General features: G+C 65.5%; 52 protein-coding genes and 1 pseudogene (1 of these 53 running past the window's edge). 30 read left to right on the forward strand and 23 right to left on the reverse strand.

The annotated features are described in order from the left end of the window. The 8 genes in view from AC1DE3_RS14360 to pcaG are tightly spaced (at most 28 nt apart) and all read left to right on the forward strand, a layout consistent with a single transcriptional unit that may run on beyond the window. Positions 1–256: the 3' end of an amino acid ABC transporter ATP-binding protein gene (locus AC1DE3_RS14360; protein WP_476778764.1), read on the forward strand. The gene continues 476 nt to the left of window position 1, outside the view; only the last 256 of its 732 coding nucleotides appear in the window; its start codon lies off the left edge, out of view; the stop codon is at positions 254–256. Positions 257–284: 28 nt separating this feature from the next. Beyond that, positions 285–734, forward strand: coding sequence for a type II 3-dehydroquinate dehydratase (gene aroQ / locus AC1DE3_RS14365; protein WP_476778328.1), 450 nt, complete (start codon positions 285–287; stop codon positions 732–734). An 11-nt stretch (positions 735–745) separates the two neighbouring features. Continuing rightward, positions 746–1,810, forward strand: coding sequence for a Gfo/Idh/MocA family protein (locus tag AC1DE3_RS14370; RefSeq protein WP_476778329.1), 1,065 nt, complete (start codon positions 746–748; stop codon positions 1,808–1,810). Then, on the forward strand, positions 1,807–2,637 hold the full coding sequence (locus tag AC1DE3_RS14375) for a shikimate dehydrogenase family protein (RefSeq protein ID WP_476778330.1): 831 nt from the start codon (positions 1,807–1,809) through the stop codon (positions 2,635–2,637). Before AC1DE3_RS14370 ends, AC1DE3_RS14375 begins: the two co-directional genes overlap by 4 nt. A 14-nt stretch (positions 2,638–2,651) precedes the next feature. Then, on the forward strand, positions 2,652–4,559 hold the full coding sequence (locus AC1DE3_RS14380) for a bifunctional sugar phosphate isomerase/epimerase/4-hydroxyphenylpyruvate dioxygenase family protein (RefSeq protein WP_476852470.1): 1,908 nt from the start codon (positions 2,652–2,654) through the stop codon (positions 4,557–4,559). Positions 4,560–4,569: 10 nt separating this feature from the next. After that, positions 4,570–5,403 carry a 3-oxoadipate:acetyl-CoA acetyltransferase gene (locus tag AC1DE3_RS14385; protein ID WP_476778332.1) on the forward strand — a complete coding sequence of 278 codons (834 nt, stop codon included), beginning with the start codon at positions 4,570–4,572 and terminating at the stop codon, positions 5,401–5,403. A gap of 15 nt (positions 5,404–5,418) precedes the next feature. Beyond that, the gene (gene pcaH / locus AC1DE3_RS14390) at positions 5,419–6,138 is read left to right on the forward strand and encodes a protocatechuate 3,4-dioxygenase subunit beta (RefSeq protein ID WP_476778333.1); all 720 of its coding nucleotides are present in this window, start codon (positions 5,419–5,421) and stop codon (positions 6,136–6,138) included. After that, positions 6,122–6,838: a protocatechuate 3,4-dioxygenase subunit alpha gene (gene pcaG, locus AC1DE3_RS14395; RefSeq protein WP_476778334.1), complete on the forward strand. Its 717-nt coding sequence runs from the start codon at positions 6,122–6,124 to the stop codon at positions 6,836–6,838. Before pcaH ends, pcaG begins: the two co-directional genes overlap by 17 nt. A gap of 144 nt (positions 6,839–6,982) precedes the next feature. Here pcaG and mfd read toward each other — a convergent pair whose 3' ends face one another. Continuing rightward, complete coding sequence (gene mfd / locus AC1DE3_RS14400) at positions 6,983–10,531, reverse strand: transcription-repair coupling factor (RefSeq protein ID WP_476778335.1); 3,549 nt, start codon at positions 10,529–10,531, stop codon at positions 6,983–6,985. Between the two features lie 121 nt (positions 10,532–10,652). Then, positions 10,653–10,949 carry an FAD assembly factor SdhE gene (locus AC1DE3_RS14405; protein WP_476778336.1) on the reverse strand — a complete coding sequence of 99 codons (297 nt, stop codon included), beginning with the start codon at positions 10,947–10,949 and terminating at the stop codon, positions 10,653–10,655. A gap of 171 nt (positions 10,950–11,120) precedes the next feature. Between AC1DE3_RS14405 and recG the strand changes: the two genes are divergently transcribed. Both recG and AC1DE3_RS14415 read left to right on the forward strand, forming a co-directional pair. Further along, the gene (gene recG, locus AC1DE3_RS14410) at positions 11,121–13,220 is read left to right on the forward strand and encodes an ATP-dependent DNA helicase RecG (RefSeq protein ID WP_476852471.1); all 2,100 of its coding nucleotides are present in this window, start codon (positions 11,121–11,123) and stop codon (positions 13,218–13,220) included. A gap of 187 nt (positions 13,221–13,407) precedes the next feature. Then, entirely contained in the window at positions 13,408–14,241 is an 834-nt protein-coding gene (locus tag AC1DE3_RS14415) for an AraC family transcriptional regulator (protein ID WP_476852472.1), read from the forward strand. Here the strand turns inward: AC1DE3_RS14415 and AC1DE3_RS14420 are convergent. Next, positions 14,231–14,947: a DUF502 domain-containing protein gene (locus tag AC1DE3_RS14420; protein ID WP_441513302.1), complete on the reverse strand. Its 717-nt coding sequence runs from the start codon at positions 14,945–14,947 to the stop codon at positions 14,231–14,233. The genes AC1DE3_RS14415 and AC1DE3_RS14420 overlap by 11 nt on opposite strands. A gap of 218 nt (positions 14,948–15,165) precedes the next feature. Here AC1DE3_RS14420 and AC1DE3_RS14425 point away from each other — a divergent pair, with 218 nt between their 5' ends. After that, positions 15,166–15,552, forward strand: coding sequence for a YbaN family protein (locus AC1DE3_RS14425; RefSeq protein WP_476778340.1), 387 nt, complete (start codon positions 15,166–15,168; stop codon positions 15,550–15,552). Between the two features lie 43 nt (positions 15,553–15,595). Here AC1DE3_RS14425 and glmS read toward each other — a convergent pair whose 3' ends face one another. Further along, positions 15,596–17,422: a glutamine--fructose-6-phosphate transaminase (isomerizing) gene (glmS, locus tag AC1DE3_RS14430; protein WP_441513300.1), complete on the reverse strand. Its 1,827-nt coding sequence runs from the start codon at positions 17,420–17,422 to the stop codon at positions 15,596–15,598. Between the two features lie 121 nt (positions 17,423–17,543). Beyond that, a complete protein-coding gene (gene glmU / locus AC1DE3_RS14435; RefSeq protein ID WP_476778341.1) occupies positions 17,544–18,920 on the reverse strand; it encodes a bifunctional UDP-N-acetylglucosamine diphosphorylase/glucosamine-1-phosphate N-acetyltransferase GlmU in 1,377 nt (458 codons plus the stop codon). A gap of 315 nt (positions 18,921–19,235) precedes the next feature. On the opposite strand from glmU, the gene AC1DE3_RS14440 reads away from it, so the two are divergent. Together AC1DE3_RS14440 and mdoH are read left to right on the forward strand one after the other, a co-directional pair. Then, positions 19,236–20,783 carry an OpgD/OpgG family glucan biosynthesis protein gene (locus AC1DE3_RS14440; RefSeq protein WP_476852473.1) on the forward strand — a complete coding sequence of 516 codons (1,548 nt, stop codon included), beginning with the start codon at positions 19,236–19,238 and terminating at the stop codon, positions 20,781–20,783. Then, positions 20,771–22,954, forward strand: coding sequence for a glucans biosynthesis glucosyltransferase MdoH (mdoH, locus tag AC1DE3_RS14445; protein ID WP_441513297.1), 2,184 nt, complete (start codon positions 20,771–20,773; stop codon positions 22,952–22,954). The genes AC1DE3_RS14440 and mdoH overlap by 13 nt, the downstream gene beginning before the upstream one ends. Before the next feature lie 51 nt (positions 22,955–23,005). Here mdoH and AC1DE3_RS14450 read toward each other — a convergent pair whose 3' ends face one another. The 4 genes from AC1DE3_RS14450 to AC1DE3_RS14465 form a co-directional block, all read right to left on the reverse strand. After that, positions 23,006–23,887: a VOC family protein gene (locus tag AC1DE3_RS14450; protein ID WP_476778342.1), complete on the reverse strand. Its 882-nt coding sequence runs from the start codon at positions 23,885–23,887 to the stop codon at positions 23,006–23,008. A 74-nt stretch (positions 23,888–23,961) separates the two neighbouring features. Next, on the reverse strand, positions 23,962–25,131 hold the full coding sequence (locus AC1DE3_RS14455) for a glutathionylspermidine synthase family protein (protein ID WP_476778343.1): 1,170 nt from the start codon (positions 25,129–25,131) through the stop codon (positions 23,962–23,964). Position 25,132: 1 nt separating this feature from the next. Further along, positions 25,133–25,744: a DUF1190 domain-containing protein gene (locus AC1DE3_RS14460; protein WP_476778344.1), complete on the reverse strand. Its 612-nt coding sequence runs from the start codon at positions 25,742–25,744 to the stop codon at positions 25,133–25,135. A 7-nt stretch (positions 25,745–25,751) separates the two neighbouring features. Further along, positions 25,752–26,153: a DUF350 domain-containing protein gene (locus AC1DE3_RS14465; RefSeq protein WP_476778345.1), complete on the reverse strand. Its 402-nt coding sequence runs from the start codon at positions 26,151–26,153 to the stop codon at positions 25,752–25,754. Between the two features lie 112 nt (positions 26,154–26,265). Between AC1DE3_RS14465 and AC1DE3_RS14470 the strand changes: the two genes are divergently transcribed. Both AC1DE3_RS14470 and AC1DE3_RS14475 read left to right on the forward strand, forming a co-directional pair. After that, positions 26,266–26,469, forward strand: coding sequence for a GFA family protein (locus tag AC1DE3_RS14470; RefSeq protein WP_476778346.1), 204 nt, complete (start codon positions 26,266–26,268; stop codon positions 26,467–26,469). Further along, a pseudogene (locus AC1DE3_RS14475) lies at positions 26,466–26,528 on the forward strand (GFA family protein); the annotation flags it as partial. The gene AC1DE3_RS14470 and the pseudogene AC1DE3_RS14475, both read left to right, overlap by 4 nt. 215 nt (positions 26,529–26,743) lie before the next feature. Here AC1DE3_RS14475 and AC1DE3_RS14480 read toward each other — a convergent pair. The 3 genes from AC1DE3_RS14480 to tpiA all read right to left on the reverse strand — a co-directional run bounded on the left by AC1DE3_RS14480 (position 26,744) and on the right by tpiA (position 29,849). Next, positions 26,744–28,372, reverse strand: coding sequence for a CTP synthase (locus AC1DE3_RS14480; protein ID WP_441513291.1), 1,629 nt, complete (start codon positions 28,370–28,372; stop codon positions 26,744–26,746). Positions 28,373–28,524: 152 nt separating this feature from the next. Continuing rightward, positions 28,525–28,932 carry a preprotein translocase subunit SecG gene (gene secG, locus AC1DE3_RS14485; RefSeq protein ID WP_441471045.1) on the reverse strand — a complete coding sequence of 136 codons (408 nt, stop codon included), beginning with the start codon at positions 28,930–28,932 and terminating at the stop codon, positions 28,525–28,527. A 152-nt stretch (positions 28,933–29,084) separates the two neighbouring features. Then, the gene (tpiA, locus tag AC1DE3_RS14490) at positions 29,085–29,849 is read right to left on the reverse strand and encodes a triose-phosphate isomerase (protein ID WP_476778347.1); all 765 of its coding nucleotides are present in this window, start codon (positions 29,847–29,849) and stop codon (positions 29,085–29,087) included. A gap of 191 nt (positions 29,850–30,040) precedes the next feature. On the opposite strand from tpiA, the gene AC1DE3_RS14495 reads away from it, so the two are divergent. Further along, complete coding sequence (locus tag AC1DE3_RS14495; RefSeq protein WP_476778348.1) at positions 30,041–31,954, forward strand: peptidylprolyl isomerase; 1,914 nt, start codon at positions 30,041–30,043, stop codon at positions 31,952–31,954. Between the two features lie 2 nt (positions 31,955–31,956). Then, entirely contained in the window at positions 31,957–33,471 is a 1,515-nt protein-coding gene (gene trpE, locus AC1DE3_RS14500) for an anthranilate synthase component I (protein WP_476778765.1), read from the forward strand. A 67-nt stretch (positions 33,472–33,538) separates the two neighbouring features. On the opposite strand, the gene AC1DE3_RS14505 is transcribed toward trpE, so the two are convergent. Next, positions 33,539–34,108: a TIGR00645 family protein gene (locus AC1DE3_RS14505; RefSeq protein WP_476778349.1), complete on the reverse strand. Its 570-nt coding sequence runs from the start codon at positions 34,106–34,108 to the stop codon at positions 33,539–33,541. Positions 34,109–34,356: 248 nt separating this feature from the next. On the opposite strand from AC1DE3_RS14505, the gene AC1DE3_RS14510 reads away from it, so the two are divergent. Beyond that, positions 34,357–34,806 (forward strand): BA14K family protein, encoded by a 450-nt coding sequence (locus AC1DE3_RS14510; protein ID WP_476852474.1) that lies wholly within the window; start codon positions 34,357–34,359, stop codon positions 34,804–34,806. Positions 34,807–34,941: 135 nt separating this feature from the next. Next, positions 34,942–35,721 (forward strand): exodeoxyribonuclease III, encoded by a 780-nt coding sequence (gene xth, locus AC1DE3_RS14515; protein ID WP_476778351.1) that lies wholly within the window; start codon positions 34,942–34,944, stop codon positions 35,719–35,721. A gap of 103 nt (positions 35,722–35,824) precedes the next feature. Here xth and AC1DE3_RS14520 read toward each other — a convergent pair whose 3' ends face one another. The 5 genes from AC1DE3_RS14520 to dps all read right to left on the reverse strand — a co-directional run bounded on the left by AC1DE3_RS14520 (position 35,825) and on the right by dps (position 43,186). Further along, complete coding sequence (locus AC1DE3_RS14520) at positions 35,825–36,787, reverse strand: tetratricopeptide repeat protein (protein ID WP_441513284.1); 963 nt, start codon at positions 36,785–36,787, stop codon at positions 35,825–35,827. Next, positions 36,774–38,504 (reverse strand): dihydroxy-acid dehydratase, encoded by a 1,731-nt coding sequence (ilvD, locus tag AC1DE3_RS14525; protein WP_476778352.1) that lies wholly within the window; start codon positions 38,502–38,504, stop codon positions 36,774–36,776. The genes AC1DE3_RS14520 and ilvD overlap by 14 nt, the downstream gene beginning before the upstream one ends. A 453-nt stretch (positions 38,505–38,957) precedes the next feature. After that, the gene (locus AC1DE3_RS14530) at positions 38,958–39,539 is read right to left on the reverse strand and encodes a YqaA family protein (protein ID WP_441513282.1); all 582 of its coding nucleotides are present in this window, start codon (positions 39,537–39,539) and stop codon (positions 38,958–38,960) included. A gap of 152 nt (positions 39,540–39,691) precedes the next feature. After that, positions 39,692–42,511, reverse strand: coding sequence for a valine--tRNA ligase (locus AC1DE3_RS14535; protein WP_476778353.1), 2,820 nt, complete (start codon positions 42,509–42,511; stop codon positions 39,692–39,694). 147 nt (positions 42,512–42,658) lie between these two features. Next, on the reverse strand, positions 42,659–43,186 hold the full coding sequence (dps, locus tag AC1DE3_RS14540) for a DNA starvation/stationary phase protection protein Dps (RefSeq protein ID WP_476778354.1): 528 nt from the start codon (positions 43,184–43,186) through the stop codon (positions 42,659–42,661). 177 nt (positions 43,187–43,363) lie between these two features. Between dps and AC1DE3_RS14545 the strand changes: the two genes are divergently transcribed. Next, on the forward strand, positions 43,364–43,846 hold the full coding sequence (locus AC1DE3_RS14545) for a pyridoxamine 5'-phosphate oxidase family protein (protein ID WP_476778355.1): 483 nt from the start codon (positions 43,364–43,366) through the stop codon (positions 43,844–43,846). A gap of 376 nt (positions 43,847–44,222) precedes the next feature. Here the strand turns inward: AC1DE3_RS14545 and AC1DE3_RS14550 are convergent, their stop codons facing one another. From AC1DE3_RS14550 to AC1DE3_RS14560, 3 genes are all read right to left on the reverse strand, one after another. Next, on the reverse strand, positions 44,223–44,828 hold the full coding sequence (locus tag AC1DE3_RS14550; RefSeq protein ID WP_476778357.1) for a PopZ family protein: 606 nt from the start codon (positions 44,826–44,828) through the stop codon (positions 44,223–44,225). A 286-nt stretch (positions 44,829–45,114) separates the two neighbouring features. Then, positions 45,115–46,530, reverse strand: a complete 1,416-nt coding sequence (locus AC1DE3_RS14555) for a TolC family outer membrane protein (RefSeq protein ID WP_441513276.1) — start codon at positions 46,528–46,530, stop codon at positions 45,115–45,117. A 173-nt stretch (positions 46,531–46,703) separates the two neighbouring features. Beyond that, complete coding sequence (locus AC1DE3_RS14560; RefSeq protein WP_476852475.1) at positions 46,704–47,345, reverse strand: protein-L-isoaspartate O-methyltransferase family protein; 642 nt, start codon at positions 47,343–47,345, stop codon at positions 46,704–46,706. Positions 47,346–47,661: 316 nt separating this feature from the next. On the opposite strand from AC1DE3_RS14560, the gene AC1DE3_RS14565 reads away from it, so the two are divergent. The 4 genes from AC1DE3_RS14565 to AC1DE3_RS14580 all read left to right on the forward strand — a co-directional run bounded on the left by AC1DE3_RS14565 (position 47,662) and on the right by AC1DE3_RS14580 (position 50,660). Then, a complete protein-coding gene (locus AC1DE3_RS14565) occupies positions 47,662–48,843 on the forward strand; it encodes a tyrosine-type recombinase/integrase (RefSeq protein ID WP_476852476.1) in 1,182 nt (393 codons plus the stop codon). Positions 48,844–48,974: 131 nt separating this feature from the next. Next, the gene (locus tag AC1DE3_RS14570) at positions 48,975–49,193 is read left to right on the forward strand and encodes a helix-turn-helix transcriptional regulator (RefSeq protein ID WP_476852477.1); all 219 of its coding nucleotides are present in this window, start codon (positions 48,975–48,977) and stop codon (positions 49,191–49,193) included. Then, positions 49,190–49,459 carry a hypothetical protein gene (locus AC1DE3_RS14575; protein WP_476852478.1) on the forward strand — a complete coding sequence of 90 codons (270 nt, stop codon included), beginning with the start codon at positions 49,190–49,192 and terminating at the stop codon, positions 49,457–49,459. The genes AC1DE3_RS14570 and AC1DE3_RS14575 overlap by 4 nt, the downstream gene beginning before the upstream one ends. Further along, on the forward strand, positions 49,440–50,660 hold the full coding sequence (locus AC1DE3_RS14580; protein WP_476852479.1) for a hypothetical protein: 1,221 nt from the start codon (positions 49,440–49,442) through the stop codon (positions 50,658–50,660). The genes AC1DE3_RS14575 and AC1DE3_RS14580 overlap by 20 nt, the downstream gene beginning before the upstream one ends. Positions 50,661–50,774: 114 nt before the next feature. Here the strand turns inward: AC1DE3_RS14580 and AC1DE3_RS14585 are convergent, their stop codons facing one another. Both AC1DE3_RS14585 and AC1DE3_RS14590 read right to left on the reverse strand, forming a co-directional pair. Beyond that, positions 50,775–51,050, reverse strand: coding sequence for a hypothetical protein (locus tag AC1DE3_RS14585; protein ID WP_476852480.1), 276 nt, complete (start codon positions 51,048–51,050; stop codon positions 50,775–50,777). A gap of 579 nt (positions 51,051–51,629) precedes the next feature. After that, a complete protein-coding gene (locus AC1DE3_RS14590; protein ID WP_476852481.1) occupies positions 51,630–51,893 on the reverse strand; it encodes a B-box zinc finger protein in 264 nt (87 codons plus the stop codon). Positions 51,894–52,620: 727 nt separating this feature from the next. Between AC1DE3_RS14590 and AC1DE3_RS14595 the strand changes: the two genes are divergently transcribed. From AC1DE3_RS14595 to AC1DE3_RS14620, 6 genes are all read left to right on the forward strand, one after another. Then, positions 52,621–53,418 carry a hypothetical protein gene (locus tag AC1DE3_RS14595; RefSeq protein WP_476852482.1) on the forward strand — a complete coding sequence of 266 codons (798 nt, stop codon included), beginning with the start codon at positions 52,621–52,623 and terminating at the stop codon, positions 53,416–53,418. A gap of 173 nt (positions 53,419–53,591) precedes the next feature. Then, positions 53,592–54,155: a hypothetical protein gene (locus AC1DE3_RS14600; RefSeq protein WP_476852483.1), complete on the forward strand. Its 564-nt coding sequence runs from the start codon at positions 53,592–53,594 to the stop codon at positions 54,153–54,155. A gap of 9 nt (positions 54,156–54,164) precedes the next feature. After that, complete coding sequence (locus AC1DE3_RS14605) at positions 54,165–54,752, forward strand: hypothetical protein (protein ID WP_476852484.1); 588 nt, start codon at positions 54,165–54,167, stop codon at positions 54,750–54,752. Continuing rightward, positions 54,739–54,939 (forward strand): hypothetical protein, encoded by a 201-nt coding sequence (locus AC1DE3_RS14610; RefSeq protein WP_476852485.1) that lies wholly within the window; start codon positions 54,739–54,741, stop codon positions 54,937–54,939. The genes AC1DE3_RS14605 and AC1DE3_RS14610 overlap by 14 nt, the downstream gene beginning before the upstream one ends. Next, positions 54,926–55,489 (forward strand): HK97 family phage prohead protease, encoded by a 564-nt coding sequence (locus tag AC1DE3_RS14615; protein ID WP_476852486.1) that lies wholly within the window; start codon positions 54,926–54,928, stop codon positions 55,487–55,489. The genes AC1DE3_RS14610 and AC1DE3_RS14615 overlap by 14 nt, the downstream gene beginning before the upstream one ends. Positions 55,490–55,700: 211 nt before the next feature. Beyond that, the gene (locus tag AC1DE3_RS14620; RefSeq protein WP_476852487.1) at positions 55,701–55,985 is read left to right on the forward strand and encodes an HNH endonuclease; all 285 of its coding nucleotides are present in this window, start codon (positions 55,701–55,703) and stop codon (positions 55,983–55,985) included. Positions 55,986–56,022: the final 37 nt, after the last annotated feature.

Here is a 56,022-nt window from a genome sequence, read left to right on the forward strand (position 1 = left end):
GTTCGACGAGCCGACTTCGGCCCTCGACCCGGAGATGGTCAAGGAGGTGCTCGACACCATGATCGCGCTCGCCGACGAAGGCATGACCATGATCTGCGTCACCCATGAGATGGGCTTCGCCCGGCAGGTGGCGAACCGCGTCATCTTCATGGCAAACGGTGCCATCGTCGAGGAGGCGCCGCCCGAGGAGTTCTTCCATAACCCGCGCCAGGAGCGGACGCGGAAGTTTCTCGGCGAAATCCTCCACAAGCACTGAACCCAAACGCCTGAAACGGAACGCAACCATGTCCCGCCTCGTCTACGTCCTGAACGGCCCGAACCTGAACCTGCTCGGCAAACGCCAGCCGCATATCTACGGGCACGAGACCCTGGCCGATGTCGAGCGCGATTGCCGAAAGCTGGCCGAGGAGCTGAAGCTGGAACTGCGCTTCCATCAGTCCAACCGCGAATACGAGCTGATCGACTGGATCCATGAGGCGCGCGAGGACGGCGCGGGCATCGTCATCAACCCCGCGGCCTTCACCCATACCTCGGTCGCGCTGCTCGATGCGCTCAACACCTTCGAGGGGCCGGTGATCGAATGCCATATCTCGCAGGTGCATAAGCGCGAGGCCTTCCGACACCATTCCTATGTCTCGCTGCGCTCCGACGGCGTCATCGCCGGCTTCGGCACGCAGGGCTATCAGCTCGGGCTGCGGCGCATCGCCAAGCTGATCGACGACAAGGCCGCTTGAGGATCGATCCGATGGCTCCGGTCAAAATCGCGGTGATGGGTGCGGGCCTGATCGGCAAGCGCCACGCCGCCCATGCCAGGGCCCAAGAGGGCGCGCTCCTGTCGGCGATCATCGACCCGGCGCCAGCCGGCAAGGCCTTCGCCGCGGAGATGGGCGTCACGTGGTACCCGGCATTCGACGCCGTCCCCGCCAGCGCGAGGCCTGACGGCGTCATCGTCGCCACGCCGAACCAGCTCCATGTCGCCAACGGGCTGGAGCTGGCGGCGGCCGGCATCCCGATGCTGGTCGAGAAGCCGATTGCGGATAGCGTAGACGGCGCGCGCAAACTGGTTCAGGCGGCGGAGGCTGCGGGTGTGCCCCTGCTCGTCGGCCACCACCGGCGCCATAATCCGATGATCCGCAAGGCGCGCGAGACCATCGACGCCGGCCGGCTCGGCCGCGTCCTGACACTGACCGGGCAGTTCTGGCTGGTGAAGCCGGACGCATATTTCGACGTCGACTGGCGCCGGCAGGAAGGCGCCGGGCCGATCCTGATCAACCTGATCCACGATATCGACCTGTTCCGCTATCTCTGCGGCGAGATCGTCGGGGTGCAGGCGCAAAGCTCGAATGCGGTGCGCGGCAACCCGGCCGAGGAGACGGCCGTCGCCATCCTGCGCTTCGCCAATGGCGCGCTTGGCACGGTCAGCGCCTCCGACACCGTGGTCTCGCCCTGGAGCTGGGAGCTGACGACCGGCGAGAACCCGGCCTATCCGCGCCAGGACCAGTCCTGCTACCAGATCGGCGGCACGCATGGGTCGCTGACGATCCCGGCGCTCGAACTCTGGAACCACACCGACAAGCGCGGCTGGTGGGAGCCGCTGAAGCGCGAGCGCATCCCGTTCGTTCCGGAGGATCCGCTCCAGGCCCAGATCCGGCATTTCTGCGCAGTGATCCGCGGTGAGGAGGAACCCCTCGTCTCCGGCCGCGAGGGATTGGCGACGCTCGCGGTCATCGAGGCGGTGAAACAGGCGGCGCGCTCCGGCGGGCCTGTCGAGGTGGCGACCGAACCTGTGTCGGCGAGGGCTTCGGCATGATCAAGGGCACGACACGGCTGATCGGCCATCTCGGCTTTCCGACCGAGAGCTTCAAGGCGCCGATGATCTACAACCCCTATTTCGAGCGGGATGGGATCGACGCCGTCGTCGTGCCGATGGGCTGCCGCAGCGAGGATTACCCTGACTTTCTCAAGCTGTTCTTCCGGCTATCCAACGCGCATGGCGCGCTGGTGACCATGCCGCACAAGGTGACCACAACCGGCCTCGTCGACACGCTCTCCCCGACCGCCGCGATCGCCGGCGCCTGCAATGCGGTGCGCCTTGAGCCGGACGGCCGGCTTGCAGGCGACATGTTCGACGGCGAAGGCTTCGTGCGCGGCGTCCTGCGCAAGGGGCGCAAGCTCGCTGGCGCCCGCGCGCTGGTCGTCGGCGCCGGAGGCGTCGGCTCGGCGATCGCCGCATCGCTGGCGAAGGCCGGTGTCGGTGAACTCGGCCTGTTCGATACCCACGGGGCGATGGCCGAGGAGCTGGGCCGGCGGCTTGTCGCGCACTACCCCGCCCTGCGCGTCACGACCGGTTCGAACGATCCAGTGGGCTTCGACATCATCGTCAATGCGACGCCGCTCGGCATGAAGCCGGGCGATCCCTTGCCGCTCGATGTCGCCCGCCTGCCCTCCTCCGCCCTGGTCGGCGAGGTCGTGATGGCGCAGGAAATCACGCCGTTTCTGGCCGCGGCACGCGCACGCGGCTGTGCGGTGCAGGTCGGCACCGATATGCTGTTCGAGCAGATCCCCGCCTATCTGGAGTTCTTCGGCCTGCCCACGACCACGGCCGAGGATCTGCGCGCCGTGGCGCGGCTGGGCTGAGAGGAGGCAATCCCGTGATTCCATCGATCGCCACCGTCTGCGTCTCCGGCACGCTCCAGGAAAAGCTCGAAGCCATCGCGGCCGCCGGCTTCACGGCGGTCGAGATCTTCGAGAACGACCTGATCGCCTTCCCCGGCTCGCCGGCGGAGGTCCGGCGCATCTGCGGCGATCTCGGCCTGACGATCGTAACCTGCCAGCCCTTCCGCGATTTCGAGGGCATGCCGGAGGCGCGCCGCCAGCGCGTCTTCGACCGGGCGGAGCGCAAGTTCGATCTGCTGCAGGAGCTGGGGACAGATCTGCTTTTCGTCTGCTCCAGCGTCTCGCCTGAAGCACTTTCCGGCATCGACCGGCTCGCGGCCGATTTCATCGAGCTCGGCGAACGGGCCGGCCGGCGAGGTCTGCGCGTCGGCTACGAGGCGCTGGCCTGGGGGCGGCATGTCTTCGACTATCGCGACGCCTGGGAGATCGTGCGCCGCGCCAACCGGCCGGAAGTCGGGATCGTGCTCGATTCCTTCCATATCCTGGCGCGCGGGCTCGACCTTTCGGCCATCGGCACCATCCCGCGCGACAAGATCGCGATGGTGCAGATGGCCGATGCGCCGCTGCTGCAGATGGACCCGCTGTCATGGAGCCGGCACTGGCGCTGCCTGCCCGGACAGGGCGATCTCAACCTTTCCGGCTTCATGCGCGCTCTGGTCTCGACCGGCTATGACGGGGTGCTGTCACTGGAGATCTTCAACGACCGCTTCCGGGCAGGCTCCGCCCGTTCGGTAGCGCTCGACGGCCATCGCTCGCTGATCTGGCTGCTCGACGAAACGGCGCGCCAGATCGGCAAGCCTGTGCCCGGCGCGGTGCCGATGCCGCCGCCGGCACCCGTCGAGGCGGTGGAGTTCATCGAATTCGCCGTGTCGGAAGCCGAGCGGCCGGGCTTCGAGCGGCTGCTGCGCGCGCTCGGGTTTGCGCGTTCCGGCGCGCATCGCTCCAAGGATGTCGATCTCTGGAGCCAGGGCGATATCCGCATCGTGCTGAACAGTGAGGCGGACGGCTTCGCCCATAGCTACCAGATCACGCACGGCACCTCGGTCTGCGCTCTGGCGCTGCGCGTGCCGGATGCGCAGGCCGCGATCGCCCGTGCCACGGCCCTGCTCGACGTGCCGCATGCCGGCGCGGTCGGGCCGGGCGAGCTCGATATCCCGGCCGTGCGCGGGCTCGGCGGCAGCCTGGTCTATTTCCTCGACCACGCCTCGGCGCTCGGCCGCTGGGCCGAGGTCGATTTCGAGGCGACGGAGGAAACCGGACGCGATGCCGGTTTGACCGGCGTCGACCATGTCTCGCAGAGCATGCAGTACGAGGAGATGCTGACCTGGCTGCTGTTCTATTCTTCGCTGTTCGAAACGAAGAAGGCGCCGAGCCAGGCCGTGCTCGATCCCGGCGGCGTGGTCCAGAGCCAGGTCATCGAGAGCGGACTCGATGGCGAGCGAGGACACGGGCTCCGCCTCATCCTGAACGGCTCTCAGAGCCACCGCACGCTCTCGGCCCGTTTCATCACCGATTTCTTCGGCTCCGGGGTGCAACACATCGCCTTGGCGACCGACGACATCGCCGCGACGGTGGAGCGGCTGGTTGCGAACGGCGTGGCCATGCTGCCCATCCCCGAGAACTACTATGATGACCTCGAGGCCCGCTCCGACCTGTCGGCGCAGGAAATCGATGCGATGAAGGCGTTGAACATCCTCTACGACAGCGATGCCTCGGGCATCTTCCGGCAGGCCTATACGCAGACTCTGGACGGCGGGCTGTTTTTCGAGATCGTCCAGCGCGACGGCTATGCCGGCTATGGCGCCGCCAATGCCGGCATCCGCCTGACCGCGCAATCCAGGCTCGCCCGCCCGATCAGCGTTCCCGCCCCGAGCCACGGCTGAGGATCTGACGATGACCTCTCCTTGCATCATCACCGTCGCGATCACGGGGTCGCTGCCGACGAAGAATGATAACCCCGCGGTCCCGATCACGGTCGCGGAACAGGTCGAGTCGACACAGGAAGCCTTCGAGGCGGGCGCGACGCTGGTTCATGCCCATGTCCGCAACGATGACGGCACGCCAAGCTCAGATCCCGAACGCTTCGGGCGGCTGCTCGAAGGGCTGCGCCGACATTGCCCCGGCATGATCGTGCAGTTTTCGACGGGGGGCCGCTCCGGCGCAGGCCGCGAGCGCGGTGGCATGCTGCCGCTCCGGCCCGACATGGCCTCGCTGTCGACGGGCTCCTGCAACTTCCCGACGCGGGTCTATGAAAACAGTCCGGAGCTGGTCGACTGGCTGGCCGCCGAGATGAAGAGCCACGGTATCAAGCCGGAGATCGAGGCCTTCGACCTGTCGATGATCTTCAAGGCCGCCGAGATGGAGCAGGCGGGCGCGATCGCCGGGCCACTGCATGTTCAATTCGTGATGGGCGTCAAAAACGCCATGCCGGTCGATCGAGCCGTCTTCGAATTCTACATCGCGACCCTGAAGCGGCTCGCCCCGGCCGCGACCTGGACCGGCGCCGGGATCGGGCGCGACCAGATCACGCTCAATCGCTGGTCGCTGGAGCTCGGCGGCCATTGCCGGACGGGGCTGGAGGACAATGTCCGCCTCGATCGCGACACGCTCGCGCCGTCCAATGCGGCGCTGGTCCGGCGTATCGTCGCGCTGTGCCCCGAATATGCGCGCCATCCCGCCTCGGTGGCGGAGGCGCGCGCGCTCTTGTCCCTTCCCGCTGTCCCCTGACGGAGGCACGATGTCATGACCCGTCTCATCCTTCCCTATGCGGCACCGGACCAGGGCCAGCCGGCCTCGCTGTTCCCGGATTACCGCTCGACCGTGGCCCGCAGCCCGCGGCAGGCGCCGATCATGGTCCCGCAGACGCTGACCGAGGTGACTGGCCCGAGCGACTGGTCCCGGCTGATGGGGCCGGCGATGTCCGACCTCACCGCCCAGCACAAGGGCGAGCCGCAGGGTCAGCGCATCGTCGTGACCGGCCGCGTGCTCGACGAGGACGGCCGGCCCGTTCCGAACACTGTCGTCGAGATCTGGCAGGCCAATGCCGCTGGCCGCTATATCCACGCCAAGGACGACTGGCCGGCGCCGCTCGATCCGAACTTCACCGGCGTCGGCCGCGTCGTCACCGACGGTGAGGGCCGCTACCGCTATGTCACGATCCGGCCCGGCGCCTATCCCTGGGGCAACCACAAGAACGCGTGGCGCCCGGCCCATATCCATCTCTCACTGCTGGGGCCGGCCTTCGCGACGCGGCTGGTCACGCAGATGTATTTCCCCGACGATCCGCTGATCGAGATCGATCCGATCGCCAACGCCGTGCCGATGCCCTATCGCCAGCGCATGGTCTCGCGCTTCGACATCGGCACCACCGTGCCGAACTGGGCGCTGGGCTATGTCTTCGACATCGTGCTCAAGGGCCGCGATCAGACACCGTTCGAGGACGATCATGACGACGACCACTGACTCGACGAGTGGGGACCTGGAAACCCGCAACGCCGCCCCGCGGCACGACAATCAGGACGCGACGCTCTTCGGCCAGACGCCCTGGCAGACGGTCGGCCCCTATTTCCACTACGGCCTGCCGTGGAAGGGCGGCGCCGACCTCGTCGAGCGCTCCGATATGGGCGCGCGGCCGGACCTGATGCCGCCGGAGCATTTCCTGCTGTCGGGCTCGAATGTCTCGGGGACGCCCGAAGGCGAGGTCATCGCGCTGGCCGGCTGCGTCTACGATGCCGACGGCAAGCCGATCGAGGACGCGATGATCGAGATCTGGCAGGCCAACGCGGCGGGCCGCTATGCCAGCCCGGACGATCTTCGTGAGGAGGTGCCGCTCGACCGGCATTTCGTCGGTTTCGGCCGGGCGTCGACCGACAAGGACGGCGTCTTCCGCTTCCGCACCATCCGCCCCGGCCGCGTGCCCGGCCCCGGCAACAGCTTGCAGGCGCCGCATATCGCGCTCTCGGTCTTCGGCCGCGGCCTGCTGAAGCGGCTGCCGACCCGGCTCTATTTCGCCGACGGCGAGGGCAACGACTCCGACCCGATCCTCAACCTCGTGCCCGAAGCGCGCCGCCACACCCTGATCGCCGAGCGCAAGCCGGACGGCACCTGGTGGCTCGACATCAACCTCGCCGGCGAGAACGAGACGGTCTTCTTCGATCTGTAGAAGCGCGGCGCGCTCTCCCGGCCGAGATGCTCGGGCTTGACCCGAGCATCTCACGACGAGAACGCGCCCGCGCCCCTTCCTGCGAGAGCTTCTCGGGTCTGCGCTTTGCTCCGCCCGAGAATGACGGCCTTAAAAGGCGGCTGCTCAGGCCGCCTTTTTCCTTTCGGCGATGTGCGCGAGATCGGTCAGCAGCCGGCGCGTCGCCTTCAGGCGCTGCTCGACTGTCTCGAAATCGTCGATGAAGACGACGCGCATGTCGGGGCGCACCTTCGCCAGCGTGCCCTGCTTGGCAACGAAGCCCACCAGCCCTTCCGGATTGGCGAATTCGTTGTTGCGGAAGGCGACGATGATGCCCTTCGGCCCGGCCTCGACCTTCTCGACATTGGCGCGCTTGCACAGCGCCTTGATCGCGACGATCTCCAGGAGCTGGTTGACCTCCTCCGGCAACGGGCCGAAGCGGTCGACCAGCTCGGCACCGAAGGATTGCAGCTCGGCATCGTCGTCCATGGTCGAGAGGCGCTTGTAGAGCGTCAGCCTGAGCGTGAGGTCAGCGACATAGTGCTCGGGGATCATGACGGGCGCGCCGACCTGGATGGCCGGCGACCACTGCGTCTCGGCCTCGAACTCGATGCCGGCCTTGAGTGCCGCCACCGCCTCTTCCAGCATCTGCTGGTAAAGTTCGTAGCCGACTTCCTTGATATGGCCGGACTGCTCATCGCCGAGCAGGTTGCCGGCGCCGCGGATGTCGAGATCGTGGCTGGCGAGTTGGAAGCCGGCGCCGAGCGTATCCAGCGATTGCAGCACCTTGAGGCGCTTCTCGGCCTGCTCGGTCAGCTTGCGGTTGGCCGGCACGGTGAAGAGCGCATAGGCACGCGTCTTCGAGCGGCCGACGCGCCCCCGGAGCTGATAGAGCTGGGCGAGGCCGAACATGTCGGCGCGATGGACGATCAGCGTGTTCGCCGTCGGGATATCGAGGCCCGACTCGACGATCGTGGTCGAGAGCAGGATGTCGTACTGGCCGTCATAGAAGGCGGTCATCACGTCTTCCAGCGTTCTTGCCGCCATCTGGCCATGGGCGATCCCGACCTTGCACTCCGGCACCTGCTTGTCGAGGAAGTCCTTGACCTCGGCAATGTCCTCGATACGCGGCACGACATAGAAGGAGCGCCCTCCCCGGTAACGCTCACGCAGAAGCGCCTCGCGCACGATCAGCGGATCGAAGGGCGTGACGAAGGTACGCACGGCAAGGCGGTCGACCGGCGGCGTCGCGATGATCGAGAGCTCGCGCACGCCGGTCATGGCGAGCTGGAGCGTGCGCGGAATGGGGGTCGCCGACAACGTCAGCATATGCACCTCGGCGCGTAGCTCCTTCAGCTTCTCCTTGTGGGCGACGCCGAAATGCTGCTCCTCGTCGACGATGACGAGGCCGAGATCCTTGAAGTCGACGCCCTTGCCGAGCAGCGCATGGGTGCCGACGACGATGTCCATCGTGCCGTCCTTGGCGCCCTGCTTCACCGCCTTGAGATCGGCCGAGCCGACGAAGCGCGACGCTTGTCCGACATTGACAGGTAAGCCGGCAAATCGATCCGCGAAATTGCGGTAGTGCTGGCGAGCGAGCAGCGTCGTCGGCACGACGACCGCGACCTGCTTGCCGTTCAGCGCCGTAGCGAAGGCTGCGCGCAGCGCGACCTCGGTCTTGCCGAAGCCGACATCGCCGCAGACGAGCCGGTCCATCGGCCTGCCGGCCGCGAGGTCGTCCAGCACCGCGTCGATGGTGTTCTGCTGGTCCTCCGTTTCCTCGTATGGGAAGCGGGCGATGAATTCGTCATAGACCCCATCCGGCGGAACGAGGCGGGGCGCATCCTTGAGCGCGCGCGCTGCCGCGATCTGGATGAGCTTGCCAGCCATCTCGCGGATGCGCTGCTTGAGCTTGGCCTTGCGCGCCTGCCAGCCGCCACCGCCCAGCCGGTCTAGCTGGACTTCGGTGTCCTCCGAGCCATAGCGGGAAAGCAGTTCTATGTTCTCTACAGGCAAGAACAGCTTGGAATCGCCGGCATAGTGGATTTCGAGGCAGTCATGCGGCGCGCCGACGGCCGTAATCGATTGCAAACCGATAAAGCGGCCGATGCCGTGATCGACATGGACGACGAGATCACCTGGTGCGAGCGAGGAGAGCTCCGCAATGAAATCCTGCGGCCGGCGCGTCTTGCGGCGCGGACGGACGAGGCGGTCGCCGAGGATATCCTGCTCGCCGACGACGGCGAGGCGCCCGGCCTCGAAGCCAGTCTCGAAGCCCCAGACAGCGAGCGCGACCGTGCCGGGCTTGAGATCGAAGGCGGCCCGCAGCGAGCCCGTCATCTGGACGCTCTTCAGACCGTGGTCTTCGAGAACATGGGCGAGGCGCTCGCGCGAGCCTTCCGACCAGCCGGCGAGGATGACGCGCTTGCCGTCGGCTTCGAGCGCGCGGACATGGGCGACGGCCGCCTCGAAGACGCTGCCGGAATCGCCGGCACGCTCGGCCGCAAAGCTGCGCCCCTGCTTGCCGCCGAGATCGAGGATGAGCTTGCCTTCGCTGTCGGGCAGTTGGAAGGGGGTGAGCGTGGCGACGCCGGAGGCATCGACGATGCCTCGCCAATCCGCCGGCGAGAGATAGAGCGCGTCCGGTGGCAGCGGCTTGTAGGGAATGCCTCCTGCTCCGCCCTGGTCGAGCGCTGCCTTGCGGGCGTCGTAATAGTCCTTGATCAGGCTGATGCGCTCGCCGACCGCGTCCTCGGCCTGATGGTCGAGCACCAAGGGCACGTCCGGCAGATAGGTGAAGAGCGTGTCGAGCTTCTCGGTGAGCAGAGGCAGCCAGTGCTCCAGCCCGGCCGGGCGGCGGCCTTCGCTGACGGCCTCATAGAGCGTGTCGTCGCGGCCGGGCGTGCCGAAGGTCGAGATGTAGGATTGGCGGAAGCGGCGGATGCTCTCGCTCGTCATCTGCGCTTCGGACATCGGCACGAGATCGAGTCCACGGAGCTGCCCGGTGGTGCGCTGCGTCTCCGGATCGAAGGTGCGGATCGATTCCAGCGTGTCCCCGAAGAAGTCGAGCCGGATCGGCGCCGGCATGCCCGGCGGGAACAGGTCGACGATGCCGCCACGCACGGCGAATTCGCCGGTTTCGCGCACTGTCGAGGTGCGCAGATAGCCGTTGATGTCGAGCCAGCGCGCCAGCTCCTCGATATCGACCATGTTGCCGGGGGCCGCCGAGAAACTCTCCGACGCCACCTTGCCGAAGGCCGGCACGCGCTGGAGCGCGGCGTTGACGGTGGTGAGCAGCAGGCGCGGCCGCTCGCCCGACTTCGTCTTGGCGAGGCGCGAGAGCGTCGTCATCCGGTGCGCGACGATGGCGGGCGCCGGCGAGACGCGGTCATAGGGCTGGCAGTCCCAGGCCGGGAAGCTCATCACTTCGAGATCGGGCGCGACGAATTGCAGTGCGTTCTCAAGCACCTGCAGGCGCTGGCCGTCACGGGCGATGAAGACGAGCAGTGCCGGCCCCTCCGCCTTCTTGGCGCGGGCGCGGGTCAGGTCGGCGAGGACGACGGCGTCGAAACCATCAGGCACGCCGGCGAGTGTCGGCTTGTCGCCGCGGTTCAGCGCATCGAGGATGCGGTCGAGCTGCGGCTTGGCGATCTGGCTGGGAGGAGGAATGCTCATCGGAAAGGCGTCATTCTGCGAAAGGGCGTCATTCTCGGGCTTGCCCCGAGAATCTCGGGACGAGCGGGCTCCGATTCAGAGATGGCCGGGTCAAGCCCGACCATGACGGCCATGGGGCCGCTCACACATGGATCGGCTTGTCGTGATGGTGGAAAGCCTTGAGCTTGCGGAACAGTTCCGTGTCGTAGTTCTCGGGCACTGTGGCTTCTCCGGTCACCCAGCTCAGCAGATCCCGGTCCAGCACCTCGATCAGGCGCTCGAACTCGTCGAGCTCGGCATCGTCGAAGCCGGCGATGGTGTCATCGGCGAAGCGGCCCATGATCAGGTCCATCTCCCGCATGCCGCGATGCCAGGCGCGGAAGAGGATCTTGCGGCGGCGCGGGTCGAGATCGGCGCTGGAGCGGGTCGAGCCGGACATGGGAACCTCGGCAAGGAAATGTCAGGTCCGAAAACCTGGGGGATGGCGCAATGACAAACGGGCCGGCCCGTCGCGGAGCCTGCCTGCGCGGGTTATATAGCGACCTAACCCGGTGAAGTCAGCGGCCAAGCCACCGCGATCTTCGCGCTCCTGACAGTTTCGCGAGACATCTTGCGCCCTTCGATCCTCGATCCGCTCTTTGCTCCCGTCACGGCGCTCTCCGGCGTCGGGCCGAAACTCGGCAAGGTTCTCGATCGTTTCCTCGGCGATGAGACGCAGGCTGCGCGCGTGGTCGATCTGATGTTCCACCTGCCGACCGGTGCGGTAGACCGCAGGCCGAGCCCGACGATCGCGGACGCGCCGATCGGCGATATCGCGACCTTCGCCGCCCGTGTCAGCGAGCATCGCGCCGCGCCGGCCGGCAAAAAGGCGCCCTATCGCGTCCTTGTCGAGGATGAGACCGGCGACGTCACCCTCGTCTTCTTCCACGCCGATTCCCGGCATCTGGCCCAGACCCTGCCGATCGGTGCCTACCGGATCATCTCGGGCAAGCTCGAGCTCTGGGAAGGCATGCGCCAGATGGTCCATCCCGAGCGCATCCTCGATCCCAAGCTCGCGACCACCCTGCCCGCCTTCGAGCCGGTCTATCCGCTGACCGAGGGCATCGGCGCGCGCGTGATGATGCGGACCGTGCAGGCCGCTGCGGAGCGCTGCCCGGAGATGCCGGAATGGCAGGATCCCGCTTTCCTTGCCAAGGGCGATTTCCCCTCGTTCCATCAGGCGATCGAAGCGCTGCACCATCCCGCCGATCGCAAGGCGGCCGAGGGCGACATCGTCGCGCGGCGCCGGATCGGCTATGACGAATTGCTGGCGAGCCAGATCGCGCTCGCCCTCGTGCGCCGCCAGCAGAAGAAGATCGCCGGACGCGCCACCACCGGCGATGGTGGCCTACGCTTCCGCATCCAGTCCGCCCTGCCCTTCGAGCTGACCGAGGGCCAGCGCAAGGCGATCGCCGATATCCATTCCGACATGGCCCGGCCCGAGAAGATGCTGCGCCTGCTCCAGGGCGATGTCGGCTCGGGCAAGACCGTGGTCGCGCTGATGGCGATGGCGGCGGCCGCCGAAGCCGGGCGGCAATCGGTGCTGATGGCGCCGACCGAAATCCTCGCCCGCCAGCATGCCGAAAGGCTGGCGCCATTGGCCGAGCAGGCAGGGCTCAAGCTCGCCCTGTTGACCGGGCGCGAGAAAGGCGCCGGCCGCAAGCAGGTGCTCGCCGGGCTGGCGGATGGCTCGATCGACATCGCCGTCGGCACGCATGCGCTGTTCCAGGAGGGCGTCGCCTTCCATGATCTCGCTCTCGCCGTCGTCGACGAGCAGCACCGTTTCGGCGTGCACCAGCGCCTGCTGTTGGGATCGAAGGGCGAAGCGGTGGACGTTCTCGTGATGACCGCGACGCCGATCCCACGCACGCTGTCGCTGACCTGGTTCGGCGACATGGACGTCTCGATCCTCTCCGAGAAGCCGGCTGGCCGGAAGCCGATCGTCACCCGCGCCATCTCCTCCGAACGCTATGACGAGGTCGTCGGCGCCATCGGCCGGGCGGTCGAGAGCGGGGCGCAGGCCTATTGGGTCTGCCCACTCGTGCAGGAATCCGACACGCTCGACGTCGCCGCCGCGCAGGAGCGTTACGAAGCGCTGCAGGAGATCTTCGGCGCCAAGGTCGGCCTGCTGCACGGACAGATGCCCGGCCGCGAGAAGGACGCCGCCATGGCCGCCTTCGTCGCCGGGGAGACGCGCATTCTCGTCTCGACCACCGTCATCGAGGTCGGCGTCGACGTGCCCAATGCCAGCGTCATGGTGATCGAGCATGCCGAGCGCTTCGGCCTCGCGCAGTTGCACCAGTTGCGCGGACGCATCGGGCGCGGCTCAGCCGCTTCGACCTGCCTCCTGCTCTACAAGGGGCCGCTCGGGCCGGTCGCCGAGGCGCGGCTCACGATCATGCGCGAGACGGAGGACGGCTTCCGCATTGCCGAGGAGGATTTGCGGCTGCGCGGCGAAGGCGAGGTGCTCGGCACCAAACAGTCGGGTTCGCCGGACTGGCGCATCGCCCGCCCCGAGACCGATGGCGACCTTCTGGCGGCCGCCCGCGACGATGCTCGGCTCCTGATCGAGCGCGACCCGCATCTGGAGACACCGCGCGGCCAGGCGATCCGGGTGTTGCTCTACCTGTTCGAGCGCGATGTCGCGATCCGGCTGCTCAGGGCGGGATAGGCTTGGTCGTCATGCTCGGGCCTGCCCCGAGCATCTCCTGACGCGGAGGCCCGGGAGCCTCCTTCTGAAAGAGGTGCTCGGGTCTGCGCTTCGCTGCGCCCGAGAATGACGGGGTGGTCCCACCGCAATCCTGATCAAGCGCGGCCGTCTTGCCTGCGCCATGGTGTCGGCGCTTCGTGGAGAGAGCATGGACCCGGTCAAGGCAGCCATCTGGTGCATCGAGAGCCGCTTTACCGCCGAGCTCACGCTCGACGAGATCGCTGAGGTCAGCGGCGTCTCGCGCTTCCATCTCAGCCGCGCCTTCGGCGTGGCGACCGGCCGCTCGGTGATGCGCTATGTGCGCGAGCGCCGACTGTCGGAGGCAGCACGCCAGCTCGCCGGTGGCGCGCCCGATATCCTCACGGTCGCGCTCGACTGGGGCTATGGCTCCCACGAAGCCTTCACCCGCGCCTTTCGTGAGCAGTTCGGCATCACGCCGGAAGAGCTGCGCGCCCGGCGCGACCTCTCATCGCTCGCTCTCGTGGAGTCGTTGAACATGCATGACATCACCCCTGCCCCCATCGCCGAACCGCGCATCGCCACCGGCAAACCTATGCTGATCGCCGGGTTCAGCGGCCATTTCTCGATGGACAAGACGCAAGGCATCCCGCTGCTCTGGCAGAAGGTCGCCCCGCATTTCGGCCATATCCCCGGCCAGCGCGGCTATATCGCCTATGGCGCGAGCTATAACTGCGATGACAACGGCGCCTTCGACTATATCGCGGGGGCCGAGGTCTCCTCCTTCGGCGGACTTCCGGACGAGTTCGTTCGGCTCAGCGTGCCCGAGCAGCTCTGCGCCGTCTTCGAGCATTGCGGCCATATCACCGGCATCAAGCAGACCTATGAGGTGATCTGGCGCGACTGGTTCCCGAAATCGGGGCGAGAACCGGCGATGGGCGTCACTCTCGAGGTGATGGATGAGCGCTTCGACGGCGCGACCGGCAACGGCACCGTCGAGATCTGGGTGCCGCTCAAGCGGTGACCGGAGGTTTCGTTTCGATCTTCGGCTTGCCGTTCTGCTCTCCGGGCTGGATCAGCCCGGCGGACATGATGAGCTTGGCGCCGTCCTCGACCGAGATCGAGAGCTCCACCACCTCGCGCCGGGGCAGGTAGAAGAAAAAGCCCGTGGTCGGGTTCGGCGTGCAGGGCAGGAAGACGCCGATCTGTTCCTCGCCATCCGGTAGGCGTCCGGCGATGTCGGGCGCGGCCTCCTGCGCGATGAAGACGATCGACCACATGCCGGGCTGCGGAAACTGCACCATCCCCACCTTGCGGAAGGAGGTGCCCGACTGCGAGAAGATCGTCTCGAAAACCTGCTTCACGCCCTTGTAGAGGCTGCGCACCACCGGCATGCGGTCGAGGATCGCCTCGCCGGCGCGGATGAGCGAGCGGCCGACGAGATTGGCGGTGAGGAAGCCGAGCAGCGTCAGCCCGACCAGCGCGATGATGAGGCCGAAACCGGGTATCGGATAAGGCAGATAGGCGTCGGGCAAGTATGAGTTCGGAATGAGCGGCTTCACCAGCCCGTCAATGAAATTGATGAACCACCACGTCACCGAAGCGGTGATGGCGAGCGGCGCGGCGATGACGAGGCCGGTCAGGAAATAGCGGCGCAGCCGCGCGCCCCAGGTCGGGCGCAGGATTTCCGTCGGAAGAATGAGGCGGGGATCGGAAGGGCCGGCGGTCATCTCTCTCCCCTGGGCACCGGCGCGGCCTCCAGCCTGCTTGCAGACGCAGTCTCGCGCCGCGATATGACAAGATAAGCGAGGCGGAGCTATCCGCTAGAGAACTTTCGAGCGGTTCGCGTAAAGAAAATGCGCCAAAACAAAGAGATAGAGCATTTCCGCGATTCGGAGAAACGCGGAAATGCTCTAGCCCCGCGCTTCATGCAAGCAAGGACGAGGCCGTGAGCGACGACGATCGGCCGCAAAGCCGCTGGCCGCGGCCGCTTCTGTTTGCGGCCGGTTGGGTCTTCACGGCACTCGGTATCGTCGGGCTGATGCTGCCGGTAATGCCCGGCACCGTTTTCCTGATTCTCGCGGCCTGGTGCTTCTCGCGCTCTTCGCCGCGGTTCGAGACCTGGCTGATAGGTCATCCGAAGCTCGGCCCGCACGTCAAGCGCTGGCGAGAGACCGGCGCCATCGCCCGGCGGGCGAAATATGCCGCCTGTGGATCGATGGTGCTGAGCTTCGTGCTGCTGACGCAAACAAGCGCGCCGCCGATCGCGCTGGCGACGACGGCTATTTGCCTGATCGGTGCGGGCCTCTACGTCTCGACCCGCCCCGACCATTGATACCCGGCGCTGGCAGGATGCGGCATGCGCCGCACCCTCCACGTCACTCCACCGTGACGGACTTCGCCAGATTGCGGGGCTGATCGACGTCCTTGCCCATGAAGACGGCCGTCTGATAGGCGATCATCTGGATCGGCAGGGCGTAGACGATCGGCGCGAAGGTCGGATCCATGTCGGGCATGATGATCGTCGCCTCGGGCTCGATGCCGCATTCGGCGGCGCCCTTTGCGTCGGTAATCAGGATGATGCGGCCGCCGCGCGCCGCGACCTCCTGCATGTTCGAGGCGGTCTTCTCGTAGAGAGCGTCATGCGGCGCGACGACGATGACCGGCATGTCCTCGTCGATCAGCGCGATAGGCCCATGCTTCAGCTCACCTGCGGGATAACCTTCCGCGTGGATATAGCTGATTTCCTTCAGTTTCAGGGCTCCCTCAAGCGCGAGCGGGAAGCTGGTGCCGCGGCCGAGATAGAGCACATCCTTGGACTTGGAGAGCTCGCGCGCGAGCTTCTCGATCTCGGGCTCCAGCTCCAGCGCCTTGGCGATCAGACCGGGCAGCGCGATCAGGTGCTGCACATGGCCAGCCTCCTCCTCGGCCGAGAGCGTGCCGCGGGCACGAGCGGCAGCGAGCGCGAGCGAAGCGAAAACCGCGAGCTGGCAGACGAAGGCTTTGGTCGAGGCGACGCCGATCTCGGGGCCGGCGAGCGTCTGCGCGACCGCATCGCTCTCGCGCGCGATGGTCGAGGTCGGCACGTTGACGACCGAGAGGATGGCCTGCCCGTTCTGGCGGGCGTAGCGCAGCCCGGCCAGCGTGTCGGCGGTTTCGCCGGACTGCGAGATGAAGAGCGCGAGGCCGTGCTCCGGCAGCGGCGCCTCGCGGTAGCGGAACTCGGACGCGACATCGATCTCGACCGGCAGGCGGGCGAGCTTCTCGAACCAATATTTCGCGATGAGGCCGGCATAATAGGAGGTGCCGCAGGCGCTGATGGTCAGGCGCGAGAGGCCCTTCCAGTCGATCTTGTCGCCGAAGGGCAGGCGCACCGCGCCATTGGCCATGTCGAGATACTGCGTCAGCGTATGGCCAATGACCTCCGGCTGCTCGTAGATCTCCTTCGCCATGAAATGGCGGTGATTGCCCTTCTCGACCAGGAAGGCTCCGGCCGCGACGCGCTGGGCGCGGCGTTCCACCTCCGCGCCGGTCTTGTCGTAGAACGTCGCGCCGCGGCGGTTGAGCACGACCCAGTCGCCCTCCTCCAGATAGGCGATCAGATTGGTGAAGGGCGCCAGCGCCAGCGCGTCGGAGCCCAGATACATCTCGCCGTCGCCGATGCCGACCGCGAGCGGCGAGCCCTTGCGGGCGCCGATCAGCAGATCTTCCTGGCCGTGGAACAGGAAGGCGAGCGCGAAGGCCCCGTGCAGGAGCGGCAGGCTCGCGCGGACCGCATCGGCCGGAGACTTGCCGCGATCGAGCTCGCGGGTCACGAGATGGGCGACGATCTCGCTGTCGGTCTCCGTCTCGAAGACGTAGCCGTCGGCCTGCAGCGCGGCGCGCAGCTCGCGGAAGTTCTCGATGATGCCGTTATGGACGACGGCGAGCTTCGCTGTAGCGTGCGGATGGGCGTTGGTCTCGTTGGGCTTGCCATGGGTGGCCCAGCGGGTGTGACCGATGCCGATCAGCCCGTCGAGCGGCTCGGTCGACAGGCGGACTTCGAGATTCCTGAGCTTGCCCTCGGCGCGGCGACGGGCGAGCTGACCGGCCTCCAACGTCGCGACGCCCGCGGAATCATAGCCGCGATATTCGAGTCGCCGCAGCGCCTCGACGATCTGCGTCGCTACCGCTTCCTTGCCCAAAATCCCGACGATGCCGCACATGGGCGAACCCTTCGAATAGTTGCTGCTGGCGATACCGCTTAGCTGCAGAAGAAGCGGTTGCCCAATCAATCTAAATGACGAACTGTGAAAGGCCGTTCGCCAGCTTCTCTCGGAATTCCGACTATTCCGCGGCCTTCTTGGCCGCTTTCCGCGCCATTGCTTCCGCGCGGAACGTTTGCGCCCAGCCCTCCTTCTCGACCTGGCGGCCGCGGCCGATGGCCAGCGCATCCGGGGCAACGTCTCTGGTGATGACCGAGCCGGAGCCGATATAGGCGCCCTCGCCGATCGACACCGGCGCAACCAGCGAGGAGTTCGAGCCGATAAAGGCATTCGCGCCGATCGTCGTCTTCGATTTGGCGAAGCCGTCATAGTTGCAGGTGATCGCGCCGGCGCCGATGTTGGCGGCTGCGCCGATCGTCGCATCCCCGATATAAGTCAGATGGTTGACCTTGGCGCCCGGGCCGATATCCGACGCCTTCACCTCGACGAAGTTGCCGACCTTCGACCGCTCGGCAAGCCTCGCGCCCGGCCGCAGCCGGGCGAAGGGGCCGACATTCGCCCCCTGGCCTATGGAAGCGCCTTCGAGATACGAGAAGGCGTGGATCAAGGCAGCGTCGGCGATGCGCACGCCCGGTCCGAAGATCACATTGGGCTCGATCACGACGTCGCGGCCGATCTCGGTATCGAAGCTGAAGAAGACCGTTTCCGGGGCGATCAGCGTCGCGCCGCCGAGCATGACCGCGTTGCGCGTGCGCCGCTGGAATTCCGCTTCTGCCGCGGCCAGCTGCACCCGGTCGTTGACACCCTGGACTTCGCTTTCCGGTGCCCTCAGGACGACGGCGTCCAACCCAAGCGACCGCGCGATTGCGACCGCGTCCGTCAGGTAGAATTCCCGCTGGCCGTTTTCGTCGTCGATCGCTTCGAGAATCGCCAGGGCGTGCTCGCCGGCGAGCGCCATGAGGCCGGCGTTGCACAGTTTGATCTTCCGCTGCGCCGATGTCGCATCCTTGTGCTCGACGATCGCCTCGAGGTGGCCATCATGCTCGACGAGCCGGCCGTAGCCGGCCGGGTCGCGTGCCTCGAAACCGAGGACGGCGACCGCCGCTCCGCCGGCCAGCGCCCCGCGCAGCGCCAGGAAGGTTTCCGGCCGGACGAGCGGCGTGTCGGCGAAGGCCACCAGGATTTCTCCGTGGCCGTCCTTCAAGGCTTCCTTGGCCGCCAGCACGGCGTGGGCGGTTCCGCGCCGCTCGTGCTGCGTCGCGATCCGCGCCGCGGGAAGGAGCTTCAATGCCTCCTCGCCGACCTCCGGACGCTCGGATGAGACCACGACGGCAACGGCGTCCGCGCCGGCCTGCGAGACCGAGGACAGGACATGGCCCAGCATGGAAAGACCGGCAACGGGATGAAGCACCTTCGGGGTGCGCGATTGCATGCGGGTGCCTTCGCCGGCCGCCAGAACGATCGCAAGGCAAGAGCGAGCCGGCTGTATTTCGGTCATCTTTGTCGTTTCCCCTGCGGGCATGACTGGATTTCTGCCCGCTCCTCACGGTCGCTTTCGCGCATGCTGGCGTTGCAGGCGGCGTGGATAGCCGATCCCTGCGGCTTTTGCCAAAGTCGAAATGGCAAAATGAGGGCGTCCCGAAGACGGCCGCCGTTCATCCGCCGTTACAAGTCGGTCTGGGATACCCTCTCCAGCGGGTGCGATCACCACTAATTTCCTGATCGGAACCGCTTTTCAGCCGAACTGGAAATGATCTAGAAGCGCGGAGGACGAGGGCGTCGTCCGCGCAGTTTGGAAAAGATGTCGAATCCCTTGAATCGCAGACAGTTTCTGGAGGGCGCGGCTGGTGGGGCGGCCCTGCTGTCTCTCGCCGCGCCGGCTGCGGCCCAGACGCCGGCAGGCGCGGCCGCCCTTAACATTCCCGCTCTCGCCGATGGACAGCGTTTCGACCCGGCCCTGGTGGTCGATGCCGCCCGCACCTTGGCACAGCGTCCGTTGATCCCGCTTGGAGCGTCCGACCTTCCCGAAGGTTATGCGACGCTTCCGGCCGACCAGTTCGCCGGGATTCGCACGCGTCCCGAGGCGACGATCTGGGCCGGTGAGAATCGCGGCTTCACCGTCGAGCCACTGCATCGCGGCTTTGTGTTCTCCATCCCCGTCAGCCTGTTCACGGTCGAGGACGGCACCGTGCGCCGCGTCGGCTTCGATCGCGCCAAGTTCGACTATGGCCGCGTCACACCTCCCCCGGCCAATGCCGATTTGCAATTCTCCGGCATGCGGATCGCGGCCGGGCTCGAGCGGCCGTTCGAGGTCGCGATCTTCCAGGGTGCCACCTTCTTCAGAGCGCTCGCCCGCGGCCAGAATTTCGGCGCGATGTCGCGCGCGCTCATCCTGCGGCCGGGCGAGCAGCGCGGCGAGGAGTTGCCGTTCTTCCGCGCCTTCTGGATCGAGCGGCCGAGCCCGGCCACCGGCTCGCTGGTGATCCACGGACTGCTCGATTCGGAGAGCGTGACCGGCGCGGCGCGGATGACGCTGCGCCCGGGCGACGTGACCTTCATCGACGTCGAGATGACGCTGTTCGCCCGGCAGGCGCTGGAGCATGTCGGCTTCGGCTGCACGAGCGCGACTTTCCTCTCCGGCCCGCAAAGCCGGCGCACTTTCGACGACCTCAGGCCGTCGATCGGGGAGGTTTCCGGCGTTCAGATGCAGTCGGGCGGTGGTGAATGGATCTACCGGCCGGTGAGCAACCCCGCGACATTGCAGGTCTCTTCCTTTGTCGACGAAAACCCCAAGGGCTTCGGCCTGGTGCAGCGCGAGCGGGATCCCACCGCGTTCCAGGACGACGACCAGCGCTTCGAGCTCAGGCCCAGCGTCTGGAACGAACCTCTCGGCGACTGGGGCGCGGGCTCCGTCCAGCTGATCGAGATCCCCAGCGACTCCGAGCTGAACAAGAACATCATCATGTACTGGCGGCCCAAGCAGCCGCTGGCTGCCGGCAGCGAAACCTCGATCAGCTATCGACAGGCCTGGTGCTGGCAGCCGCCCGACCGGCCGCCGCTTGCGATCGCGACCCGCACCCGGCAGGGCAAGGGCTCGCAGGGTCGCCGCCGCCGCTTCATCGTCGAATTCGCCGGCGACAAGCTCGGCGATGCCGGATTGATCGCCTCGACGCGGGCAACCGTGACCGCGCAGCCCGGCGCGGTGCATGGCGTCCGGCTCTGGCCCTATCCGGAGCGCAAGATGATGCGCGTCGGGTTCGAGGTCGATCCGGGCACCGAAGCGCTCTCCGAGCTCAGGCTCGTCCTGCAATCCGGCGGCCAGCCCGTCTCGGAAACATGGTTGAACCGATGGACGTGGTAACCGCGCCCCGCCAGGAGATCGCGGAAACCGAGGCGCGCAGCTTCAACCCCGCCCGCGAACCTGCCACTCCGCCCGAAGACCGGCTGATCATGCCGGTTCAGTCCTTCCGGAGCTGGAGCGCCTCCGAACGGCGCAAGCCTGCGGCGCCGGCCAACTGGAAGACGCCCTGGCTGAAGCGCCTGTTCGTCTTCGGCGGCGGCTTCGCGCTCACGGCCTATGGCGCCTGGGAGATGTACAACGTCGTGTCGGTCAGCCGCACGACGTCGTTGCAGTACGCCTTGCTCGTGCTGTTCACGATCAACTTTTCCTGGATCGCCCTCGCCTTCACCAGCGCCCTGCTCGGCTTCTTCGGCGTGCTCTTCGGCGCCGGTCGTGCGGAGCGGGCGGACAGCCTGAAGCATCGCACCGTGGTGGTGATGCCGATCTACAACGAATCATCCGCACGCATCTTCGCGGCGGTGGCCGCCATCCGCGAGTCGGTCGAGGCCACCGGGCTCGGCGACCATTTCGACTACTTCATCGTCTCCGACACGACCAATCCGGATGTCTGGGTGGCAGAGGAGCGCGCCTTCCTGGCATTGCGTGAGCGGATCGGGCCCAATTCCCGCATCTATTACCGCCACCGCCCGAAGAACCATCACCGTAAGGCCGGCAACATCGCGGATTTCGTGACGCGCTGGGGCGGCCTCTACGAGCACATGGTCGTGCTCGATGCCGACAGCCTGATGACCGGCACCTGCATCGTGCGGCTTGCCGCCGCGATGGAGGCCGACCCCGACGCCGGCATCATCCAGTCGCTGCCGCTGATCATCAACCGCAACACCTTCTTCGCGCGGCTGCAGCAGTTCGCGGCGCGTGTCTATGGCCCCGTCATCGCCACCGGCCTCGCTATGTGGTCCGGACGCGACGGCAATTACTGGGGCCACAACGCCATTATCCGGACGAAGGCCTTCGCCGACCATTGCGGCCTGCCCGATCTCAAGGGCAAGCCGCCCTTCGGCGGCCATGTGCTGAGCCATGACTTCGTCGAGGCAGCGCTGATCCGCCGTGCCGGCTGGTCTGTCTACATGCTGCCGGACCTGACGGGGTCTTACGAGGAAAGCCCGCCCTCGCTGATCGACATCTCCGTCCGCGACCGGCGCTGGTGCCAGGGCAACCTTCAGCATTCGCGCATCATGGGTGCGAAGGGCTTCGTGGCGCCGACGCGCCAGCATTTCGCCACCGGCATCATGGGCTATCTCGCCTCGCCGCTCTGGCTGATGCAGCTGGTCGTCGGTATCCTGATCGTGTTGCAGGTCAACTACGCCAGGCCCGAGTATTTCACGCAGGAATTCACGCTCTTCCCGGTCTGGCCGCGGTTCGACCCCGAACGCGCCTTGCGCCTGTTCGCGCTGACCATGGCGATCCTGCTGGCGCCGAAGCTGTTCGGCCTGCTGCTGACGCTGTTCAACAACAAGCTGCGGCGTGCCGGCGGCGGCGCGATTCGCCTCGTGGTCTCCGCCCTGATCGAGGTACTGTTCTCCGCCTTCTTCGCGCCGATCATGATGCTGATCCAGTCCGGCTCGGTCTTCCAGATCCTGCTCGGCCGCGACACGGGCTGGAATCCGCAGCGCCGCGACGATGGCTCCATTCCGCTGAAGGACATCATCCGCCGCCACCGCACCCATACGGTGCTCGGCGTCGTGACAGGCCTGTCGGCGTTCATGATCGCGACCTCGCTCTTCGCCTGGATGTCGCCGACGATCGTCGGCCTCGTGCTGGCGATTCCGCTGTCCTGGGCCTCTGGCCAGCTCGCGATCGGCCTTTGGCTCAAGCGCCACAAGCTGCTGATGACGCCGGAGGAAGGCGCTCCTCCGGCCATCGCGCTGCGCGCCAACGAATTGCAGGCCGAGTTCGAGAAGGCCGGCTTCGACGATGCCGATGGCATCAAGGCGCTTCACGCCGATGCCGAGCTGCGTCACGCCCATGAGCTGATGCTGCCCTATGGCCAGTCACGCCGGCGCGGCGAGATCGAGCCGGACCGTGCCGTCGCCCAGGCCAAGCTCGTCGATGCCGAGACGGTCGACGACGCGGCGATCTGGCTCAAACCGAAGGAGCGCATGGTCGTGCTGCACGATCGCGCGCTGATCGGGCTCCTGGCCTCGCTGCCGCCGGTCGAGGTCAAGAGCTGAGTCAGCCCCTATCGCGTGAAGGGGCTGACGCCCGGCAGCGTGGCGGCAGGCTCAGATCTGCTCGAAGGCGATCATGCAGCCCATGGCATCCTCTGCCTGGACGAAGAGCCGTTCCTCGTTCTGCACGAAGGGAATCTCGGCCGCGGTCAGGCGCTCCGCCATCGCATCGAGGCTCGGCACCGCGACGCAGAAACCGAGGAACCGGGCAGGCGTGGTGTCCGGCTCGACCTGATAGGCGCCAAGGGCAGCTTCGGGATCGAGCACGTCGATGCGGCCGCGCGGCAAAGCGAGAACATAGTCCTCATTGCCTTCCAGCACCTCGGCGCCACCGCTGAAGGTGGTGAGGAAGGCCCGGTGCAGCGCCGGTTCCTCAGCGACGATCACGGCCGAGGTCAGAGCTGTCGCGCCATTCTCATGTTGCTGGAAATCCGGGTTCCAGAAGTTCTGCGGCTCGAGCTGCTGACAGACGAAGAAGCCGCATTCAGGCGCGCGGGAATCGGCTGCAAAGGCGAGTTCGAAGGCGACCCGCACAGTGGAACCGTCCGGCCGCGTGCCCTGACGCTCGAAGAAGAAAGGCTCGAAATCTCCGATTCCGGCAGCCTGGAACGTGGCCGCGTCGGCCTTGGCATTGGTGCTTTCCAGCACCAGCATCGAGAGCCCCTCCCCCTGCCCGGCCAGCGCATCGCGAACGAAGGCGCCGAAGGAGAAGAGGCGTTCGCCATGCGGCGGGATCGCGCTCTGGTCGGCGATGGTGACGAGTTCAAGGAACGAGCCCGGGAACTGCACGATTCGGTTCTCGGTGCCCCAAGGGTGGCGATTGCGGGTACCGACGCGGAAGCCGAGCTTCTCGTAGAAGCGCCATGCGGCATCGAGATCGCGCACGCCGATGACGAGATGGTCGAGGCCGCGGGGCGTGGAGGCTGTGGCAGGCATGGCAGGCTCTTTCGACAGGCGTCAGGAACCCAAGGCTAGCAACACTTCACGGCGCGGTCATGTGCCTGCCGCGCTTATGGCTCGATGAAGTGCGGCAGGAAGCGCGAGGTATTCTTGGTGATCGGCGAGGCATCCTCGCGCAGGCAAAGCCCGCAGGGCTGCGAGGCGACGAGCCAGGAGCCGAGAACGGCGTAGTTTCCGTCGGCCGAGAACAGGTTGCTCGCCGCATCCTGCAGGATATGACCCTCCGCGCCATAGGGGCCGTCATCGCTGTCGAGCACCCGGTCGCGTTCCATCAGCGTGATGTTGGCGCCCTCGCGCGAATAGAGCGGCTTGCGCACGCGGCGCGCCGACAGCGTCGCACAACGCGGATCGCCCTCGAAGAAGGCCGGCAGCAAATTGGGATGGCCGGGCTCCATCTCCCAGAGACAGGCGAGCAGCCCCTTGTTGGAGAGCAGCGCCTTCCAGGGCGGCTCGACGAATTGACATTGCGACCCGGCGAGCGCCCCGCCGTAGCTCTCGCGAAACAGCCATTCCCAGGGATAGAGCTTGAACAGCGTCTCGATCGGCTGGTTGGAGCCGTCGCAGAAACGCCCATCCGAGAGCAGGCCGATCTCCTCGATATAGGTGAAGCGCGCATCGAGACCGGCCTGGACGGCGCAGTCAGTCAGGTAGTCGACCGTGCCCTTGTCCTCGGCACTGCCCTGCACGCAGGTCAAATGCAGGCGGTAGGGAGAAGGCTCGCGCAACGCCGCGAAGGCGGCGATCAGGCGCTCGTGCAGCGAATTGAACTGGTCGGAGCCCTTCGGGATCGCGCCGCGCCCCATCGCCTGCTCCAGCCAGTCCCATTGCACGACGCTCGATTCGAACAGGGCCGTCGGCGTATCGGCGTTGTATTCGAGCAGTTTGGCAGGCCCATGCCCGTCATAGGCGAGGTCGAGCCGGCCATAGAGATTGCGCTCGCCGCGCTGCCAGCTCCGGCGGATATAGTCCCAATGCTCGGCTGGGATGGCGAGGCGGCCCAGGATTTCCTCGCTCGCCAATGCCTTCTCGATGAAGGCGAAGCACAGCTGCTCGATCGCTTCTGTCGGCGCTTCGATATCCCGCTCGATCTCGTCGAGCCTGAAGGCATAGGCAGCGCTTTCGTCCCAATAGGTCTCGCCGTCGATGGTGTGGAAGGCGAAGCCCAGACGCTCGACCTGGTCGGTCCAGTCCGGGCGTGGCGGGAGGGTGACGCGGCGCATCTCAGGACGAGGAATGCGAGGAATAGGAGCGCGCGATCGAACCGAAGCCGCCGCGGGAGGAGACACTGGTCGTTGCGGCGCTGCCACTCCGCGCACCCGTCGCAAAGGCTGCGGTGACGCCGCGTCCGCTTGTCTTCGAATAGGCCCGCGAACGGCTGCTGCTGGACGAACTGCTCCCGCCGGAGGAGCCCGATGACGAGCTGCCGCTGCGCGCTTGCTGGCATTCCGGCAGCGGCGATCCCGGCGGGCAAGCAGCGGTGGTGGGCGGCAGCAGCGGCTGCGCGCCGGCCAGGCCGCGCGCCAGCATGAAGCCGGCGAGTGCGGGGATGAAATACTGCGCCCCGCCGATGCTTGCCGAGCTGCAGCCATTGGCGCCGTATTGCGCCTCGCATTCGTTCTGATTGCGGAACTTCGGCGCATCCTTGAGCCGCGTGGCCGTCGCTTCGGCGAAGGCCGTTTCGCATTGCTGGGCGCTGAGTTGACCGCTCGCGCGGCAGTCGCTCAAATTGTTGTAGACGAGGTTCTCCTCGCTCTCGTCCCCTGTCATCGACCAGACGGTGGCGACGAGGAGGACACCGGCAGCAGCGAGCCCGATCTGGGACGAGCGCTTCATGGCCGCCTCATTCCGTCATGCTGGCCGCGGCCAGCGTTCCGGACACCACGGCGATGACCGCGAGCATCACGGCCGACGGCAACCCGTCCTCCTCGATCTTCCGCGACAGCTCGGGGATCAGGAGGCGCGCGAGACCATAGGCCGCGAACTGGATGACCATCGCCGCCACCGCCCAGAGGATGCAGTCGGGAATGCTGCTCGCCTGGGAGATTGCCTGCTCCAGCGGCAAGGAGAAGCCGACGACGTTGCCGCCGAGCGCAACTGCCGCCGAGAGATTGCCATCACGGATCAGGGCGATCTCGTCATGCGGCGTCATGCGCAGATAGAGCCCCGCGAAAGCGGCGATCAGCGCCGCGCCAACGGCGAAATAGAGGAGGAACGCGGGCAGGCCCGCCATGGAGATCGTCATGCCACCCTGCCCGATGCCCGCCCGATGGCCACTATATACCTACGGTTGCCGCGCGCCGCCAATACTATCCGAAAAACTGCGTCAGCCGTCATTCGAAGGGAGGATGAACCGCATGGCGATCCGGGAGAGGCGCTGCAGTTGCGGCCAGTTGCGCGTCGCTTGTCAGGGAGAACCGGCCATCGTCGCGCTCTGTCATTGCCGCGAGTGCCAGATGCGAACAGGCAGCGCCTTAGGGCGTTGCGCCCGTCTTTGCACGCGGAGCCGTAGTCATTTTCCGAGTATGGCCGGCCAGCTGATAGCGGCCTTCGCGTCCTGAACCATTTCTGTCCCCACTGCGGAAGCACGGTCTTCTCGGAGCCGTCGCGAAGGCCGGAGTTGATAACGGTCGCGGTCGGGGCGTTCGCCGACCCCGAACTCCCGGCCCCGCGGATGGTCGTCTTGGAGCAAACACCGTCACCTCTGGGCGACGGTGATTCCGGGAAAGCAGATCGCCACTCGCCCTTGCGGACAGCGAGCGGGGCGACCGACTCTTTGCCAACACATCGACCGCGCGCCTTAAAGCGGCTGCCGCATGTCGGGCCGGCGCCGGATCAGACCAGCCGGCTCTGGGCCTTGGCCGCCTCGATGAAGCTCGCAAAGAGCGGGTGCGGCTCGAAGGGGCGAGACTTCAGCTCGGGGTGGTACTGCACGCCGATGAACCAGGGATGGTCGGGATACTCGACCGTCTCCGGAAGCAGGCCGTCCGGCGACAGGCCGGCGAAGCGCATGCCTTTCGCCTCCAGCCGCTCGCGATAGCCCATATTGACCTCGTAGCGGTGGCGATGACGCTCGGAGATTTCGGTCGAGCCGTAGATCTCGGCGATCTTCGAGCCCGCGGCGAGCGTCGAGGCATAGGCGCCGAGCCGCATGGTGCCGCCGAGATTGCCGTCGGCGGCGCGTTGCTCCAGCTCGTTGCCGCGCATCCACTCGGTCATCAGGCCGACGACCGGCTCCTGGGTCGGGCCGAATTCGGTCGAGTTGGCGTTGTCGATGCCGGCAAGCGAGCGCGCCGCTTCGATCACCGCCATCTGCATGCCGAAGCAGATGCCGAAATACGGCACCTTGCGATTGCGGGCGAAGGTCGCCGCCTTGATCTTGCCCTCGGCGCCGCGATGGCCGAAGCCGCCCGGCACCAGGATGCCGTGGACATGTTCGAGGAAGGGCGCGGGATCCTCCTTCTCGAAGACCTCGGATTCGATCCAGTCGAGATTGACCTTGACGTTGTTGGCGATGCCGCCATGCGTCAGCGCCTCGATGAGAGACTTATAGGCGTCCTTCATGCCGGTGTATTTGCCGACGACGGCGATGGTGACCTCGCCCTCGGGGTTCTTCACGCGCTCGGAGATGCGCTTCCAGTTGGTGACGTCCGGCTCGCTCGAAGCATCGAGGCCGAAGGCGGCGAGCACCTCGTTGTCGAGCCCTTCCGCATGGTAGGACAGTGGCACGTCATAGATCGAGGCGACGTCACGGGCCTCGATGACGGCCGTCTCGCGGACATTGCAGAACAGCGCGAGCTTGCGGCGCTCCTCGCGCGGGATCTCGCGGTCGGTGCGGCAGAGCAGGATGTCGGGCTGGATGCCGATCGAGCGCAGTTCGGCGACCGAGTGCTGGGTCGGCTTGGTCTTCAGTTCACCAGCGGTCGGAATGTAGGGCAGCAACGTCAGGTGGATGAAGATGCACTGGCCGCGCGGCAGCTGCTGGTTGGTCTGACGGATGGCTTCGAGGAAGGGCAGACTCTCGATGTCGCCGACAGTGCCGCCGATCTCGACCAGCGTGAAGTCGTAATCCTCGTTGCCGTCGAGGATGAATTCCTTGATGGCGTTGGTGACATGCGGGACGACCTGGATGGTCGCGCCAAGATAATCGCCCCGGCGCTCCTTGGTCAGGATGTCCATGTAGATGCGGCCGGTGGTGATGTTGTCGCCCTTGTTGCAGGGCCGGCCGGTGAAGCGCTCGTAGTGGCCGAGGTCGAGATCTGTCTCGGCGCCGTCGTCGGTGACAAAGACCTCGCCGTGCTGATACGGGCTCATCGTGCCCGGATCGACGTTGAGGTAGGGGTCGAGCTTGCGCAGGCGGACCTTATAGCCACGAGCCTGCAGAAGGGCTGCGAGAGCCGCCGCCGCCAGGCCTTTGCCAAGCGAGGACACCACGCCGCCGGTGATGAAAACATACCGCGTCATGGGAGTTCACCTCTATCGCCACGGGTTCGATTCGCTAAGCGCGTTCAGTGCAGTCCCGCCTTGCCCTGAGCGCTTGTCCACAAAAGAGAAGGCCGGTCGCCCGGCCCCTCCAAACTCAAAAGAGAAGGGCCGGTTTCCCGGCCCTGCCCTGCTTACTGCTGCGGCGCCGCTGGCGGCGTCGGCGGCTGTGCGCCGCCCTGGCTTTGGTTCTGCATCTGGCGGAGCTGGTCGAGCACGCCGGCATTCGGGGCGCTCGGAGCCGCGGGCGCGCCAGGGGTCGCAGGCGCGGTCGTCGCCGGAGCACCGTCGATGATCGAGCGCTGGACGCGGCCGCGATTGGCCATGACGGCCAGCACGATCGAGGTCAGGAAGAAGAGAGCCGCGAGGATCGCCGTTGCGCGGGTCAGCGCATTGGCCTGGCCACGGCCGGTCATGAAGCCGCCGACGCCGCCACCGCCGCTGCCCATGCCGAGGCCGCCACCCTCCGAGCGCTGCAGCAGCACGACGCCGACGAGCGCGACGACGATGATCAGGTGGATGACGATGAGAACGTTCTGCATGGTCTCACGAAATGGATATGGCGCGGGCTGCCGGCAAGGGCCACCCGCTCCTCCTCGAAAGGTCGAGGCGAATTCGGCGGCGCACATAACATGCGTGCGCCGACAGCGCCACCCCTCAGTGACGGCCGATCAGCCCCGCGCCCTGCTCCGGCTCAGCCGTTGCAGGCGCGAGCGATCGCCAGGAATTCCTCGGCCTTCAGACTCGCCCCGCCGACGAGCGCGCCATCGACATGGGCGACGTTCATCAGTTCGGCCGCGTTCGAAGGCTTGACCGAGCCGCCATAGAGCAGCCGCACGCCGGCCGCCGCGGCCTTGCCGATGAGGAGGCCGAGCTCAGTGCGGATCGCAGCATGCATCTCGGCGACGTCGGCTGCCGTCGGCGTCAGGCCGGTGCCGATGGCCCAGACCGGCTCGTAGGCGACCACGAGCGTGCCCGCCGTCGATCCTTCCGGAATCGAGCCGCGCAGCTGCTCCTCGACGATGGCGAGTGCCTTGCCGGCCTCGCGTTCGTCCTTGGTCTCGCCGACGCAGACGATCGGCACCAGCAGCGCCTTCTGCGCCGCCTCGGCCTTGGCCTTGACCGTCGCATTGCTCTCGCCATGGAGCGTGCGGCGCTCGGAATGGCCGACGATGCAGAAGCTCGCGCCGGCATCGGCCAGCATCGCGGCCGAAAGCTCACCCGTGAAGGCGCCGGAGCCTTGCGTGCTGCAATCCTGCCCGCCGGTGGCGATGCGTGTGCCGATCAGGGTGGCCGAAGTCGTGAACAGCAGCGTGCCGGGCGGGCAGATGGCGATATCGACACCCTGCTTCAGCGCGGCGTCGTAGCCCTTCGCGACCTCGGCTGCGATGGCGAGATCGGCCTTGAGGCCGTTCATCTTCCAGTTGCCGGCTACCAGCGGCCTGATGCTGCGCGTCACGTCTTTCCTCCGAAAATTGATCGCTGCGCTCTAGCAACGCGCGCCCGCCGCCGCAATCGCATGCGACCTCGCGACACGATTCCGCTACGGCGATTGCGGCTTTCGCCGCCGGTTCCTATAAGCAGCGCCGAAACAGACGCGCGCAGGGCATAAATCCGCGCCACGAACAGGTTCAGGGAAAGACAGCTTCCATGATGATGCAGGGCATCCGCAAGGCGAGTCAGGGTTTTCTCGGCAAGCTCGTCGTCAGCGTCATGTTCGGCGTCCTGATCCTCGCCTTCGCGATCTGGGGCGTCGGAGACATCTTCCGCGGCTATGGGCGGAACGAGGTGGCGAAGGTCGGCAAGACCGAGATCGGCCTCGAGCAGATGCGCCAGGCCTATCAGAACGACCTGCAGAACCTGATCCGCCAGCAGCGCCGCCAGATCTCGCCCGAGATGGCGCGCGCGCTCGGCCTCGACCGCCAGACGCTCTCTCGCCTGCTGACCGAGGCGACGCTGGACCAGACGGCGCAGGGCATGCGGCTCGCCGTTTCCGACGACACGATCCGCAACCTGATCTTCGACGATCCGGTCTTCCGCGACGCCGCCGGCCAGTTCTCTTCGGCACGCTTCAACGAGCTGCTGCGCTCGAACGGTTACACCGAACAGAGCTATGTCGCGCTCCAGCGCTCGACCATCCTGCGCCAGCAGCTCTCCGAGATGCTGGTCGGTGGCCTCACCGCCCCGCTTGCCCTGCAGGAGCTCGGCAGCCGCCTGCGCAACGAGAAGCGCGCCGTCACCTTCGCGCGGATGCCTGCGAGCGCCGCCGGCGAGATCGCGGCGCCGACCGAGGACCAGCTCAAGACCTTCTTCAACGACCGCAAGATCGCCTTCCGCGCGCCGGAGTACCGCTCGGCCGACATCCTCGCGATCTCGGCCGACGCACTCGCCGATCCGGCCAAGGTCACGGATGAGGAGGCCAAGGCGCGCTACGAGGCGGTCAAGGCCCAGCGCTTCACCACGGCCGAGACCCGCACCATTCAGCAGATCGCCTTCCCGAATGTCGAAGAAGCCCAGGCTGCCAAGGCCAAGATCGACGGCGGCGAGACCTTCGACGAGATCGCGACCGAGCGGAACGTCGCCTTCAACGACCTGACGCTCGGCACTTTCACCCGCGATCAGGTCTTCGACGCCGCCGTGCGCGAGGCCGCCTTCGCCCTCGAGCAGGAAGGCGTCAGCGCACCGGTCACCAGCGCCTTCGGCACGGTGCTGCTGCGTGTGACGAAGGTCGACACCGCGCATGTGCGCCCGTTCGAGGAGGTCGCCGCCGAGCTGAAGCAGGAGATCGCGACCAGCCGCGCGGCCGGGCATATCACCGAGCTACACGACAAGATCGAGGACCAGCGCGCCGCCGCCAAGCCGCTCGCCGAGATCGCCAAGGAGTTCAACCTGAAGCTGCGCAGCGCCGGCCCGCTGAACGCCACGCTCGGCCGGCCCGACGGCTCGAAGGAAGAGGCATTGCCGGGCGGCGACGCGACGCTGCAGGCGATCTTCCGCTCCGATATCGGCGTCGATAACGAGGCGATCCGCCTGCCGCGCGAAACCGGCTATGTCTGGTTCGACGTCACCAAGATCGACCCGGCGCGCGAGCGCGGCTTCGATGAGGTCAAGGCCGAGGTCGAGAAGCAGTGGCGCGCCGACGAGACGGCGGCCAAGCTCGCCGCCAAGGCGCGTGAGCTGACCGAGCGGCTCGACAAGGGCGAGAACTTCGACGTGGTTGCCGCCTCAGTCGGGCTCACCATCGAGACCGCCGCCGATATCGGCCGTCAGGACCAGCGCCCGGAGCTGCCGGCTACCGTCGTCAGCCAGATCTTCGGCACTGCCGCCGGCAAAAGCGGCTCGGCGGCCGGCACAGATGGCGGGCGCATCCTGTTCAAGGTCGATTCGGCGACCGTTCCGCCTTACGTCCGCACCACGCAGGAAGCTGGCAATTTCGAGCGGGCGCTCTCGTCGAGCGTCAGCGAGGACATCCTGGTGCAATATGTCGCCAAGCGTCAGGCCGAGCTGGGTGTCAGCATCAACGAGGCTGCCTTCCGCAATGCCACGGGCGGAGCGCAGAATTGACGATGCAGCCCCTTCAGGAGTTCGAGCGCTTCGCGCAGATCTATGAGACGGGCGCACCGCAACTCCTGCGGCAGGTTCTGGTCGGCGACTGCGAAACGCCGGTCGCGGCCTTCCTGAAGCTGCGCCGCTCCACCTCCGGCCCGGCCTTCCTGCTCGAATCGGTGGAAGGCGGCGCCGTGCGCGGCCGCTACTCGATGATCGGGCTGGAACCGGACCTGATCTGGCGCTGCCATAAGGGCGAAGCCTCGCTCTGCCGGACCGCGCTGGGCGACAGCTTCCTCACCGATCCGCGGCCGGCCTTCGAGAGCCTGCGTGCGCTCCTCGATGAGAGCGCGATTCCGGAGGCTGAAGATCTGCCGCCGATGGCGGCCGGCGTGTTCGGCTATCTCGGCTACGATATGGTTCGGCTGATGGAGCGGCTGCCGGAGCCGAAGGAGACCGGCACCGGCCTGCCCGACGCCATCCTGACCCGGCCGACGCTGATGGTGGTGTTCGATTCGGTGCGCGACGAGATCCATGTCGTGACGCCGGTGCGGCACATGCCGGGCGTCGCCGCGCGCCACGCCTATGAGCGGGCGCAGGAGCGACTGGAAGCGGTGGTGCAGGCGCTGGAAGGCCCCCTGCCCGCCGAGGCCGACATCGACATCGCCAACCTGCCGGAGCCGGCGACGATCTCGAATACAAGCGAGGCCGAATTCCACGAGATGGTGGCCAAGGCGAAGGAGTATATCCGCGCCGGCGACATCTTCCAGGTCGTGCTGTCGCAGCGTTTCGAGGCGCCGTTCGCGCTGCCGCCCTTCGCGCTCTATCGCGCACTGCGGCGAATCAACCCGGCGCCCTTCCTCTGCTATCTCGACTTCAGCGATTTCCAGATCGTCTGCTCGAGCCCGGAGATCCTGGTCAGACTGCGGGACGACACCGTCACCATCCGCCCGATCGCCGGTACGCGCCGCCGCGGCGCCACGGAGGCCGAGGACGAGGCACTGGCGGAGGAATTGCTGGCCGATCCGAAGGAGCGTGCCGAGCATCTCATGCTGCTCGACCTCGGCCGCAACGATGTCGGCCGCGTCGCGCAGATCGGCACGGTCAAGGTGACCGATTCCTTCTTCATCGAACGCTACAGCCAGGTGATGCACATCGTCTCGAACGTCGAGGGGGCGATCGATCCCAAGCACGATGCGCTCTCGGCGCTGATCGCCGGCTTCCCGGCCGGCACGGTCTCCGGCGCGCCGAAGGTGCGGGCGATGGAGATCATCGACGAGCTGGAGCACGACGCGCGTGGGGCCTATGGCGGCTGCATCGGCTATTTCGGCGCCAATGGCGAGATGGACACCTGCATCGTGCTGCGCACGGCCGTCGTCAAGGATGGACGCATGCATGTCCAGGCCGGTGCCGGCATCGTCTACGATTCCAACCCGGCCTCCGAGCAGGAGGAATGCATCAACAAGGCCAAGGCCCTGTTCCGCGCCGCGGAGGAAGCGATCCGCTTCGCCGCCCGGACCGGGCGCGGGCAGTAATCTCCTCAAAAACAAACCGCCCGGCTGCTTGCAGCCGGGCGGTTTTCTTTTGTCCTGGCGCCGCGGCTCAGTGGCTCTTGCCGCCTACCGTCATCCGGTCGACCCAGGCGATGCCGATGGCGGAGAAGATGAAGACGACGTGGATCAGCGTCTGCAGCAGGACGCCTGTCTCGGTGTAGTTCGCGGTCCTGCCAACGATGCCGATATTGCCGGCCTCGATGAAGGTTCTGAGCAGGTGGATCGACGAGATGCCGATGATCGCCATCGCCAGCTTGATCTTGAGGATGCTCGCATTGACGTGGCTCAGCCATTCCGGCTGGTCGGGATGGCCTTCGAGCCGCAGCCGGGAGACGAAGGTCTCGTAGCCGCCGACGATGACCATGATCAGCAGATTCGAGATCATCACCACGTCGATCAGGCCGAGAACGACCAGCATGATCTGCTGCTCGCTGAAATCGAAGGCGTGGGTGACGAGGTGCCAGAGTTCCTTCAGGAAGAGGAAGACATAGACGCACTGAGCCACGATGAGGCCGATATAGAGCGGCAGCTGCAGCCAGCGGGAGCTGAAGATGAGCGCCGGCAGGGGTTTCATCGCGCCAGTGGCGCCTAAGTGGGAGGGCGGGCTGCCGGAGGCCATGGTCGGGTCCTGATCCTTCGAATGTATGACGAGGCTTTTCGGTGGAGAGACGCTAGATGGCGAGGAAAACGCCTCTGCGCAACCCGCCAGCCGATGCTCTGGCACCCAACAGCCACAATGTTGTGACGACCTATTTGCGCCGGGATTGCCTGCTAGTCTTTGCGCGGGATCGACAGATCGCTAGAGTTGAAACCGACCGGGGGAACATGCCGAGTTCCACTCGCACAGGACAGCAGAGGAGTTTCGTCATGATCAGGACGCTTGTCGTCGTCACCRCTCTCGCCGGTTGCGGCGCCATGGCCGCCCCCGCTTCGGCAGCGCCGCTGGCTCCGGCCTCTGCAGCTATCGCCTCGGCCAAGGTCGATTCGGGCCTGCTGCAGAGCGTGCAGTGGCGCCCCTACGGCTATTACGGCCCTCGCTACTATCGCTACAACCGAGGCCCGGCGGTCGGCGCCGGCATCGCAGCTGGCGTCATCGGCGGGGCCCTGGCGGCCGGCGCGCTCGCCGCTCCGCCGCCACCCCCGGTTTACTACGGCTATCCGGCCCCGGCGCCGGTCTATGGCGCGCCCGCGCCTGCCTATGGCTACGGCATCGAGGATGTCGACGCGGTGGCCTACTGCTCGCGCCGCTTCAGGTCCTACAACCCGGAAACCGGCACCTATATCGCCAAGGGCGGTGTGGTTCGCGCCTGCCCCTGACAGGGCTCGACAATCCGATCCCGGATGTTCGCTCCCCGCAGCAATGCGGGGAGTTTTCTTTTCGCGGTGGAAAGCGGCTTGCCATGACGGCGGCGATCCCGCTTATCCTGCGCCCTGCCTAACCCGGAGCGTCTCGTGCGTATCGCCACCTGGAACGTCAATTCGGTGCGCCAGCGTCTCGGCCACCTGCTCGATTTCCTGAAGGAGGCTGAGCCCGACGCGCTCTGCCTGCAGGAGATCAAGTGCGTGGATGCCGATTTCCCGCGCGCCGAGATCGAGGCGGCCGGCTGGCAGGTCGAGACCCACGGCCAGAAGACCTTCAACGGCGTCGCGATTCTCAGCCGTTCCCGGCTGGAGGATGTCCGGCGCGGCCTGCCCGGCGATGATGGCGACGAACAGGCGCGCTATCTCGAAGGGGTGCTGCCCTTGGGCGACGGCGTGGTGCGCGTGGCCTCGATCTATCTGCCGAACGGCAACCCGCCCAACACCGAGAAATATCCCTACAAGCTCGGCTGGATGCAGCGGCTGACCGCCCATGCCCGGATGCTGCTGGAGCAGGAGGAGCCGCTGGTGCTCGCCGGCGACTACAACGTCATCCCCGAGCCGCGCGACGCCCGCGATCCCGCCGCCTGGGTCAGCGACGCGCTGTTCCTGCCGCAGACACGCGACGCCTTCCGCGGGCTGATCAATCTCGGACTGACCGAGGCCGTGCGCAGCACGACCGATGCCGGCGGACTCTACACCTTCTGGGATTATCAGGCTGGCGCCTGGCAGCGGAACAACGGCATCCGCATCGACCATCTTATGCTCTCTCCACAAGCCGCGGACAGGCTCGCAGGAGTGAGGATCGCCAAGCATGTCCGTGGCTGGGACAAGCCGTCCGACCACGTGCCCGTGATGGTCGAGCTGAACTGAGGGCGGCAACCAGCCTTCAGGCTCGGGCTTGACCCGAGCATCTCGGAAACCAGCGCCATCTCGTCCTGAGATTCTCGGGGGCAAGCCCGAGAATGACGGCGCCCTAGTTCTGGCCGTTGTTGCTGTTGCCGCTGTTGCGCGAGCTCGCCATTTGCTGGCGCTCGACGAGGGCCAGCGCCGCCGAGCGATCGGCAGCGGAAGCTGCGGCGAAGGCGGCGGCGTGACGCTCGATGATCCAGGATTCGCGCGCCGGGTCGGCACCCTCGCGGGCCATGGCGAGCCACATCAGGCCGAGCACCGGCTGACGCGGCACGCCCTCGCCACCGCGCAGCAGCATCTCGCCGAAAGCGGCGCGCGCCGGTGCATGCCCCTTCTCGGCAGCGAGCTTCATCCAGCGCGCCGCTTGCCGCGGATCGCGGCTGGTGCCCTGGCCGGTCATGTAGAGGCGGCCGAGATTGTACTGACCGTCCGGGTCGCCGAAATAGGAGGCAGCATAATTGAACATGTCGAAAGCCCGGTCGGGGTTGGGCTTCACATAGCTGCCCTTGATGCCGTCGGAGAAGTAGCCGCCCAGCGCAACGAAGGCGCTGCCGACGATACGGCCCTCGGCCGTGCCCGGAATGGCGTCGGCATTCTCGTCCGCGATCTTCGAGAAATACTCGAAGGCCTTGAGATCATTGGCCGGAACGCCCTCGCCTCCGGCATACATCCGGCCCAGCTTGTACTGCGCGGTGAGGTGCCCCTGCGAGGCGGCGTATTCGAGTGCGCGAACGGCGCCGACCTTATCGCCGGCAGAGGAATCGCGCATCCAGGCCCGCAACGCATCGCGCGCGCTGTTGAACGGCACGAGCGGCAGCGCCGTATGCCCCGTCGGCGTATTGGGTGCGGGAGCGACAATCGCCGCTCCGGGGGCTCCCGACAGGGAATCGCCCGGTTCCGGCAGCGCGGCGCCCGGAATAGCGCGCGGCGGTACCGGCTTTCCGCCTGCAAGATCCTGGGCCCAGGCGGCCTGCTGGCCACCCAGGAACAGGAACAGGCATGCTATGGTCGAGCTAGATATCCGCATAGCAATGGGTTTCGGCCGCCCCTCCTGGATGGGTGACTGCGCCGCCCTTGGCGGAGCCAACCGTCTGCGCGTATTTCCACAGCGCGCCGGAGTTGTAGTCGGTTTTCCTCGGTTTCCAGCCCTTACGACGCTCTTCAAGTTCGGCATCAGAAAGGCGGACTGCGAGCTTTCCTGTGATGGCGTCGAGTTCGATGATGTCGCCGTCGCAGATCAGGCCGATCGGGCCGCCGACAGCGGCCTCGGGGCCGACATGGCCGACGCAGAAACCGCGGGTCGCGCCGGAGAAGCGGCCATCGGTGATCAGCGCGACCTTGTCGCCCATGCCCTGGCCGTAGAGGGCGGCGGTGGTCGACAGCATCTCGCGCATGCCGGGGCCGCCCTTGGGACCCTCATAGCGGATGACGAGCACGTCGCCTTCGTTGTAGGTCCGGTTCCTGACGGCCTCGAAGGCGTCCTCCTCGCGGTCGAAGCAGCGGGCGGGGCCGGTGAAGACGAGTTGATCTTCCGGCATGCCGGCGATCTTCACGATCGCGCCTTCGGGCGCCAGATTGCCCTGCAGGCCGACGACGCCGCCGGTGACCGTAATCGGCTTGTCGGCACGGTAGACGACGTCCTGCTGATCGTTCCACTTCACCGAAGCCATATTCTCGGCGATGGTGCGGCCGGTGACGGTCAGGCAGTCGCCATGGAGGAAGCCGGCATCGAGCAGGCTCTTCATGACGAGCGGAATGCCGCCGACCTCGAACATATCCTTGGCGACGTATTTTCCGCCCGGCTTCAGGTCGGCGATGTAAGGCGTCTTCTTGAAGATCTCTGCGACCTCGAAGAGATCGAAGTCGATGCCGCATTCATGTGCGATCGCCGGCAGGTGCAGCGCGCCATTGGTCGAGCCGCCAGTGGCGGCGACGACCATCGCGGCGTTCTCGAGCGCCTTACGGGTGACGATGTCGCGCGGGCGGATGTTCCGGGCGATCAGCTCCATCACCATCTCGCCGGCGGTGTAGCAGAAGGTGTCGCGGACATCGTAGGGCGCCGGCGCGCCGCAGCTATAGGGCAATGCCAGGCCGATCGCCTCGGCGACCGTCGCCATGGTGTTGGCGGTGAACTGGGCGCCGCAGGAGCCGGCCGAGGGGCAAGCGGCCTCCTCAAGCTCCTTCAGGTCCTCGTCGGACATCGCACCGACCGAATGCTTGCCGACGGCCTCGAACACGTCCTGCACGGTCACGGGGCGGCCCTTGAAGGTGCCGGGCAGGATCGAGCCGCCATAGATGAAGATCGATGGCACGTTGAGGCGCACCATCGCCATCATCATGCCGGGCAGAGACTTGTCGCAGCCGGCCAGGCCGACGAGAGCGTCGTAGCAATGGCCGCGCATGGTCAGCTCGACCGAGTCGGCGATGACCTCGCGCGAGGCGAGCGACGACTTCATGCCCTGGTGGCCCATGGCGATGCCGTCGGTGACGGTGATGGTGCAGAACTCGCGCGGCGTGCCGGCCGCGGACGCCACGCCCTTCTTCACGGCCTGGGCCTGGCGCATCAGCGAGATGTTGCAGGGGGCCGCCTCGTTCCAGCAGGAGGCGACGCCGACGAAGGGCTGCGCGATCTGCTTCGCGGTCATGCCCATCGCATAATAGTAGGAGCGGTGCGGGGCCTTGGCCGGGCCAACGCTCACATGGCGGCTCGGCAGCCTCGACTTGTCGAACACACGCGTATCCATCGCCACTCGTCCCGTCCCCCGGCCAGCACGGCGCGAAGATGTGCCACGCCATGCACGCCGGGAGCAATCGCACCCCCGAATACCCAACAGCGGCCCGGAACCGATCCGATACCCGCACGTTAGTTCCAATTTGAATATATCTCAGGGACTTAACGCCCCGTTTTGCTGGGCGCCGTTTGTGGCGGCATCGCGGCGATTGCGATAGTCGCGAGAGCGCGGGGCGCCGATCTCATCGGTGTGTTGCGGCGATGTCACAAAGTTGAGTGCGGCAGTTGACGCAGCGGCCGCTCAGACCCGTCTGCAAATTCCCTCAAGCCCTCATCCTCGGGAGCCATCCCGCCGGGAATGGTGTCTCGAAGGATGCTCCAGGAGACTCAGGCGAGATCAGGGCCATCCTTCGAGACGCGCCCGAAGGCGCCCCTCGGGATCAGGCWGGCGTTTTCAAGAAGCCGCTCAGAGCACCATGGGAAGGACGAAGAAGCCACCGACGATGATGGCGAGGAGGGCGAGCGCGGTCATCGGCAGATGCTTCTCGATGAAGATGCGGATGTCGTCGCCATAGAAGCGCAAGGCCACAGCGATCATCAGGAAGAAGGTGGTGCGCGACACCACCATGCCGATGGTGAACTTCCACAGGTCGAAATGCAGGAAGCCCGACATGATCGTGACGATCTTGAACGGAATCGGCGTCAGGCCCTTGGTGACGAGAACCCAGAACCAGTAATCCTGCGAGGAGGAGATCAGGTGCGCGGCCTTGTCCTGCAGCCCGTAGATGCCGATCAGCCAGGCGCCGACCGATTCGTAGAGCAGAGCGCCGATGGCATAGCCGAGATAGCCGCCGAGCACCGCGCCGAGCGAGCAGATGCCGGCATAGAACCAGGCGCGGTCCGGCCGGGCGATGCACATCGGAATCAACAGCGGGATCGGCGGCAGCGGGCTGACCGAGCTTTCAACGAAGGTGATGGCGAAGAGCAGCCAGGGGGCAGCAGGATGGGAGGCGTACGAAACGCACCAGTCATAAGCTCGCTTGAGCATGGGTTCTGAACAGCCGGTCCTTTGGCCGCCACGCATTCTGCATGGCGGATTTGCGTCGGGCGCATCTAAGCGGGGTCCGCGAGAGATTGCCAGTCCTCTCTTGGATCAACGTCAATTTGACGACATTGCCGTGACCGGATTGCGGTGGCCGGTCACGATAGCCGCGTCAGGGCCTCGGCGATCTTGAGCTTGCGCGCTTGCGCCGCAGCCTTGCGCTCGCGGTTCTCCTCGACGATCTCTTCCGGCGCGCGGGCCATGAAATCAGGGTTGCCCAGCTTCTTCTCGACGATCGCGATGTCCTGGTCGAGCTTGGCGAGTTCCTTCGTCAGGCGCGTGCGCTCCGCGTCGAGGTCGATCAGGCCGGCGAGCGGCAGCGCCGCCACCTCGCCGCGCACGATGATCTGTGCCGATTGCGCCGGCGCAGCCGCCTCGAAGGCGATGTCGGAAACGCGAGCGAGACGCTCGATCATCGGCCGCCAGCTCTCGATCGTCGCCCGCGTCGCAGCGGAAGCGTTGACGAGCACGAGGGGCGCCTGCGTGCCGGCGGGAACATTGACCTCCGAGCGCACCGAGCGGATGTCCGAGATCAGGTCGACGACGAAGCCGATCTCGGCCTCGGCCGCCGAATCCTTGAGCGCTGAAAGATCGGGCCAGCGGGTGAGGCAGACCAGCGAAGCATCGCCCGTCGCCAGCTTGCGCGGCGCGCCGGCCTCGGCCTTTTGCGCCCAGAGCTCTTCGGTCAGGAAGGGCATGAAGGGGTGGAGGAGCTGGCAGATCAGGTCGATGACGTAGGCGACCGTCGCCTGCGTCTCGGCCTTCGCCGCGGCATCGACGCCCTCGCCCTGCAGCACCGGCTTGGCAAGCTCCAGATACCAGTCGCAGAACTGGTTCCAGACGAAGCGATAGGCCGCGCCCGCCGCCTCGTTGAACTTGAAGCTGGGGATGCCGGCCGCGACCTCCTCGGCCGCCTGCGCGGCTTCGCTGAGGATCCAGCGGTTCAGCGGCTGCTTGACGGCGGCTGGGTCGAAATCGGCAGCGCGCAGGCAGCCGTTCAGTTCAGCGAAGCGCGCGGCGTTCCAGATCTTGGTCGCGAAGTTGCGGTAGCCCTCGACGCGGGAAGTCGCGAGCTTGATGTCGCGGCCCTGCGCCGCCATGGCGGCCAGCGTGAAGCGCAGCGCGTCGGCGCCGTATTTGTCGACGAGCACCAGCGGATCGATGACGTTGCCTTTCGACTTCGACATCTTCGCGCCCTTCTCGTCGCGAACGATGGCGTGCAGATAGACCTCGCGGAACGGCACCTCGTCCATGAAATTGAGGCCCATCATCATCATCCGGGCGACCCAGAAGAAGATGATGTCGAAGCCGGTGACGAGCGTCGCCGTCGGGTAATAGTGCTTCAGCTCGGCCGTCTGCTCCGGCCAACCCAGCGTCGAGAAAGGCCAGAGCGCCGAGGAAAACCAGGTGTCGAGCACGTCCTCGTCGCGCTTGAGCGCGACGGTGTCACCGTAATGCGCCATCGCCAGCGTCTGCGCCTCAGCTTCCGACTCGGCGACGAAGACCTCGCCGTCCGGTCCATACCAGGCTGGGATCTGATGGCCCCACCAGAGTTGGCGCGAGACGCACCAGGGCTCGATATTCTCAAGCCAGTCGTAGAAGACCTTGGTCCAGTTCTCGGGCGTGAAGGTCGTTCGGCCGTCGCGGACCGCCTTGATCGAGCGGTCGGCCAGCGGCTTGACGTCGACATACCACTGGTCGGTCAGCCAGGGCTCGATGACGACGTCGGAGCGGTCGCCATGCGGCACGGTATGGCCATGCGGCTCGACCTTCGCGAGATAGCCGCGCTCGGCCATCATCGCGACGACGCGGCGGCGCGCGACGAAACGGTCGAGGCCGTCGAGCGCGAGCGTCTCGGCTTCCGGCTTGGATCCGGCCAGGAAGTCCTCGTTGCCGGCGAGCAGGATGCGCGCCTCGCCGTCGAGGATGTTGACGACATCGAGCTTGTGGCGCTTGCCGACCTCGAAGTCGTTGAAATCATGCGCCGGGGTGATCTTGACCGCGCCGGTGCCCTTCTCCGGATCTGCATAGTCGTCGGGCACGATCGGGATGACGCGGCCGACCAGCGGCAGCACGGCATCGCGCCCGATCAGATGGCCGATTGTCTCGTTGTCCGGATGAACGGCGATGCCGGTGTCGCCGAGCATCGTCTCTGGACGGGTCGTGGCGACGGTGATGAAGGTCGAAGCGTCGTCCGCGTCGTAGGTCGCGCCTTCGAGCGGGTAGTTGAAATAGTAGAGATGGCCGTTCGGATCGCGGTTCAGCGCCTTGTCGAGCTTGGCGGCGTCGAAGGGCTCCTCGCCGCCCCGCTCCCATTTGAACGTGCCGGTTTTCTCGACCTGCAGGACCTCGATATCCGAGATCGCGGTCTGGAATTTTGGATCCCAGTTCACCAGCCGCTTGGCGCGATAGATCAACCCCTGCTTGTGCAGGCCGACGAAGACCTTGAGGACGGCGGCCGACAGCCCTTCGTCCATGGTGAAGCGCTCGCGCGTCCAGTCGCAAGAGGCCCCGAGACGGCGGAGCTGGTTGACGATCGTGCCGCCCGATTCTTCCTTCCACTTCCAGACTTCGGCCAGGAAGGCCTCGCGCCCCATCGTGCGGCGGTCGGTGCGGTTTTCGGCGGCGAGCTTGCGCTCGACGACCATCTGCGTCGCGATGCCCGCGTGGTCGGTGCCGGGCTGCCAGAGCACGTCCTTGCCGCGCATGCGCTCGAAGCGGCAGAGCACGTCCTGCAGCGTGTTGTTGAGCGCGTGGCCCATATGCAGCGAGCCGGTGACGTTTGGCGGTGGGATCACGATGCAATAGGGCTCGGCCCCGGCGGCGGCGCCCCTGCCCGCCTTGAAGGCTTCAGCCTCGTCCCAGGCCTTGCTGATCCGGGCCTCGACGGCTGCCGGCTCGAAAGTCTTGTCCATCATCACATCGCTCGAACGCAGAAAGGCCGGGGAACCTGCCCCGGCCGGAAAGATCACAGGCCAAAAGGTCTCGTGTCTTAAGAGCGCATGCGAAGGGCGCCCGTCAACGTTTTCGATGACGGGCGATCGCCAGCCTTGCGCTGAAGCGGCTCAACCAAGGTTCGACTGCAGGAACCAGAGCGACTTGTCGAGCATGCGCGAATAGGCCGTCAGGATGTCGGCGGAATCGGCGTCGCCAGCCTCGGCGCAGGCGTCGATCGCGTCGCGAACCTTGTTGCCGGTGTCGGCATAGCGCTCGATCAGTGCGTGGAGATGGTCCTGAACCGACACGATCTCGGTCGGATAGGGCTTGAGCGAGGTCGCCGCGACCGTCGTCTGCGCGGTGCCGAGCGCGATGCCGCCGAGCTGCGCGATCCGCTCCGCGACCGTGTCGACATGCTCGTCGAGGTCGTCGCGAAAGCCGTCCAGCATGAGATGCACGGCAATGAAGCCCGGTCCCTTCAGATTCCAGTGCGCCTGCTTGGTGACCAGCGCCAGATCGATGCCGTCGGCAAGTCGTTCGTTGAGCAGCCCGACGACCTTCGTCTTGGTGTTCGAAGCCAGATCGATCTTGCTCGATTTGACGATCTTCGCGGATGCGGAGGTCTTCGGCGCAGTCTTGGTGGCAGGCTTGGCCATGGCAAATCCCCCTGAGCGGAAAGCGACACATGAAAACGCCGCGCCGAGAACGGCCGCTGCGCGCCACTCCCTACGCGTGGGGGGCGCCATTGTTCCCTCGCCAAGGCCTGAACGCCGGAGGGAACCTGCCACGCGGCGATCCGTTGCATCCAAGACAGCTCAACGGGAGACGCCGACATGCCTCACAACGATCAGAAACGCGTCTGGGACCTCATCGACTCGATCAAATTCGCCATGCTCGTGACCCATGACGGCAATGGCGACGAGCTTCGGGCGCGCCCGATGCACGCCCATGGCAAGCGCGAGGAGGACACCATCTACTTCCTGACGGATCGCCGCCATCACAAGGACGACGAGATCCAGATCAACGATAATGTCTGCCTCGCCTTCTCCGACACGAGCGGACACCGCTATCTGTCGATCAGCGGCACGGCGAGCTTGGTCGACGATCGCGCCCGCGTGCGTGCCCTGTGGGAGCCGAGCAACAAGGCGTTCTGGGACGACGAGAACGATCCCAACATCCGCATCCTGCGCGTGCGGCCCGCAATGGCCGAGTTCTGGGACAGCCCCGGCAAGATCGTCACCAGCGTCAAGATGGCCGCGGCTGCTCTGACCGGCTCGAAACCCGAACTCGGAGAGCACCGCAAGGTCGTCCTCTAAAGCTCTGCTGCTGAACAGGAAAAACGATGCTGAAGCTCATTGTTCATGGCCTCGGGGCATGGTTCGCCGCCGAGGCCGCCTCGGGGCGCTATCCGCGTCCGATTGCGGTCGGGCTGACGATGCTGGTGTCGCGGCTTGGCGCACCCGCGACCTTGCTCGCTGTCGCTGGATACGGGCTCGAACGGCTCAGGGAAGCCGGGGCCTTCGACAGCCGGGCTCGGCGGCCACGCCGCCGCCAGGCAGCACCCGCTGTCGTCCGGCGGCGCCGAGTGCAACCCGCCAGCCCTCCCCGGGAAAGCTCGCAACGAACCGAGACCTGATGGCGCTCCGCCTGCCCCCATGAGCGGCCGCAGGAGCGGGCGGGCCTTGGAGCCGGTCAGCTGCGTCCGCCGCGGGCGACGCGCTCGATCTCGGAGCGGACCAGACGTTCGACCATCGTCGGAAGGTTGTCGTCGAGCCAGGTCTTGAGCATCGGCTTGAGCATGTCCTTGACCAGGTCTTCCAGCGTCCGGGCGTTGTTGCTGAGCACGGTGCTGGCGAGTTGGCCGAAAGCGTTGGTCACGGCCGAGCTGGCCTGGTCCGAGAGCAGGCTTGCCATGTCCACGGCAGGCGCGGGCGACGCAGCGATGACGGGAGCCGGTTCCGGCGCAGGAGGCGGCGGCGCCGCAACAGCAACGGCCGGCTGCTCATCGGCGAAGGCGATGTCGGAATCGTCGACGATGCTGATCGGTGGGGCTGGTTCCGCTTCAGCTGCAGGCGCAGCTGTCGGGGCTGCGATCAGAGCGGCTTCGGCTCCCAGATCAAGCACGTCATCGTCGATAGCAGCTATCGTGGCCGGCTCGGGCTCGGGCTCGGGCTCCGATTGCAGAACCTGAGCGGCAGCAGCCTCGCCCGGCTTCGCCTCATCGTCCGAAATGATCCGGCGAATGGAAGCGAGAATCTCCTCCATCGACGGTTCGTTGGGCTTGGCTTGCGCGCTCATGAAGGCCTGACCGTTTCGACAACGGGCGCGCCGATGGAATCAACGCTGCTCCAAGAGCTGAGTATTCCACGACTTGCGGGGCAGACAAGGCGAGCACAGCCTATCCCACAGGAGAAATCGGCGCTGTTGCGCGAATGCGCCGGCCCCGGTAGCCGCGCGTCCTGTCGAACGCGCAATGGCGATCTACCTTTGTCTGAGCATCGGATTTGTCCGAAAAGCGAATTCCACTTTTCGGACCGATGCTCGAGGCGGCCGGCATCATGGCCAGCCGCATTTAAGGAGAGCCTCAGCGGCCGTCAGGCGTCTGCGTGCCCCACAACAGGCCCTTGACCTGATCGTAGTGCTGGCGGGGTTCGTAGGTCTCCGCCTTGAGTTTGAGCGTCTGCGAGGAGAGCTTGCCGACGGCCGAAAGCACCGCATAGGAAGCGACGACACGATCGCGCTGCGCCGTCACCAGGCTCGAACGCGCGCTGACCAGCTCCTGCTGCGCGTTCAGGACGTCGAGAGTGGTTCGCTGGCCGACCTTGGCCTCTTCGCGCACGCCGGCAAGCGCCGTCGAGGACGCCTCGACCTGAGCCTGCGCGGCGATGATCTGCGCTTTGGCCGCTTCCAACCCGCCCCAGGCGGAGACGACTGCCGCGCGAACCGTATCGCGCTGCGTATCGACATCGATCCGGCGTTGCCCGGCCGTTTCTTTGGCCTGGCGGGTGCGGGAATAGACCTGCCCGCCCTCATAGATCGGGATCGTCAGCGCGCCGACGATGGTCGCCGACAGGCGGTTGTCGCCGAAGAACGTGCTGTCGTAACGCTGCTGGACCGTGCCGGTGACGCCAAAGGTCGGATAGAGGTCAGCTTCCGTCACCTTCACCTGCAACTCGGCGGCATCGACGCCGTGCAGGGCCGCGACGATCGCCGGATGATTTCCGAGCGCATGATTCAGCGCCAGCGGCAGCGATTTCGGCAGGAGGTTCTCGACCGGACGGGCGGGCGTCAGCGAACGGGGCTCGATACCGATATTCTGGCGAAACCGCGCCACCGAGGTCTTGAGATTCGATTCGGCGAGAATCGCCTGCGACTGCGCGGAGGACAGCCGCGCCTCGGCCTGCGCGACGTCGGTTCGCGTCACTTCGCCGACCTGAAATCGGTCGCGCGTCTGGCGCAGCTGCTCTTCCAGAACCTCAACGTTGTTACGGTTCAGGCTGAGAATCGCCGTGTCGCGCAGCACGTTCATATAGGACGTCGCGCCATCGAGCAGCACGTTCTGCTCGGTATTGCGCAGGGTGGCGCGTGCGCCAAGCACCTGCGATTCGGACTGGCCGACCGAGTTGCGGGTCTTGCCGGCGTCGAAAATGTTCTGCGTGATCGAAACGCCGGCGCCGCGCGGCGCCAGCCGACTGACAGTGCTGTTGTGAAGGCCCGATGACGTACTGCCGGCCGGGGTGTCGGTCTCCAAGATGCTCGCGCCGATATCGGCCGAAGCCTGGATGCGGGGCCGATATCCGGAAAGAGCCTGCGGAACATTCTCGTCTACGGCGCGCACCGATGCGCGCTGCGAATTCAGCGTCGGGTTACCTGAATAGGCCCGAGCCAGCGCGGCTTCCATCGACTGGGCCGCCGCAGGCAAAGCCCATCCGCCTGACATCGCCAAGGCGATGATGGCGGAGAGCCCGAACCCGGAAATCTTGTCGTATTGTCTTTTCACTGGACGCCTCGTGTGCGCACTGAAGTCGCGCCCAGGCTACGCCCCAGCCTCGGCATAAGTCTCAATTTCATACTCTGCCCGACGCCGCGAGCCAACGCATGGGTGCCGTCAAGAGCATTTCCCTCGGAACCTGCCACAAAAATGCGACACCCTCCTTTCGAAAATGCAAACGCTCAAAAGATGAATGCCTCCGGTCGCCGGAACTCGGACAGAACCGGAGCCGCAGCGTCGAACACCGGGCGGCCGGCAACGATATCCGCGGATTTTCGATAGAGTTTGACGCGGGCGGCGCGGCCTGCCCCCTCGACCACGACCAGCCGCCCCTCGGCACGCAGCAAGGGGAAGAGCGATTCCGGCTCGGTCTCGCAAGAGCCGCTCACCAGAATCGCGTCGAACGATTCGCTGGCAGGCTGCGTGGCAGTGATCGTGACCTGGCGAGCGCCGGCGGCGCGCAGCGCACCTTCGGCAAGAGTGCGAGCAGCCGAGTCGGGCTCCCACAATGTCACCTTGGCGCCGACATGGGCCATCAGAGCCGCACCATAGCCGGAGCCGCCGCCATATTCGAGCGCATCCTCGCCCGCCTGCAGGTCGAGCAGCTGGATCATGCGGGCGATGACCATCGGCGCCATCAGCGCACGCCCAGTGCCCGGCAAGGCGATCGACTGATCGAGATAGGCAAGATGCGCGAAATTTTCCGGGACGAACACCTCGCGCGGGACCGCATCGGCCGCAGCCAGAACGGCCCGATCGGTCACGTCATAGGTACGCAACTGGCAATCGACCATGTTGCGGCGCAGCCCGCTGAAACCTTCCATAACCCTGAATTCTCCGTCTGCGCTGGCACCGGGCGCGCAGCGGCTACGAGAGCACATTCCACGCGGCCGGCTCAGCGCCGTCACGGCTGCTTTGTGTTCGACCCGCGCGCAAAAGGCAAGCGCGCCTTGCATCGCAACAAGGCGGCGGGCGTTTGGGCGAACTAACGATTTCGGGGGGAAATGTTGGCTCCCGGAGCAGGGGCCAAGCCGCTGATATTGTTAACAGAAATGCCTTGTCTTTCCCTGATGACTGCATAAATGTCGTCCCTGTCAGCATTGTCGTCAGGGGCGGTTTAGGGAAACCAGTAGGATAAACATGGCCCGGAACCTTCTCACCGCCGCTGCAATCAAGGCCGCGGACAAGCCAAAGCTTCGTGACGGCGATGGGCTTTGGCTCCACCAGGCCGCGTCGGGAGCATGGTACTGGACGTTTATTTATCCGCGCGCCCACAAACGCCGAGAGCTTGGTTTAGGGCGCTACGGCGCCCTCCCCGGCGAGGTTGGCATCACGTTGGCGCGAAAGAAGGCCGATGAGATGCGCTCGCTACTTGCTGCGGGAAAAGACCCATACGAGGTACTCGCGCACCGCAAACGCCAATCTGATCGGCCTACGTTCGGCGCCGTCGTTGACGAGTACATCGAGACCATGAAGTCGCAATGGCGAGGACGGCAGACCGAGCCGAGGTGGCGTCGGTTTGCTAACGTGCACGCCGAGCCGATTCGTAAGATCCCAATCAGCGACATCGCGACGGACGACGTCGTGAAGATGCTGAAACCGATCTGGCAAAAGCTACCCGAGACAGGGCAGAAGTGCCGTGAAATGGCGAAGATGGTGCTGGACCATGCCAAGGCGCGCGGCCTTCGCGCCGGCGATAATCCAGCGCAATGGAAGGGGCACCTAGACCAGATTCTGCCCAAGCGGGACATGCTGCAGGTCGAGAACCACCCAGCCCTGCCCTATCCCGACCTACCAGACTTCTTTGCGAAGCTGGCCAGAGAGACGAGCGTGGGCGGGCAGGCGCTGGCCTTCACAATCCTTACCGCTGCCAGGTCGGGCGAAACCCGCGGCGCGGTGTGGGACGAGATTGACCTAGATGGCGCGCTTTGGGTGGTTCCCGCAGCACGACACAAGGAGGGCCGAGAGCACCGGGTTCCGTTGGTAACTGCGGCGGTGTCGATTCTCCGTAAGATGAAGGCTCGTCAGATCAATGATTTGGTTTTTCCGGGCGGTCGCGCTCACGCGTCTCTGTCGGACGTGTCGCTGGCAAAGCCTCTGAAGAAGCTCGGCGTTGCGGAGATTGCCTCCGTCCATGGGTTTCGCAGCACGTTTAGGGATTGGTGCGGCGAGGCGACGGAGTTCCAGCGGGAGGTCGCGGAGGCAGCTTTGTCTCACGTTGTCGGAGACAAAGCCGAACGCGCTTACAGGCGCGGAGACGCGTTGCTGAAAAGACGCACTTTGATGGAATCTTGGGAAAAGTACTGCTTTAGCAGCCTCTGACGGCACTATCGATATTGACAAACGATAGTAGCCTCAGCTATAAGAAGCGCCGCTTTTGAGTGGATTCGTACTTACCATTCAAATATCGCACATTCGCAAAACAGGTGTCAACCCCTCGGGAGATTTTTTTCATGCAGCCTGCGAACGATAACGCGCCGATGCTCATTTCCATCAACGACGTAGCCGCCCTCACCTCCTTGTCGCGCCCTCAGATTAACGTGCTCCGTGGCCGGCACGAATTCCCCCAAGCCGTCATTCTCGGAGAACGCCGAATCGCATTCGTGCGGGCCGAGGTCGTCGACTGGGTTAGCGCCCGCATCGCCGCCCGCACCGTGAGGGCTGCGGCGTGATGCAGATCACATCCATGCGCCCCATTGCATATGGCGGCCCCGGGCCGACCATAACTGTCGCGTCCTTCACGGTGCAGGTCACCCCCGATCTTATCCTCAACAACGTGCAGCTCCGGCGAAAGCCGGATGGCTCCTACCGCATTCAACCGCCTCGTGCATTTGGGGAGCCCTCTGCATTTCTCACCGGCCCGTTAGCCAAGCATCTCGCCGAAGCCGCCACCATCGAATTTGAGAGGCAGTGCGCCCGTGACGTCACTCACCGCTGAGAAGACCGCAGAGTCCCGCGCCTACTGGACGCATGGGGTCGATGCCTTCCCCGGGCCGGTTGCCCAGTTCCGGATGGCGCAGCTCATCGACCTAGACGACCGCCTCTATGAGAATGCTCGCGTCGTCTACCGCTTCCTAATCGGTTGGTATCATGACGGCCACGGCGATGCGCTACTATCCATGCGGCATGTATCCAAGGTCATGCGTGCCCGCGCGCCGGATGGCGTAGCGGTCCTCTCGCATTCCGTTGTGCAGCGTGCCGTGTCTGCCCTGCTTGATACCGGCTGGGTTGTTCGCACCCACAAGGGCCGCGGCAAAGGCAAGGGAGCGAGCCGGTTCATGCCGGTGCTCAACGTGTTGGAGCTGGCCGGCCAGGGCAAATTTCCCGAACCGTCCCATAGTGGCGGTACAGTTGATGGCACCGCAGAACTGTCCCGCTCTAATGGTACAGTGGTGTCCCGCACTAATGGGACAGTTGAGCCTGAACTGTCCCGCTCTAATGGTCCCAAGACTCAATTACTGGACCCGGTTATAGAACCGGGAACAGGTAATTGTAATGATGTAGCCGGCGCCGCTGCGGCGGATGGGCTTGCGCCCACCGCGCGCGCCGGGTTTGAGCGCATATGGGTTGCTTACGACCGGCTCGGAAACAAGGCCGCAGCCCGGGCCGAGTTCGACGATCTCGTCAACCCCGACGTCGATCACATTGCCGACCGTGCCGCGTCATGGGCCGCTTCGGCACGTCCGGGGCAGAAGCGCATGCCTTTGGAAAAATGGCTTGCCGCTGAAAAGTACGACGAGGCCGACCGGCGCGTCGAGCCAAAGCCCGAGCGCACGCTGAAACCTTCCGCGCCGCAAGCCGCAAACAGCAACGTTCCGTTGCGCATCGTTGGCGGCCGGACTGACTTGGGCGCGGGCGAGCACCTCGCCGACATTGTCGGGGCGGAGTATCGGGACGCCGACAACGGCGCGGGCGAAATGAGGGTGGTCCTGAAGCTTGTCCAAACCGGCGAAGAACGAAGCCACACCTACTTCGCCTGGCATCCGCAGGACGATGAACGCGAGGCGGGGCAACTGTGCTCACGGTCGCTGGTTCGGGCAACGGGCGGCGACCCTGCGTTGAGCGACAATCCTGATCCTATCGGTCAGCGTGTCTGGGCAATCGTGAAAGGGGCCGCCGTCGAATATCGGGCGGCTTAGTCGTTGAGCAGCGGGGCTGGCCATGGGTCTGCCCCGCCCCTACCTTGCACCGGTTGGCGCTTCCAACTTCGCCCACAACAAAAAAGCGCCGGGGAAACCCGGCGCTCTTCAACTTCACCACCCACGATAATGACGGCGATAGCCATGAGCCGGCGCCCACGGCGGGGGGCCACCATAGCGGCGGCCATAGCCGTAGCCGTAGTGGCGCCGATAGCCGTAGCCACGGCCATAATATCCGCGGTGTCCGTAATATCCGCGGTGGCCGGCGAACTTGGACGGCGCTTTGTCGAGATGCTGAGCCAAAGCCTGCGGCAAAGCTTCGGATGCCACGGCCGGACCTGCGAGCGCAGCCCCTATAGCCAGGGCGCCAAGAATGAGAAATTTGCGCATGCGCGTCTCCTTTCGAGGAGACATTCAATCGCGTCCAGCTTCAACAGGAGGTGAACGACGTTGTTGGCTGGTGTTCAGATGAGGTCCAGCCAGCAGCACTGGCCGCCCCGGAGGGGGCACCCTCAATCTCTGCCGCCCTCGCCCACCGCAACGGTCGGCTCATCGACCGATAGTCCAAACACAGGAAAAGCTATGAGGACTCATGCGCGCACGCGCGCGAGCGCTACCGCAAAAACACCAGTGGACGCCAACACCCAGCACCGCCACGATCACGCCCCTAAGCAGGACGCCAATTATGCGGTCGTTTCGGATAATTTAACCCCGGCCGGTGACGCGCAAGATCGGCTTCAAATCGTCAAATAAGCGTTCGGAGTGGAGGCGTCGCAGGCGCATTATCGTTCTCTGCGGCAAGAGCGATCTTCGCATTTTGAAGCACAAGATCCCGAGCGTCTCTCCTTGCTCGTTTCCGCCTCTCCTGCGCACGCGTCTTTATCCTGAGATATCGGAGCCTATCCACATGCTTGAACATCAGACCCTCATTGCCAATACTGGCTCTTGGAGAATGCAGGCACAGTCAGACTAAGCCGCCAGAGCTTCCTCTGCAGGTATCACGCGTCCCGCGACGGCCAGATGCCGGTCACTTCGGCTGACCACCACAACGAGGACGGCGCTGCCGTCATCGCAGTCCAGTCTCATGCGATGGCCAAACAGGCCGTCGTCAAACTCTTCCGTCTCAAAGAACAAGTAACCGTCTCGTTGATCGTCGTATTCGCTGGAGAACTGATAAGACACATCGGCGCCGCGCCCATCAGGCAGGTTTAAGTAGCCATTTCCGATGATCATTAAGTGTCTCCGCTTGGCAGCATCAATTGTGCCGCACTCGGTCATATCCATAAGCAAGGAGACAACTGCTTCTGTAGGAGGCGCTCTTTCACGGCGAATAGCAAGAACATTCGTAGGCCGCGCAGGGGGCACCGAACTCGCGGTTGCTGACATCAGGACCGCGGACCTGCCTGGGAGCCACGCGCAACTTTTTTCCACCCGTATGAAAATCAATCAAAGGAACAGAGATGCCTAGAGGAGGCTACCGGCCGGGAGCCGGCAGGAAGAAGGGAAGCTTGGGCGCCGCTGGCAGGGCCAGGCAAATGGTTTCAACCCGGCCCGTTGGCGCCACTCCGCTCGAATTCATGCTCGCGGTCATGCGCGATGAGGCGCAGCCGAAAGAGATCCGCGACCAGATGGCAATTGCCGCGGCGCCATACTGTCATCCGAAGGCCCGGGGCGGGAGTGTCGCCGTAGATGGCCAAGGCAAACGCACACCGGCCCGGTAGTAAAAAACGTTCATCCGCAAAATTCGAAATAGCGAATTCCTTGACGATTTCGCTCCGCCAGCACTAGATTCTCTTATGCACCCCCTTTGCGGCGCCGCGAAGCCCTAGATTACCATAGCAGGGCCGTACGCGGCCTCTCTGCCCTTCAGGCTACCTGACTACCTTTTACTCCAAACAAGCCGCACACGGCCCGCGCAGGGCCGGGAAACCGCATTCAGTAATGCCTCGGGAGGGCAACAGTGAACACACCTTCGAACGATAACAGCACGCCGAACCGTATTCGCAACGCATTTCGAGACGACGCCATTAAGGCCGCGAGGGCTTATTCAGCTCTGCCTGAAGATCAGCAGACGCCGAGTGCTTACCGCGAAGCACAGGCGGCCGCGCAGCCATATATCAACTTCTTGGCGGTCGCCGAGTTGCTGCGGCCCGGCGAGGCGTTCGCTAATGACGAAGCGATCACAACGCCCGGAAGCGGATACGGGCTCGACTATCGACACGACGTGCGCCCGAGCATTGACGAGACGCTAACTGCATACAGCGACGGACTCAGGCCGTTCCTGCGCCGCTCACCGCGCGGCGAAATCGAGCAGTTCGCGGGCGGCATCCACTATCACCGCGCTGACAACTCCCAGACCATCGGCGGATATTCATCAACCGGCCGATTTTACGGTTTGCACTTCTACAAGGGCAAACTGGAATATTTTGGACAGAACGGACGCCGCAAGCGGGCGAAAGAAGAACGGGGCGACCCACGCGGGCCGGATGCCGATAACGACAACTTCAACACAACGCGGCGTGAGACTACCGCTGCACCAGGCGCATCCGTGGCGCTGGCTGAATTCAAGCGCGAACAGAAACGCGCGGACCTTCTGAAGGAACTAGGCCACAAACGCGCGGCATTCCTGCGTACCGTGATGAACGCCGATAATTTCGCTGAGATAGCAGAGGCCGCCGGAACCGCGATGAACAGTCATAGTGGGCGCAGACACGCGGTTAAGGTTCTAGCCGAGGCGGCTAGATTGATGGCTGCGTAAATATTTTTGGGGAGCGTCCGTTTCGGGCATCCCCGCGCGGGATATAGTAAGAGGGGAGAAATTCCCTCTGTTGTCCTCCCGGCAACGACTAACGCCCTAGCCATTCGCCGGGGCGCTATTTTTTTACCCCAACACTCACCACGGCCCGTAATGGCCCATTTCAGAGGACATTCATGGCGACGCTTAACCGCGTGCTCGCCAACATCGAGCAGCATATCGGCTTCCCAATCAGCCGAACGAAACAGGTCGCGCGCCGCCTTGCCGAGGCCGGCATCATTCCGACCGGCGGCCCACGCCGCGCTCCGGAACTCGACATCAGTCATTTCGCCAGCATCGTCGCCGCCGCCGCCATGGAAGACGGCTTGGCTGACGTCGTAGCTTCGCACCAGCGCCTCTCGAGCCTCACGCCGGGCGGCGCCAGCCTCGGTGTCGATCTCACCGTTGGTGGCGAGACCGACGAGCAATGGCCGGCGAGCATTCCCCGGTCGGCGCGCGAGGTGATCGACGTGATCGCCGAAATGGCTTTGGGCGATCACGTCAGCCAGCGGGACGTCGCAGCGATGCGCATCGAGTTCGTCAGCACCTGGCCGGAAATCGCCATCCATGACGCCGCCCGCATCCGCCGCTTTCGAGAGCGCGGCAGCGATGCGGCGCACTGGGGCCAATGCGGGCACCGGCGCTCAACCACCATCAACGGCAGCGCGATCGTCGACGCCGTCCGCGCTCTATTTTCCTAAGGACTTTCAATGGCACTTTTGAAGAAGCCAGCCGCAAGCGCGGCCGAGCCTTTCCGCGTTCCCTCTCTTGAAGAAGCCAGCTCGGAATATGCGGCCCTTGTTGATAAGCGGCAGGATCTGCTGACGCAGCAGTCGGCGCTGACTGCGGAGCGGCACGATCTCTCTCGCAAGATTGAGGAGGCGCCCGCTCCGATTATGCGGCCCGGCGTTGCCGCGCTCCTCGGCGAAACGTCCGACTCCACTACCGGCCTGCGCACACGGCTAACCGAGGTTCAGCGAACCCTCTCAGATATCGACGCCGCGCTCGAGGTTGTTCGACAGCGCCTTGCGGTCGCGCGAACTGGCGCGTCCCGTGCGATCTGCCTTCAGGTCAAACCAGAATACGGTCGCCGCGTTGCCGCTATGTGCGACGCTCTCAAAGCGGTTGCCGCGGCGCGCGCCGATTACGACGACCTCCGCGACCAATTCGAGCGCGAAGATGTGTCATGGGGCTCCCTTGGCCCGATGGTTCCCAACTTCCTTGGAGACGCGCGGGATGGCCACGTTCAGCGGTTCATCCGCGAAGCAAAGGAGGCTGGCTACTATGTCGAAAATTGAATTCGCCGACGCGAAGACGCCGGACCTGCCGCACCGGGTGACCCTGCTCGRCCGGACCACGACCCACACCGACTTCGACGCAAAAAAGTTCGCGCAGGCGATAATTCGCGGCCGCAAGCCAAAGACGACGTCGGCGGACCGGGAGGCCCGTCTGCGCCGGGCGGAGGCAAAGATTGCGAAATATTGAGACACGCAGCGGCTCGGCGACAGTGTCGGGCAATGTCGCTGAGGGCTACGCGGTCGTGTTCGGGCAGAAGGAGCCGATGGGAGAATACTATATCGAGAGTATCGCCAAAGGCGCCTTCAAGCAAAAGAACTATTACCGGAATGACGTTCTTGCGCTATGGAATCACAACTACGATTCAGTGCTAGGCCGCCTTTCCGCTGGCACGCTTCAGCTTGAAGAACGCCAGCATGGATTGTGGTTCCGACTTCAGTTGGACGACAGATCGCCCGCAGGCATGACAGCCATCTCGGCGCTCGATCGTGGCGAGGTGCTTGGTTGCAGTTTCGGCTTCCGAGTCCTGGCGGAAAGCTGGACGGATCCGGAGGGCAGCCTACCGGAGCGCGTCATTACCGACGTGCTTCTCGTCGAGGTCAGTCTATGCCCGCTGCCCTTCTACCCGGGCACGACCGTCTCCCTAGTGCGCAGCGCTAACGACAATGCAGTGAACGCCGCCAGGCGCCTGCGCCGGAAGGCCGAAGCAGCCATGAGACTGCGGGGCATCCCAGTATGATCGGCGAGGTTGTTTCAGTTGGGCTGCACGGTGCGCGTATCAGCTCCGCCGGCGGGCCCCTCTTCCTTCATCGGAGTGTGTTCGGCGCGCGCACTCCAGCCATCGGCGACCTAGTCGCGTACCGACCGTTCCGAACGCAGGACGGCACAACGATCGCGACGAATGCGAAGCCGGTTACCGCTGAACAAGCCGAGGTCGCCCGATGCCTCGGGTGACTGAGAAGCGGCCTTGGCTGTCGTGGTACTCCACTGCAGCGTGGAAGCACATCCGGCGGTGGCAACTTGCGCAAGAGCCGCTGTGCCGGATGTGCGCCGAGGTTGGTGACACGACTGCGGCCACGGTTTGCGACCATATCGAGCCTCACCGCGGCGACGCCGAGAAGTTCTGGTCGGGGCCGTTCCAGTCACTTTGTGCCGCGCACCATTCCCGCGATAAGCAACGCGAAGAGAACGGCCGGAAGGTCATGCGCTACGGCGCCGATGGCTATCCCATCTGACCCGGGAGGGGTGATCAAAATCGCTCCCACTGGCGTC

This window comes from Allobosea sp. 10L417, from assembly GCF_056395485.1.

Excerpts from the sequence above, each read along its gene's own strand:
- aroQ (WP_476778328.1), top strand. The coding sequence starts at position 285 with ATGTCCCGCCTCGTCTACGTCCTGAACGGCCCGAACCTGAACCTGCTC.
- AC1DE3_RS14370 (WP_476778329.1), top strand. The coding sequence starts at position 746 with ATGGCTCCGGTCAAAATCGCGGTGATGGGTGCGGGCCTGATCGGCAAG.
- AC1DE3_RS14375 (WP_476778330.1), top strand. The coding sequence starts at position 1,807 with ATGATCAAGGGCACGACACGGCTGATCGGCCATCTCGGCTTTCCGACC.
- AC1DE3_RS14385 (WP_476778332.1), top strand. The coding sequence starts at position 4,570 with ATGACCTCTCCTTGCATCATCACCGTCGCGATCACGGGGTCGCTGCCG.
- pcaH (WP_476778333.1), top strand. The coding sequence starts at position 5,419 with ATGACCCGTCTCATCCTTCCCTATGCGGCACCGGACCAGGGCCAGCCG.
- pcaG (WP_476778334.1), top strand. The coding sequence starts at position 6,122 with ATGACGACGACCACTGACTCGACGAGTGGGGACCTGGAAACCCGCAAC.
- mfd (WP_476778335.1), bottom strand. The coding sequence starts at position 10,531 with ATGAGCATTCCTCCTCCCAGCCAGATCGCCAAGCCGCAGCTCGACCGC.
- AC1DE3_RS14405 (WP_476778336.1), bottom strand. The coding sequence starts at position 10,949 with ATGTCCGGCTCGACCCGCTCCAGCGCCGATCTCGACCCGCGCCGCCGC.
- AC1DE3_RS14415 (WP_476852472.1), top strand. The coding sequence starts at position 13,408 with ATGGACCCGGTCAAGGCAGCCATCTGGTGCATCGAGAGCCGCTTTACC.
- AC1DE3_RS14420 (WP_441513302.1), bottom strand. The coding sequence starts at position 14,947 with ATGACCGCCGGCCCTTCCGATCCCCGCCTCATTCTTCCGACGGAAATC.
- glmS (WP_441513300.1), bottom strand. The coding sequence starts at position 17,422 with ATGTGCGGCATCGTCGGGATTTTGGGCAAGGAAGCGGTAGCGACGCAG.
- glmU (WP_476778341.1), bottom strand. The coding sequence starts at position 18,920 with ATGACCGAAATACAGCCGGCTCGCTCTTGCCTTGCGATCGTTCTGGCG.
- mdoH (WP_441513297.1), top strand. The coding sequence starts at position 20,771 with ATGGACGTGGTAACCGCGCCCCGCCAGGAGATCGCGGAAACCGAGGCG.
- AC1DE3_RS14450 (WP_476778342.1), bottom strand. The coding sequence starts at position 23,887 with ATGCCTGCCACAGCCTCCACGCCCCGCGGCCTCGACCATCTCGTCATC.
- AC1DE3_RS14455 (WP_476778343.1), bottom strand. The coding sequence starts at position 25,131 with ATGCGCCGCGTCACCCTCCCGCCACGCCCGGACTGGACCGACCAGGTC.
- AC1DE3_RS14460 (WP_476778344.1), bottom strand. The coding sequence starts at position 25,744 with ATGAAGCGCTCGTCCCAGATCGGGCTCGCTGCTGCCGGTGTCCTCCTC.
- AC1DE3_RS14465 (WP_476778345.1), bottom strand. The coding sequence starts at position 26,153 with ATGACGATCTCCATGGCGGGCCTGCCCGCGTTCCTCCTCTATTTCGCC.
- AC1DE3_RS14470 (WP_476778346.1), top strand. The coding sequence starts at position 26,266 with ATGGCGATCCGGGAGAGGCGCTGCAGTTGCGGCCAGTTGCGCGTCGCT.
- AC1DE3_RS14480 (WP_441513291.1), bottom strand. The coding sequence starts at position 28,372 with ATGACGCGGTATGTTTTCATCACCGGCGGCGTGGTGTCCTCGCTTGGC.
- secG (WP_441471045.1), bottom strand. The coding sequence starts at position 28,932 with ATGCAGAACGTTCTCATCGTCATCCACCTGATCATCGTCGTCGCGCTC.
- AC1DE3_RS14495 (WP_476778348.1), top strand. The coding sequence starts at position 30,041 with ATGATGATGCAGGGCATCCGCAAGGCGAGTCAGGGTTTTCTCGGCAAG.
- trpE (WP_476778765.1), top strand. The coding sequence starts at position 31,957 with ATGCAGCCCCTTCAGGAGTTCGAGCGCTTCGCGCAGATCTATGAGACG.
- AC1DE3_RS14505 (WP_476778349.1), bottom strand. The coding sequence starts at position 34,108 with ATGGCCTCCGGCAGCCCGCCCTCCCACTTAGGCGCCACTGGCGCGATG.
- AC1DE3_RS14520 (WP_441513284.1), bottom strand. The coding sequence starts at position 36,787 with ATGCGGATATCTAGCTCGACCATAGCATGCCTGTTCCTGTTCCTGGGT.
- ilvD (WP_476778352.1), bottom strand. The coding sequence starts at position 38,504 with ATGGATACGCGTGTGTTCGACAAGTCGAGGCTGCCGAGCCGCCATGTG.
- AC1DE3_RS14530 (WP_441513282.1), bottom strand. The coding sequence starts at position 39,539 with ATGCTCAAGCGAGCTTATGACTGGTGCGTTTCGTACGCCTCCCATCCT.
- AC1DE3_RS14535 (WP_476778353.1), bottom strand. The coding sequence starts at position 42,511 with ATGATGGACAAGACTTTCGAGCCGGCAGCCGTCGAGGCCCGGATCAGC.
- dps (WP_476778354.1), bottom strand. The coding sequence starts at position 43,186 with ATGGCCAAGCCTGCCACCAAGACTGCGCCGAAGACCTCCGCATCCGCG.
- AC1DE3_RS14545 (WP_476778355.1), top strand. The coding sequence starts at position 43,364 with ATGCCTCACAACGATCAGAAACGCGTCTGGGACCTCATCGACTCGATC.
- AC1DE3_RS14550 (WP_476778357.1), bottom strand. The coding sequence starts at position 44,828 with ATGAGCGCGCAAGCCAAGCCCAACGAACCGTCGATGGAGGAGATTCTC.
- AC1DE3_RS14560 (WP_476852475.1), bottom strand. The coding sequence starts at position 47,345 with ATGGAAGGTTTCAGCGGGCTGCGCCGCAACATGGTCGATTGCCAGTTG.
- AC1DE3_RS14565 (WP_476852476.1), top strand. The coding sequence starts at position 47,662 with ATGGCCCGGAACCTTCTCACCGCCGCTGCAATCAAGGCCGCGGACAAG.
- AC1DE3_RS14570 (WP_476852477.1), top strand. The coding sequence starts at position 48,975 with ATGCAGCCTGCGAACGATAACGCGCCGATGCTCATTTCCATCAACGAC.
- AC1DE3_RS14585 (WP_476852480.1), bottom strand. The coding sequence starts at position 51,050 with ATGCGCAAATTTCTCATTCTTGGCGCCCTGGCTATAGGGGCTGCGCTC.
- AC1DE3_RS14590 (WP_476852481.1), bottom strand. The coding sequence starts at position 51,893 with ATGATCATCGGAAATGGCTACTTAAACCTGCCTGATGGGCGCGGCGCC.
- AC1DE3_RS14600 (WP_476852483.1), top strand. The coding sequence starts at position 53,592 with ATGGCGACGCTTAACCGCGTGCTCGCCAACATCGAGCAGCATATCGGC.
- AC1DE3_RS14605 (WP_476852484.1), top strand. The coding sequence starts at position 54,165 with ATGGCACTTTTGAAGAAGCCAGCCGCAAGCGCGGCCGAGCCTTTCCGC.